Here is a 55,389-nt window from a genome sequence, read left to right on the forward strand (position 1 = left end):
GCTGACCGACGGGGCGCATCTGTGCGGCCACTCCTATGGCGCCTGGATCGCGCTGCACTACGCGCTGCACGCGCCACACCGGGTGGGCAGGCTGGCCCTGCTGGAGCCCACCGGGTGTTTCACGGGCCTGCGGCCCGGCTATCTGGCGCATGCGATACCCCTGCTGCTGGGGACCACACCGGAGCGGCTGCGCCGGTTCCGTCGCTGGGAGAGCGGCGGGGAGCCGGCCGAGGCCGTCTGGCGGGAGTTCCTGGACAGCACCGCCCATGCGCACCGCACCAAGGTCTTCCCTATGCGCCGCCCGCCGGCCGCCGGGCTGCGCGGCTGCGCGGTGCCCACCCTGGTGCTGGTGGCCGAGCGCAGCCGGGCCCATGACCCGGGGAAGGTGGCCGCGGGGGCCCGCCGGCTGCTGCCCCGGGTCACCGTGGACACCCTGCCCGGCGTCTCCCACCACTCGCTGCCCACCGAGCGACCCGACGAACTGTGCCGGCAATTGCTGGAGTTCCTGAAGTGACTGCTTGGCGTCACTGTTTATGTAGCTGGGGGAGGGACGCCATTCCGGCGGCGAACGCGGGGCGGACGGCCGAGGAGCACCGGGCGGACCTGGCCCTGGGACCGGCGGCACACGGCGGCTGACCAGCGCCTGCCGCGGCCGGGCCGGTCCTGGAGGCACCCTGGAGGCGCGAGGACCCGGCCGAGGAGCGGAGCGAGGAAGTCCCGATGCGCGTGATGAGCTGGAACCTCTGGTGGCGGTTCGGCCCCTGGGAGCACCGCCGCACCGCCATCCTGCGGGTGCTGCGCGAGCTGCGCCCGGACCTGGTGGGGCTGCAGGAGGTATGGGTGGACGGCGAGCACAACCTGGCCGGCTGGCTGGCCGCCGAGCTGGGCATGCACTGGGACTGGGCCCGCTACGACCGGCCCGGCCACTGGCACAAGCGGCTCGGCGACGACTCCTGCGAGGTGGGGGTCGCGGTACTCAGCCGCTGGCCGGTCACCGACCGTCGGGTGCTGCGGCTGCCGGCCGAGGGCGGCCGGGACGACGGACGCTGTTCGCTCCATGTACGGGCCGGCGCGGACCCGTACCCGGTGCCGTTCTTCACCACCCACCTCAACGCGGCGTCCCATGAGTCGGCGGTGCGCCGGGCCCAGGTCACGGCGCTGGCCCGGTTTGTGGCCGGGCACCGGGACGGGACGCCGTTCCCGCCGGTGCTCACCGGGGACTACAACGCCCTGCCGGACTCCGACGAACTACGGCTGCTCGGCGGCCACCGCACCGCACCCGCCGTACCGGGCCAAGTCCTGGTGGACGCCTGGGAGTACGCCGAACCGACGGCGCCCGGCGCGACCTGGGACCCCGCCAACCCGTATGTGGCCGATACCTTCGCGCCGCCCGGGCGGATCGACTACATCCATGTGGGGCCGCCCGGGGAGGGCGGCCTGGGCCATGTGCGGTCGGTACGGCGGGCGGGCGACGGGCCGGTGGACGGGGTCTGGCCCTCCGACCACGCGGCGGTGCTCGCAGAGCTGGCTGACGAGGCGCGCCCCTGACGGGGCGCGGGGCAGCCACGTCATGCGGCTCCGCCGCGTGGGCGCGACCAGCCACGGACGACCCGCACCCGCAAGGCAGCCCAAGGCGTGGGGCCCCTCAGCCCCGCCCCAAATACCGCAGATACTCCGCCCGGTTGAGCGGATTGCCATCCGTCCGCGCCCGGGTAGGCGGCATGCCGGCGCACGGCCGGTCCGTGGTGGGGGCCGACCACCACAGGGCCTCGCCCCGGGTCAGGCCGGGCAGCCGCCGCTCCAGCGCCGGGACCTGGCGGGCCGGCACCACCCCGCGCACGGTCCAGGTGTCCCGCCCGGGTTCACTGTCCCGTACCTGCGCGCCGGATGCGGCCAGCACGCCGGTCACGGTGCCCAACGCCCAGCCGGGCAGCTCCAGTTCGAAGCCGTGGTACGGCTCGTACACCCGGGTGCCGGCCCGGGCCAGGGCCGCCATCAGCACCAGCGGGGTCAGCCGGCGGAAGTCGGCGGCGGTGGTGACCGGACCGCAGAAGCCGGAGCGGGTGAGGGTGACCACGCAGTCGGTCACCGGCCAGCCATGGAGCCCCTGGCCCAGGGTGCGGCGGACGGTGTCCTCGATGGCGCGGTCGAAGGCGTGCGGCAGCGCGCCCAGTTCGGTGTCCCGGCGGAAGGCGATGCCCGAGCCGTCCTCGCCGGGTGCCACCCGCAGGCCGACGGTGGCCCAGAACACATGGCTGTCATGGCGGTAGTCGATCTCCTCATGGGCCTCACCGGTACCGGTGGGCCGCTCCCGGTGCAGGATGCTGCTGGCCTCGAAGGTGGCCTGGAGGCCGAACTCCTCGGCCAGGGTGGTGGCGATGATCTCCTTCTGCACCTCGCCGTAGAGCAGCAGGGCGGTGCCGCCGCCGTCCGGCAGGGCCCGGGTGCCGATCAGCGGGTCCTGGTCAGCGAGCGCGGTCAGCGCGCCATGCAGCCGGGCGGCGTCGCCGGGACGCACCGGGCGCACCACCGTCTCCAGACCGGGCGGGGCGAAGTGCGGCTCGCCGTCGGGGCCGGCGGGGCCCAGCCGGTCGCCCACCCGGACCCCGGGCAGGCCGCGCAGCCGGGCGATGCCGCCGGCGGTGAGCCGCTGGGGGCCGTCCGCCGGGGCGCCGGCCACGGTCAGCCCGGTGATCCGGGCGGAGTGTTCGGTGCGGGTGCCGTCGTCCTCCCTGCGGTGCAGAGTGATGCGTTCCCGGGGGTTCAACTCGCCCTCGAACAGGCGCAGTAGGGCGGTCTTCTCGCCGCCGGCGGAGCGTTCCACGGCGAACACGGTGCCCCGGGCGGCGGCCCGGCCGGCGGTGGGCCGGTGTGCGGGGAGCCACTGCCGGATGCCGTCCAGCAGGCCGGGCACGCCCTGGCCGGAGAGTGCCGAGCCCAGGTAGAGCGGGTGCGTCAGGCCCTGGGCGGTGGTCCGGGCCAGCAGGCGGCGCAGCCGGCCGGGGTCCGGGGTGCGGTCCGCCACCAGGTCGGCGAGCAGGGCCTCGTCGTGTTCGGCCAGCGTCTCGGCCAGCCGCTCCCGGAATCCGGGGTCCTCGAAGCCGGCCGGGCGGGTGCGGGCCTCGCGGGTGCCGATGGCGTCCACGGTGGCCATGGGGACGATATGCGGGGTGAGCCGGGCGCGGATGGCGGCCAGGGTGTCGGTCTCGTTGGCCCCGGCCCGGTCGGTCTTGTTGACGAACAGCAGGGTGGGCAGCCGCAGCCGGCGCAGGGTCTTCATCAGCACCCGGGTCTGTGCCTGGACGCCCTCGACCGCGGAGAGCACCAGCACGGCGCCGTCCAGCACGCCCAGGGCGCGCTCCACCTCGGCGATGAAGTCGCTGTGGCCGGGGGTGTCGATCAGATTGACCCGCAGGCCGTCCAGGGTGAAGGGGGCGACGGCGGTGCGGATGGTGATGCCGCGGCGGCGTTCCAGCTCGCCGGAGTCGGTGCGGGTGGTGCCCGCGTCGACGCTGCCAAGGCGGTCGGTGGTGCCGGTGTCGAAGAGCAGTCGCTCGGTGAGGCTGGTCTTACCGGCGTCGACGTGCGCCAGGATGCCGAGGTTCAGGGTGGGTACGGTGAACATATGAAGTGAGGTCCTCGAAAACGGTGGTCCGGCTGGGGTGCTGGGTGTTTTCGAAGGCCTGGCGCATGTTCGGAAGGACTCCCCGGGAGACGGCTGACGGACGGGGCCATCCTGCCAGCGACGCGTGCCGGATTCGAGTCGTTTTCCGAGCGCGCTTCGGTAACCTTCCGCCAGCACGGGACGTCACCGGGTGACGCTCGCTGGTCAACCCCCGCCACGGCAGGGGCACTTCGACAGGCCGGGGGTTTGTGAATTGCTTCACACCGGACCCTTGGCCGCGCCCGGGTCTTCGTGTTGAGATGCGAGCAGGCTTCCAGCTCGACGGCGCGCTTGGGGAGGGCACAGTGGCGGACACCGCCATGCGGAATTCGGGGTTGCCGGAGCCACCAGGACCACAGGATCCCCAGTTGCGGGACGATCCGCTGGAGCGCGCCGTATGGCGGCTGCGCTCGCGGGCCTGCTGGGAGGACGCGGCCGCGCTGCTGGCCCCGCACGCGGCGGCCGATCCAGGGGCGGCCCGCCGGCGGACGGCGGTGCTGATCGAGCGGTGCATGTTCACCGGCCAGGGCTGGGCGGCCGCGGAGGACGCGCTGCGCTCGGCCGAGGCACTGGCGGCCGGTGACGAGGACCGTGGGGCGGCTGCCTGTGAGCGCGGGCACCTCGCCTATGCGGCCACGGTGCTGGGCGTGCACGACCGGGCCGACGAGGCGCGTTCCGCGCTGGGCCGGGCGGCGGCGCTGCTGGCGCCCTCCTCGCCCACCCGTCCGCTGCTGGACTTCCGGCGCGGGCTGATCGCCCAGCACCTTTCGGACAACCCCTCGGATGCCACGGCGGCCTTCCAGCGGGCGCACTCCGGGGCCGGCACCCATGGGAACCGGCTGCTGCTCTCGTTCACCTGGCGGCATCTGGCGGCCCTGGCCGAGCACGACGGCCGGCTGGCCGAGGCCCGCCATGGCTACACCCAGTCGTTGGGCATCCGTGAGGAGCTGGGCTATCTGGTGGGCATTGCCCCGGCGCTGGTCTCGCTGGCCTCGGTGCTGGCCGAGCCCGCCGAGGCGGACCGGCTGCGCCGGGAGGCACGGCGGCTGATCCGGCTGCTGGGCGGGGTGCCGTCCTGGCTGGAGGAGCGCCTCGCCCCGGCGGAGCGGGCGCCGGTCACCGGGACCCGGTGAGGTGCCCGGTCACCAGGTTCTCCACGGCACTCAGATCGCGGGCGGCCAGCGCGTCCAGCAGCGCCAGATGCTCGGCGGCGTCGGCGACCAGGTCGGCGGTGTGTGAGGAGAGCGGGCCACTGACCGTGGGCCACTGGGCGCGGCGGTGCAACTCCTCGGAGATCTGGACCAGTTGCCGGTTCCCGCCCAGTTGCAGCAGGGCCCGGTGGAAGGCCCGGTCGGCCTCGGCGTAGCCGGCCCGGTCGCCGCGCTCGGCCACCTCGGCGGCCGCGTCGGCCAGCGGCCGCAGCTCGGCCCAGCACGGTGCGGGCACGGCGCGGGCCAGCCGCAGCATGGCGGGCACCTCCAGCAGGGCCCGCACCTCGGCCAGTTCGGCGAGGTCGCGGGCGGTGCGGCCGGTGACCCGGAAGCCGCGGTTGGGCACCGCCTCCACGGCGCCCTCCGCCGCCAGCTGTTGCATGGCCTCGCGCACCGGGGTGGCGGAGACCCCGAAGCGCTCGCCCAGGGCGGGGCCCGAGTAGACCTCGCCCGGTATCAGCTCCCCGCTGACCAGGGCCTTGCGCAGGGCATCCAGTATCTGGCCGCGTACCGAGTACCGCTGGGGCCGGCGGCGGGCGGTGTGGGTGCAGGCCGGGGCGTAGCCGTGTTCGTCCGGGGTGCGGGGGTACTGCCGCCCGGCGGGGGGTCTGCCCTGCTCCATGGGGTCCTCCTGGTTGTCCACCGGAACGATAGGCGTCGGCCCGGCCGACGCAAAGCCTGATATGAGCATGTAAGGAAAGGCTTGCCTATTATCAATGGGGTTGTGCACCTAGGTACGGTGGCGCTCGCCGCCCGCCCCGCGCCGCCCCGGCGGGGCCCCTCACCGCCGGTGACCCCGGACGCGCGACAGGCACACCGAAGCCGCCGCAGGTCCGTCGGACTTGGCGGCACATTACCCCCAACTCGCCCTGGATTGCGTCCAGTTGGTGGCAGCGGGAACTGTTCCGCACCCACCATGCGGCATATCCGCCCGACCCGGCGTCCGACCGACAGGCCGGGCCTCGCCGACATCTGCAAGCGGTTTCCCGTCAATCCACTCGATCGTGTGGAGTGAATAGAACCCAATTCCCTTGCCGCTGGGGGCTGTTCGAAATGACGCGCACCTATCCGTATGTCGTTGGCGTCCATTGGCGGCGAGTTGCCCCGAAACCCCGTGACGCCCGGGCCGATTCCGTCAGGATGGCGCGCGATAGTCCGTACCGCGATACGAGGGGCGCAAGATGAGAGTGACCGACATACCACTGAATTGGGTATTCCCCTGTGCCGTTGCCCTCATCGGGGCCGTGGTGGCCGTGACCGTGTACACCCGCGGCCGGCACGGCGGCGGGGAAGGGGCGGACGGCGCGGATTCCTGGGAACGCAACGAGGAACGCAGGCGCCGCAAGGAAGCCGTCTACGGCAGCGCCTCCTATGTCCTGCTGTTCTGCTGTGCGGCGGTCGCCGCCGCCCTCTCCTTCCACGGCCTGGTCGGCTTCGGCCGGCAGAACCTGGGCCTGGACGACGGCTGGGAATACCTGGTGCCCTTCGGCCTGGACGGGGCGGCCATGTTCTGCTCCGTACTGGCCGTGCGCGAGGCCAGCCACGGTGACGCGGCGCTGGGCTCCCGGATGCTGGTGTGGACCTTCGCCGGGGCCGCCGCCTGGTTCAACTGGGTGCACGCACCACGGGGCATGGCCCATGCGGGAGCTCCGCAGTTCTTCGCCGGCATGTCGCTGTCGGCCGCGGTGCTCTTCGACCGGGCGCTCAAACAGACCCGCCGGGCGGCACTGCGCGAACAGGGGCTGGTCCCCCGCCCCTTGCCGCAGATCCGTATGGTCCGCTGGCTGCGGGCGCCACGGGAAACCTTCGGCGCCTGGTCACTGATGCTGTTGGAGGGTGTACGAACGCTGGACGAGGCAGTCGACGAGGTGCGCGAGGACAAGCGTCAGCGGCAGCACAACCGGCTGCGCCGGCGAGAGGCGGGCAAGCTGGAGCGGGCCCGGCTGAAGGCATACAACCGGCAGAACCGGTTCCTGTGGGGACGCGCCCGCGGCGGCCGTCAGATGGAGGTGTCGGCGACGGCCGTTCCGGCGTCCCCGCAGCCGCCCCAGATCGGCGCCCAGCCCACGGCGGCAGAGCCTTCCATAGCCGAGCCGGAACCACGGGCGCTGCGCACCCGTTCCCTCCAGGCGATAGGGCGGGGCGACACCATCGACCTCACCGCGGAGGACGACACCCAGCCCATTCGCCGGCTGGACTCACTGGAGGAGAAACTCGCCCGTATCGAGCGGCAGTTCGGCTGATCCCATCGCCCTGAGTCGTCTCATCCGCGGCTCAGGGCGCACCCGCGCCGGGCGGCGTACCCGCGTCACGGCCCGGCGGCGTCCAGCTCGAACCAGACGGCCTTGCCCACGGCATGGGACCGCACTCCCCAGCCGTCCGCGAGCGAGTGGACCAGCAGCAGCCCGCGCCCGGAGGTCGCGGTCCGCTCCCCCGCCGGCACCCTCAGCACCGGATGCCGGTCGGCGAAGTCCCGTACCTCCACCCGCAGCCGGCCCTTGACCGGCGCTCCCGGACCGCCCGGCAGCCGGACGGAGACCAGCGCCCCGCCATCGGTGTGCACCAGGGCATTGGTGACCAGCTCACTCGTCAGCAGTTCGGCGGTGGCGGCCCGGCCCGGCCCGCCCCAGCCGGCCAGCAACCGCCGCAGCGCGGCGCGCACTTCGGCCACGGCGGTCAAGTCGCCGGACCGTAACGGTCTTTCCCAGCACGGTTCGGATTCCCCCTCGTTCATGCCTTCCCGAACGGTGCCCTCGTCCGCGGCTCCTCCTCGGCTCTGTGTGCCCGGCCAGTGTGCAGCCCGCCGTTTCATTTCCGTCCGCACCGCCCCCCTCACGCGCGCCCGTCTCGAACACGCTCACGGCAATGCATGCCCCGCCCGTAGCCGGACGACTCCTGTTGTCGCGTCAACGCGCCAACATGACCGGATTCCGGGTACGCCCGGGGCCGTTAGCCGAATAGCGGCCGGCCCGGGAAATGCGCACCGCGGTCAATGCCGCGGAGTACGGGCCATGTCTTCCGGAGCTACGCCTCCCAGATGGCACAGGCCGTACGGTCGTCGGCGTAGCCCTTGACCCGGGTCTGGGCGTCCAGAAGGAATTCGGCCAGCCCGGGCGGCTGGTGCCGGGTGCCCCACCGGTGGGCGAGCAGTTCGCCCAACCGCGGTTCCCCGCGCAGCGGATCGGCCAGCCCGGCGCTGCACAGCAGCAGGGCATCGCCGGGGCGGGCGACCGAGGCGCGGAAACGGAACGGCTCGCGCGGCACTTCGACCGGGTCGACCACCGGGGTGGTGCCAGGGGTGGGGATGCCCAGGTCCACCGTGATCCGGTCGTCGGCCACCGGCGGGCCGGCCTCGGCCGCCGCACCGGGCGCCGGCGGGCGCGACCTGGGCTCCAGGTCCTGCCAGGCGCCCTCGCGCAGCCGGAACAGCCCGCCGCCGCCCACCCCGAAGAACACCCGGGTGCGGCACAACGGGTCGGCGGGCAGCAGCAGACAGCGCAGTGCGGCGGTGTACTCGGCCGGGCCCAGGCCCAGTTCGGCGGCGCGGGCACGCAGCCGGCCGTAGGAGCGGTCGGCCAGCCGGTGCAGCCCGGTGCGCAGTTCGCCCCGGCGGCCGGCCCGGATGTCCTCGGCCAGCCGGGTGTGGCTGCGCCCCACGGCGGCGCCCATCCAGGCACAGATGTCCCGTGCGGCCCGGTGTGCCCCTTCCGCCGCTCGTGCCCCGCTGGCCACCGCGATCAGCAGCAGGGCACCCTCCCCGGCGCCGAACCGGGCGGTCAGCAGGGCGTCCCGCCGGGGCTCGCCCCGGTAGCGGGCCGAGTCCCCGCGCAGGGACAGCGCGCGCAGGGTCATCGCCCCGTACCGGGCACCGTCCAGCACCGTGTCCGGTACCAGGTCGGCCAGTTCGCCGGGCTGGGCGGCGGGCCAGGCGGTGGGCTCGGCCTCATAGGTGGGCGGCCCCTGGCCGACATAGCCGGGGGTACGGGAGGGTTCGCCGTCCGGGACGGCCACCGAGCGGCGGGGGGACGGCAGTTCGACCGGCTCCACCGGGCCGGTGAACTCCGGTTCGCCGCCGGACTCCGGGCCGGCGGTCTCCAGCGGCGCGGGGCCCGTGGGTGCGGGGATGAAGGGGCGGGCCGTCACCGGGGGCGGTGGCGGAGCCGGTGACGGCAGCGGCCGTTCCGCCGGGGGCACCGGCGGTTCGCCCAGCTCCCAGGGCTGGTCCACGGGGACATTGCCGGCCAGCGGACCCGCCAGGTCGGGCAGCGGGGGGAACCGGCCGGGATCCGGCAGACCGGTGGTGATGCGCGGGATGTCCCAGCCCAGGGGTTTGCCGCGCACCGGGCGCGGCGGGGCGGGCGGCCCGGCCGCGCCGGGCAGTGGCGGCTCGATGGCGACCACCGAGGCGGCGGAGGCGAACCTGTCGTCGAGAGTGTCGTCTTGGGTCACGGCGCCCAGGTCGGATGCGCTCCAGCCGTACAACTCGGCCCACCAGGCGTCCTCTTGTCCCTGATCCCCCAGCTGACTCATGCCCTTATTGTCCACACTGTGGGGCATACGGGAAGAGTGCACGGCGGGCGTCGCCCGGGGATGATGACCCGAAGCGCAGCACGGTTGTGGGGAGTGGTTTCAGTGCCCGGTGCCATAGGTCCGGTCATCCTCGGGGAGTCGGTGCAGGCAGGACCGGGGCCGGGGGGTGAACCAACGGCGGACGACGGGGCTCCGGTCGAGCTGCTGACCGATGCCGAAGCCGTCATCCGGAGGTTGACCGGGCTACGGCGGTCAGCCACTCACGAGGTATGCACGCTGTTGACGAACGGCCCCTGGACGGCGGTGCTCGGCGTGGACGGCGCGGCTCCGCACCGAATCGTCCTGGAGCGGGCGGGGGTTGACGGCGCGCTCGGCGAACTGGCCGGCTGCCGGGCCCGAATCGTGGACCGGGTGCCCACCGGGCTGCTGGTGGCCGACCGCCGGGTGGCCCTGCTGGCCCTGGACCCGGCCCCGCACCGGCCGGCCGCGCTGGTGGTGCGGGCCGGGGCCCTGCTGGAGCTGCTGCTGGAACTGTTCGAGCAGGTCTGGCGGGCCGGGCGGCCGCTGCGTCCGGCGGTGGCGAGCGGGCACGCCGGGCCGGGGGCCGGGCCGGACGCACTGGACCTTCAGGTGCTGTCGCTGCTGCTGGCCGGGTTCACCGATGCCAGCGTGGCCAAACAGCTGGGGCTGGGCCTGCGCACGGTGCAGCGGCGGGTGAAGGGGCTGATGGAGCTGGCCGGGGTGACCACCCGGCTGCAGCTGGGCTGGACCGCGGCCGAGCGCGGCTGGGCGCTGCCCGGCCGGACAGCGCCCGGTCAGGCGCCGGACTCCAGTGCCAGCAGAAACCGTTTGCGCTCCAGCCCGCCCGCATAGCCGGTGAGCGAGCCATCCGCGCCGATCACCCGGTGGCAGGGGCGCACCACCAGCAGCGGGTTGGCGCCGATGGCACCGCCGACGGCGCGTACCGCGGCCCGGGAGACGCCCAGGCGGCGGGCGAGTTCGCCATAACTGGTGGTGGCCCCGTAGGGGACGGTGTCCAGGGCGTCCCACACCCGGCGGCGGAACTCGGTGCCCTGGACCGCGAGTTCCAGGGTGAACTCCTTGGACTCGCCGGCGAAGTAGGCCGCCAGCTGCCGGGCGGCCTCGGTGAAGGCGGCGGGCTCCTGGCGCCAGCCGGGCTGGACGGTCACCGCGGTCCGCTGCCCGGGCATGGACAGCGAGGCCAGCGCGGTGCCGCCGGGCGCGGTGGCCGAGGGCGTGCCGGTGAGCAGCAGCCGGCCCAGCGGGCTGTCGAGTTCGGTGTAGAGCATGGGGAGCATCGGGGTTTCCTCAGGGGGTGGGGTTCCACAGGTGGTGCAGGGCATAGGAGCGCCAGGGGCGCCAGGCCGCGGCGGCGTCCGGGCCGATGCCCAGGGCGGCCAGGCCGTGCCGTACCCCGGCGTCGCCCGGCAGGAAGACATCCGGGTCGCCGAGCGCCCGCATCCGGATGTAGCCGGCGGTCCATGGGCCGATGCCGGGCAGGGCGAGCAGGGCCCGTTCGGCCTCGTCCCGGTCCGCCCCGGCGTCCAGCCGGACGGCGCCGTCGGCCAGGGCGGTGGCCAGGGTGCGCAGGGTGCGGCGGCGGGTGGCGGGCATGCCCAGTTCGTCCAGTGGGGCCTCGGCCAGGGTGGCGGCCTCGGGGAAGAGGTGGGTGAGGGTGCCATCGGGGGCGGGCAGCGGCTTGCCGTAGGCGGCCACCAGGGTGCCGGCCAGGCGGGCGGCGGCGGCCACCGTGATCTGCTGGCCGAGCACCGCCCGGACGGCCAGTTCCTCGCCGTCCGCCGCGCCGGGCGAGCGGATGCCGGGCCGGGCGGCGGCCAGCGGGCCCAGGCGGGGGTCGGCGCCCAGGCGTTCGGCGATGGCGTGCGGGTCGGCGTCCAGGTCGAACAGCCGTCGCAGGCGCTGCACCGCGGTGGACAGATCGCGCAGGTCGGTCAGGTGCAGCCGGCTCTCCAGCCAGGCACCCTGGCCACGGGCCGCCGGGCGCGGTTCGCGGATCTCGGCCACGCCGGTGCCATGGGGCAGGCGCAGGGTGCGGCGGTAGCGGCGGCCGCCGGGCGGGCCGGTGACCTCCTCGATGCCGGGGATGGCCCGGCGCTGGAGGAAGTCGAAGACCTGGCCGGCCGCGTAGGGCGCCCGGTGGGCCAGCCGCAGCGGGATGCCGGCGGCCTGGCCGCCGGCGCCGCGCGGGCGGCCGCGCAAGGCGCTGGGGGTGCAGGCGTAGACCTCGCGGATGGTCTCGTTGAACCGCCGTACGCTGGCGAAGCCCGCCGCGAAGGCGGTCTCGGTGACCGGCAGATCGGTGGTCTGGAGCAGGATGCGGGCGGTGTGCGCGCGCTGGGCGCGGGCCAGTGCCACGGGCCCGGCGCCCAGTTCCCCGGTGAGCTGCCGCTGCACCTGCCGGGCGCTGTAGCCCAGGCGGGCGGCCAGCCCGGTGACGCCCTCGCGGTCCACCACCCCGTCCCCGATCAGCCGCATGGCGCGGCCGACCAGGTCGGCGCGGACGTTCCAGTCGGCGGAGCCGGGCACCGCGTCCGGCCGGCAGCGCCGGCAGGCCCGGTACCCGGCGCCCTGGGCGGCCGCCGCGGAGGGGTAGAAGCGGACGTTGGCCCGCTTGGGTGTGACGGCCGGGCAGCTGGGCCGGCAGTAGATGCCGGTGCTGGAGACGGCGAAGAAGAACTCGCCGTCGAAGCGGGCGTCCCGGCTGCGGACCGCCTGGTAGCGGCGGTCGTCCAGGGGGGCTGGGTGGTGGGTCACGCGTTCCAGTCTGCGGTAGCCTCCGGCGGTTTACTGGCGGAAATCGGACGTGGCCGTTCCCTTGCGGGTGCTGCCTGATGCGGCTCCGCCACGTTTGTCTGCGGGCGCGTCGTGGCTGGTCGCGCAGTTCCCCGCGCCCCTGACGGGCGCCCCGTCAGGGGCGCGGGGCAGTTGCCTCATGCGGCTTCGCCGCGTGGGCGCGACCAGCCCAGGACGGCCCGCACCTGAAACGCCCGGTTAAACCCCCCGCTTGCGCCGGGCGCCCTCCTCGCCCCGCGCCTGCCGCCGTTTCCACTCGCGCCGCTGCTCCGCTCGCAGCCGGGCGTCGGTGCGGGCGGCCAGCCGCCGGTTCTCCCGCAGCAGCTTGCGGTAGCTGTCCAGGCGGCGCTCGGTCAGGGCGCCGCCGTCCACGGCCGTGCGCACGGCGCAGCCCGGTTCGCCGTCGTGGGCGCAGTCGTGGAAGCGGCAGCCGGCGGCGAGTTCCTCGATGTCGGCGAAGGTGCGGGTGAGGCCGGTGTGGGCGTCCCACAGGCCCACGCCGCGCAGGCCCGGGGTGTCGATGAGCACTCCGCCACCGGGCATCAGCAACAGGTTGCGGGTGGTGGTGGTGTGCCGGCCCTTGCCGTCCCGGTCCCGGATCGCCTGCACCTGCTGGATCTCGGCTCCCGCCAGGGCGTTGGCCAGGGTGGACTTGCCGGCGCCGGAGACGCCCAGCAGGGCGCAGGTGCCGCCGGCGAGCACGGCGGCCAGGGCGTCCAGGCCGGTGCCGGTCTCGGCGCTGACCGCCAGGACCCGGGCGCCGGGCGCCACCGCCCGGGTGTCGGCCAGCAGATGGCCCAGCACCTCGGGACCGACCAGGTCGGCCTTGGTGAGGACGATGGCCGGCTCGGCGCCGGACTCCCAGGCCAGGGTGAGGAAGCGTTCGACGCGGCCGGGGTCCGGGTCGGCGCTGAGCGGTACGGCGATCAGCGCCCGGTCCACATTGGCGGCCAGCACCTGGCCGTCGGAGCGCTTGGAGGAGGTGGAGCGGACGAAGGCGGTCCGCCGGGGCAACAGCGCCCGGACCTGGCGCTCGGCCGGGTCGATGGCCGCCCAGTCGCCGGTGCACATGATGTTCAGCGGGTCGCCGGTGGTGACATGGGCGGTGCCGGCCTGGAGGGTGCGGGAGTACGGGCCGTCGGCGACGACCACATCGCAGCGGCCGCGGTCCACCCGGACGATACGGCCGGGGACGAGGGACTGAGCGGCGTACGGGGTGAAGCGGTCAGCGAAGTACGCGTCCCAGCCGTAGGGGGTGAGCGGGTGTGGCTCGGTGATCACGGTGATCCTTCAGGAGGGAGGGTGAGAGTTGCTGTTCGCGAGTGCGGGCGGTGCCCGTCGTGGCGGCAGTCATCCCGTTCTCACCTCCTGGAGCCGGTCGCGGTCGGTTGTGCGAGCGCGACTCTAGACGCGGGCGGCGGGGCCCCGCGACCGGTTTTCCCGGCCGGGGGCCCCGCCGCCCGGTGTGCTCACTGCTTGCGGTGTTTGGCTCGTTTCGGCGGCTGTTGCGGCCGCTCCGGCTGGAAGCGGCGGCGCACATCCTCCGGTGGCAGGAACTGGGCCCAGCGCTCGGGGAACTCCGAGGGCGGCTCCCGGTCGGCGGGGTCGTCCTCCAGCTCGTGCACCAGGGCCAGCGCGGCCCGTTCGGCGGCGGCCTGGGCGGCGACCGCCTCCTTGCGCCGGTCCACCTCGGCGCGCGCGGCGGCGGTGGCCACCGAGGGCCACACCCGGTCGACGGCGGCGTTGACCGCCGCCCCGACCAACACCGCGAAGGCGGACACCCCGATCCACAGCAGCACCGCGATGGGCGCGGCCAGCGAGCCGTAGATGGTGGGGCCCTCGATGGTGTGGGTGAGGTAGACGCGCAGCAGGAAGGAGCCCAGCACCCACATCCCCAGTGCCACCCAGGCGCCGGGGATGTCCTCCCTCCAGGGCGACCGGACCGGCACCGAGACGTGGTAGAGGGTGGTCAGGAAGGCGATGGACAGCCCGATGACCACCGGCCAGTAGAGCACCCACGCCACATTGGCACTCCAGGGCAGCACGCTCACCGCTGTCTCCGGTCCGGCCACCAGCAGCGGCAGTACCAGGGAGCCGAGGAGCAGGGCCACCAGATAGAGGAGGAAGGCCAGCAGCCGGGTCTTGACGATGCCGCGCTTGCCCTCCAGCCCGTACATGATGGTGATGGTCTCCACAAAGACATTGACCGCCCGGGATCCGGACCACAGGGCGATCACAAAGCCGAGGGAGACGATGTCCAGTCGCCGGCTGCCCTTCTCCACATCATGGAGCAGCGGCTCGGTGATCTCGGTGACGCCCTTCTGGGAGAGCACCGCCGTGGACGCCTTGACGATGTTCTGCTGAAGGCTCTTGATGGTCTCCAGGGCGAACCAGTCGTCGAGGTAGCCGAGCAGGCCGATCAGCGCCAGCAGCAGTGGCGGCAGCGACAGCAGGGTGAAGAAGGCGGCCTCGGCGGCGAGCCCGGTGACCCGGTACTCCATGCATGAGTTGACCGTGTCCTTGAGCAGAAGCCATGCCAGCTGACGTTTGGAGACATTTCGGTACAGGGCCCGCGCCCTGTGGAGCCTGCCGGTGCGTTGACCGGGTGGTTCGTTTGCTGCCTGCACGGCCTAACCGTATCCGCCGCCAAGGGGTCGGTTCATCCGGCGGCGGCGGGTGAGATCCCTGGCCAGAGCCGGTGGGGAGGCACCGGGAAGCCCCGGCAATCCCCGTGATTGGGTGTGGATCATGAGTAACAGGACCATTCCCGTGACCACATGGTCGTTGCAGATGACCTCTCCCGAGGACTTCGCCCCGGCCGACGCGGCCAACGCCCCGTCCGATGTCGTCATCACCCGGGCCGAGGTGCCGTCGCCGGAGTTCAGCCGGTTCCTCTATACGGCGGTCGGCGGTGACCTGCACTGGACCGACCGGCTGTCCTGGCCGTACGCACGCTGGCGGGAGTTCCTGGACCGGCCCGGGGCGGAGACCTGGGTGGCCTGGGAACGCGGCACCCCGGCCGGCTATATCGAGCTGGACCCGCAGCCCGAAGGGACGGTGGAAATCAGCTACTTCGGGCTGCTGCCGGACTTCCGGGGCCGCCGCATCGGCGCGCATCTGCTGTCCTACGGAGTGGCCCGGGCCTGGGATCTGGCCGAGCGCTGGCCGCAGTTGACGCCCACCCGCCGGGTGTGGCTGCACACCTGCAGCAAGGACGGCCCGCACGCCATGGCCAACTATGAGCGGCGCGGCTTCAAGGTCTTCGCCACCAAGACCGAGGACGAGCCCCAGGTGCCCACCCCCGGCCCCTGGCCGGGCGCCTTCCAGGACCCGGCCGCGTAGCACACCCTCTTGGAGCCGTCCCGCATTGCGGGACGGCTTTGTTCATATGACGGACAATGGTGGACTGGCCGAAGCAGGCCATGCCACGCTTCCGTCATGTCCCGAGCTGGAGTTGCCTTGGTGAGTCGACGTCACGTCGATCTCGTCCGCGTGTCCAGCGCCATCTGTCCGGCGGGCTGACAGTCTCAGCAGCACCGTCCCCGCTCGCCGTCCCCACCGCCGTGGACCGGCGGCCCCTTCCCGCGCCTTCCCTTGCCCCGGCCTTCCGCGCCCGGCAGCACATTTGGCGTACCCGCAGGTCATCCAGGGTGTGACCGCGCCGCCGCACGCTGCCCCGGGCTCCCCGGCCGGCCCCTGACGACCCCCCGACGGCCTCCCGGCTGTCTCCGGCCGTCTCCCACAGTCCCCGACAGTCCCCGAGAAGGACAGATCGCCATGACTGCCACCGCCGATTCCGCCACCGCCCGGCCCGGGCGTAAAACCGGCCGCCACCGCGGCGAAGGCCAGTGGGCCGTCGGGCACTTCACCCCGCTGAACGCCAATGAGCAGGCCAAGAAGGACGATGACGGTCTCAATGTGCGGACACGCATTGAGACGATCTATGCCAAGGGGGGCTTCCACTCCATCGACCCCAGCGATCTGCGCGGGCGGATGCGCTGGTGGGGGCTGTACACCCAGCGCCGTCAGGGCATCGACGGCGGCAAGACCGCGGTGCTGGCTCCCGAGGAGCTGGACGACGAGTTCTTTATGCTCCGGGTGCGCATCGACGGCGGCCGGCTGACCACGGCACAACTGCGGGTGATCGGCGAGGTCTCCCAGGAGTTCGCCCGGGGCACGGCGGACATCACCGACCGGCAGAACATCCAGTACCACTGGATCCGGATCGAGGATGTGCCGGAGATCTGGCGCCGGCTGGAGGCGGTGGGCCTGTCCACCACCGAGGCCTGTGGTGACACCCCCCGGGTGATCCTGGGCTCCCCGGTGGCCGGGATCGCCGAGGACGAGATCATCGACGGCACCTGGGCCATCGAGGAGATCCACCGCCGCTTTATCGGCAACCCCGAATTCTCCAATCTGCCACGGAAGTTCAAGAGCGCCGTCTCCGGTTCACCACTGCTGGATGTGGCGCACGAGATCAACGATGTGGCGTTTGTCGGCGTCCGCCACCCCGAACACGGGCCCGGCTTCGACCTGTGGGTGGGCGGCGGGCTGTCCACCAACCCCAGGCTCGGGGTACGGCTGGGCGCCTGGGTGCCGCTCGCCGAGGTGCCCGAGGTCTTCGGCGCCGTCATCGGCGTCTTCCGCGACTACGGCTACCGGCGGCTGCGCAACCGCGCCCGGCTGAAGTTCCTGGTCGCCGACTGGGGCACGGAGCGCTTCCGCCGGGTGCTGGAGGAGGAGTACCTGGGACGCGCCCTGCTGGACGGGCCGGCCCCCGAACAGCCGGCGGAGCGCTGGCGGGACCATGTGGGCGTGCACCGCCAGCGCGACGGCCGTTACTACATCGGCTTCGCGCCCCGGGTCGGCCGGGTGGACGGCGCCACCCTGACGAAGATCGCCGAACTGGCGGAACAGCATGGCTCCGGCCGGCTGCGCACCACCGCCGAGCAGAAGATGATCGCGCTCGATGTGCCCCCGGAACAGGTGGACTCCCTGGTGGCCGGCCTGGAGGCGCTGGACCTGCGGGTCACCCCCTCCCCCTTCCGGCGCGGCACCATGGCCTGCACCGGCATCGAGTTCTGCAAGCTGGCCATCGTCGGGACCAAGGCGCGCGGCGCCTCGCTGATCGACGAACTGGAGCGCCGGCTGCCGGACTTCGACGAGCCGCTCACCATCAACATCAACGGCTGCCCCAATGCCTGTGCCCGAATCCAGGTGGCGGACATCGGTCTCAAGGGTCAGCTGGTGCTGGACGAGCGGGGCGAACAGGTGGAGGGCTTCCAGGTGCACCTGGGCGGGGCGCTGGGCCTTGAGGCCGGGTTCGGCCGCAAGGTCCGTGGCCTGAAGGTGACTTCGGCGGAGCTGCCGGACTATGTGGAGCGGCTGCTGCGACGTTTCACCGAACAGCGCCGGGACGGCGAACGCTTCGCCGTCTGGGCGGCCAGGGCCGACGAGGGAGACCTCAAGTGAGCGAACGTGCGGCTCCGTTCTACTGCCCGTACTGCGGGGACGAGGACCTGCGCCCCGGCGAGCAGGGCCCTGGCGCCTGGCAGTGCGCCGCCTGCAACCGGGCGTTCAAGCTCTCCTTCCTCGGCCTGCTGGCTCGCAAAGCACCCCAGGGAGCCCCGCGATGAACGGACTTGAACAGCTGGCCATCCGGGCCGGACAGGAGCTGGAGGACTCCCCGGCGCCGGAGATCCTGCGCTGGGCCGCCGACACCTTCGGCAGCCGGTTCTGTGTCACCTCCTCCATGGCGGACGCGGTGGTCGCCCACCTCGCCTCCCGTGCCCTGCCCGGGGTGGACGTGGTCTTCCTGGACACCGGCTACCACTTCCCGGAGACCATCGGCACCCGGGACGCGGTGGCGGCCGTCATGGACGTACGGGTGATCACCCTCACCCCGCGCCAGAGCGTCGCCGAGCAAGACGCCGCGTACGGAAGTCAGTTGCACGACCGCGACCCCGACCTGTGCTGTGCCCTGCGCAAGGTCCGGCCGCTGGAGGAGGGCCTGGCCCGGTATGACGCCTGGGCCACCGGGCTGCGCCGGGACGAGTCCCCGACCCGGGCGCACACCCCCGTGGTCGGCTGGGACGCCCGGCGCGGCAAGGTCAAGATCGCGCCGATCGCCCGCTGGACCCAGCAGGACGTGGACGCCTATGTCACCGAGCACGGTGTGCTCGTCAACCCGCTGCTGATGGACGGCTATGCGTCCATCGGCTGCGCCCCCTGCACCCGCAGAACCACGGCCGGCGAGGACGCCCGGGCCGGCCGCTGGGCGGGCCGGGGCAAGACCGAATGCGGACTGCACGGATGACCGACCCGAACCCTGGGAGAAGCCCGATGACTGGTGCCACGGTGTGGCTCACCGGCCTGCCGAGCGCGGGCAAGACAACGATCGCCCGCACCCTGGCCGGCCAACTGCGCGACGGCGGCCACCCGGTGGAGGTACTGGACGGCGACGAGATCCGCGAGTTCCTCTCCGCCGGACTCGGCTTCACCCGCGCCGACCGCGACACCAACGTCCGGCGCATCGGCTTTGTCGCCCGGCTGCTGGCCGCACACGGGGTGACGGTCCTGGTGCCGGTGATCGCCCCCTACACGGACTCCCGCGAGGCGGTCCGCGCCCACCACCAGCGGCATGGCACCGGATATCTGGAGATCCATGTGGCCACCCCGGTCGAGGTCTGCGCGACCCGCGACGTCAAGGGCCTGTACGCCCGGCAGGCCGCGGGCGAGATATCCGGGCTGACCGGAGTGGACGACCCCTATGAGGAACCGGCCGCGCCCGACCTCCGGATCGCCGCCCACCGGCAGTCCGTCACCGAGTCCGCCGACGCCGTCCGCCAACTGCTCGCGGACCGGGGGGTGCTGGCCCGGTGAAGGAACTCAGGAAGGAGCCCACGGACACCGCTTACACCCTGTCGCATCTGGACGCCCTGGAGTCCGAGGCGGTGCACATCTTCCGCGAGGTGGCCGGCGAACTGGAGCGCCCGGTGCTGCTGTTCTCCGGCGGCAAGGACTCCATTGTGATGCTGCACCTGGCGCGCAAGGCCTTCGCCCCGGCCGCGCCGCCCTTCCCGCTGCTGCATGTGGACACCGGGCACAACTTCCCCGAGGTGCTCGGCTACCGGGACCGCACCGTGCTGGAGTACGGGCTGCGCCTGCATATCGCCTCCGTCCAGGAGTTCATCGACGACGGGCGGCTGCGCGAACGGCCCGACGGCACCCGCAACCCGCTGCAGACCCTCCCGCTGCTGGACGCCATCGAACGCCACCGCTTTGACGCGGTCTTCGGCGGCGGCCGCCGGGACGAGGAGAAGGCCCGGGCCAAGGAACGGGTGTTCTCGCTGCGCGACGAGTTCGGTGCCTGGGATCCCCGGCGCCAGCGGCCCGAGTTGTGGCAGCTGTACAACGGCCGGCACTCCCCCGGCGAGCATGTCCGCGTCTTCCCGCTGTCCAACTGGACGGAACTCGACGTCTGGCAGTACATCGCCCGGGAGAAGATCGAGCTGCCCGCCATCTACTTCGCCCACCGGCGCGAGGTGTTCGCCCGCGACGGCATGTGGCTGGCCCCCGGCGCCTGGGGCGGCCCGCGCACCGGAGAGCGGGTGGAACGGCGCCTGGTGCGCTACCGCACCGTCGGCGACATGTCCTGCACCGGCGCGGTGGAATCCGAGGCGGCCACCGTGGAGCAGGTGATCGCCGAGATCGCCGCCTCCCGGCTCACCGAACGGGGCGCGACCAGGGCCGACGACAAGCTGTCGGAGGCCGCCATGGAGGACCGCAAACGCGAGGGGTACTTCTGACCGTGAGCACCGCAACCACCACTTCGCTGCTGCGCTTCGCCACCGCCGGATCGGTGGACGACGGCAAGTCCACCCTGGTCGGCCGGCTGCTGCATGACTCCAAGTCGGTGCTGGCCGACCAGCTGGAGGCCGTCGAGCACGCCTCCCGCCACCGCGGCCAGGACGCGCCCGACCTGGCCCTGCTCACCGATGGGCTGCGCGCCGAACGCGAGCAGGGCATCACCATCGACGTCGCCTACCGCTACTTCGCCACCGGGCGCCGGCGGTTCATCCTGGCCGACACCCCCGGGCATGTGCAGTACACCCGCAATATGGTCACCGGCGCCTCCACCGCCGAACTGGCCGTGGTGCTCCTCGACGCCCGCAACGGCGTGGTGGAGCAGACCCGCCGGCATGCCGCGGTGGCCGCCCTGCTGCGCGTCCCGCACCTGGTGCTGGCCGTCAACAAGATGGACCTGGCCGGCTACGCGGAAGAGGTGTTCGCCCCGCTCGCCGAGGAGTTCACCCGCTATGCCACCTCGCTGGGCATCCCCGAGGTGACCGCCATCCCGGTCTCCGCGCTCGCCGGGGACAATGTGGTCACCCCCTCCGCGCATATGGACTGGTACGGCGGCCCCACGGTGCTGGAGCATCTGGAGTCCGTCCCGGTGGCCGTGGACCCCTCCGGCGACCCGGCCCGCTTCCCCGTCCAGTACGTCATCCGGCCGCGCACCGCCGACCACCCCGACTACCGCGGCTACGCGGGCCAGATCGCCTCCGGAGTGCTGCGCACCGGCGACCGGGTCACCGTGCTGCCCTCCGGCCGCACCAGCACCATCGCCGGCATCGACGCCCTGGGCGAACCGGTCCAGGCCGCCTGGGCGCCGCAGTCGGTCACCCTCCGGCTCGCCGATGAACTGGACATCTCCCGGGGCGACTTGATCGCCCCCGCCATGGACGCCCCCGGCACCACCCAGGACATCGAGGCGACCGTCTGCCACCTGGCCGACCGGCCGCTGCGCATCGGTGACCGGGTGCTGCTCAAGCACACCACCCGTACCGTGAAGGCCATCGTCAAGGCCCTGCCGTCCCGCCTCAGCCTGGCCGACCTCTCCCAGCTCCCGGCCCCCGACGGGCTGCTGCCCAATGACATCGGGCAGGTGGTGCTGCGCACCGCCGAGCCGCTGGCGCTGGACCCCTACGCCCGCTCCCGGCGCACCGGCTCCTTCCTGCTGATCGACCCCGCCGACGGCACCACCCTCACCGCGGGCATGACGGGCGGCGCCTTCGGCTCCGGCTCCACCGGACCCGACCGGAGTGGGGACTTCTGAGATGACCCGCACCCCCCTGCGCACCGCCGCCGCCCTCGCCACCCTGCTGCTGACCGCCCTGGCCGGCTGCGGCTACGGCTCCCAGAAGGAGACCGGCCGGGCCGCCACCGTGACGGGCGGCAAAAAGCTCTCCGCCGCCACCGTCCGCATCGGCTACTTCCCCAACATCACCCACGCCACCCCCCTGGTCGGCGAGCAACAGGGCATCCTGCAAAAGGAACTGGGCGGCACGGCGCTGAAGTCCACCACCTTCAACGCCGGCCCGTCCGAGATCGAGGCGCTCAACGCGGGTTCCATCGACATCGGCTGGATCGGCCCCTCCCCCGCCATCAACGGCTACACCAAGTCCAGGGGCAAGAGCCTGCGGATCATCGCCGGCTCGGCCTCCGGCGGCGTCAGGCTGGTGGTCGACCCCAAGAAGATCCACTCCCTGGACGAGGTGAAGGGCAAGCGGATCGCCACCCCGCAGAAGGGCAACACTCAGGATGTGGCGTTCCTCAACTGGATCGCCCAGCGGGGCTGGCGGACCGACCCCCAGTCCGGCAAGGGCGAGGTCTCGGTGCTGCGCATCGACAACAAGGTCACCCCGGATGCCTTCAAGTCCGGTTCGGTGGACGGCGCCTGGGCGCCCGAGCCCACCGCGTCCAAGCTGGTCGCCGAGGGCGGCAAGGTCCTGCTGGACGAGTCCGCGCTCTGGCCGGACGGCAAGTTCGTGATCACCAATGTGGTGGTGTCCCAGAAGTTCCTGGCCGCCCACCCCGATGTGGTCGAGGCCGTACTGCGCGGCTCGGTGCGGACCAACGCCTGGATCTCCGCCCACCCCGCGCAGGCCCGGAACGCCGCCAACGCCGCCCTCCAGCGGCTCACCGGCAAGCCTTTGTCGTCAGAAATCCTGGCCTCCGCCTGGCAAAGCATCCGGGTAACCGACGACCCACTGGCCGCCACCCTGAACACCGAGGCGGCACACGCCGTCTCCGCCGGCCTGCTCGACAAGCCCGACCTCTCCGACATCTATGACCTCACCTTGCTCAACAAGGTGCTCAAGGCCGAGGGCAGGCCGCCGGTCTCCGCGGCGAAGCTCGGCAGGCAGTGATGCCACTCCCCCTCCAGGAGGTTCGGATGTCCCCGACAACGACCACCGCCGACCAGCCCGAACCGGCCGCCCCCGCCCGTGACCTGCCCGCCGACGCCCCGGCCGCCGTCCGCATTCACCACGTCCACAAGAGCTTCGGGCAAACCCGCCCGGTACTGGAGGACATCACCCTGGACATCCGCCCCGGGGAGTTCGTCTGCCTGCTCGGCGCCTCCGGCTGCGGCAAGTCCACCCTGCTCAGCCTGGTGGCCGGCCTGGACCGGCCGACCAGCGGCCATATCGAACTCGGCGGCGGCCGCCCGGCGCTGATGTTCCAGGAACACGCCCTGTTCCCCTGGCTGACCGCCGGCAAGAACATCGAACTCGCCCTGCGCCTGCGCGGCGTCCCCAAGGCCGGACGGCGGGCGGAGGCCGAGCGGCTGCTGGAACTGGTGCGGCTGGGCGGGGCGTACCGCAAGCGCGTCCATGAACTCTCCGGCGGCATGCGCCAGCGGGTGGCCCTGGCCCGCGCCCTGGCCCAGGACAGCCAACTGCTGCTGATGGACGAGCCCTTCGCCGCGCTGGACGCCATCACCCGCGACGTCCTGCACGAGGAACTCACCCGGATCTGGTCCCGGACCTCCCTCTCCGTCCTCTTTGTCACCCACAACGTGCGCGAGGCGGTACGGCTGGGCCAGCGGGTGGTGCTGCTCTCCTCCCGCCCCGGCCGGGTGGCCCGGCAGTGGACGGTCGGCCTGCCCCAGCCGCGCCGTATCGAGGACCCGGCGGTCGCCGACCTGTCCGTGGAGATCACCGAGGAACTGCGGAGGGAGATCCGCCGCCATGGCAAGCACTGAGGCCACCGAGCCGGATGCTCCGGATACCGGGATCGCCGGCCTGGAGGCCGGACTGGACGCCCTGGACAGCGTCCCCGCCCGGCGCACCCCTGTCCGCCAGATCCTGCTGCACAAGGTGCTGCCACCCATCAGCGCCGTGGTCCTCGTCCTAGCCGGCTGGAAGCTCCTGGTCCTCGCCCGGGTCACCGACGACTACAAGCTCCCGGACCCCTCCGCCGTCTGGCACAGCCTGCGCCAACTCTGGCTGAACGGCACCCTGTTCGACATCATCTGGACCAGTGTCTCCCGTGGCCTGCTGGGCTTCCTGGCCGCCCTGGCCATCGGCACCCCGCTCGGCCTGCTGGTGGCCCGCGTCCCCTATATCCGCGCCGCGCTCGGCCCCCTCCTCTCCGGCCTGCAGTCCCTGCCTTCCGTCGCCTGGGTCCCGGCCGCCGTGATCTGGCTGGGCATCACCGACTCCGCCATGTACGCGGTGATCCTGCTCGGTGCCGTCCCCTCCATCGCCAACGGCCTGGTCTCCGGCATCGATCAGGTACCCCCGCTCTATCTGCGCGCCGGCCGCACCCTGGGCGCCACCGGCCTGCGCGGCACCCGCCATATCCTGCTGCCCGCCGCCCTGCCCGGCTACCTCGCCGGCCTCAAACAGGGCTGGGCCTTCTCCTGGCGCTCCCTGATGGCCGCCGAACTCATCGCTTCTTCCCCCGACTTGGGCCTGGGCCTGGGCCAGTACCTGGAGAACGCCCGCACCGACTCCGACATGCCCGGCGTCCTGCTCGGCATCCTGCTGATCCTCCTGGTCGGTATCGCCATCGACCTGCTGGTCTTCACTCCCCTCGAACGCCGCGTTCTGCGCACCCGGGGCCTGGCCCGATGACCCTGCTCCTGATCGCCCACGGCAGCCGCGACCCGCGCCACGCGGCCACCGTCACCGCCCTGCGGACGGCGGTCGCGGCCCGCCGCCCGGGCACCCAAGTCGACCTGGCCTTCCTGGACTTCAACGCGCCCCGCGTCCCCCGCGCCCTGGAACGCCTGGCCGCCTCCGGCGTCCGCGAGGTGGTCGCCCTCCCCCTGCTCCTCACCCATGCCTTCCACGCCAAGGCGGACCTGCCCTCCGTCCTGCACAGGGCCACCGCCCGCCTGCCCGGCCTGACCGTCCGCCAGGCCCCGGTCCTGGGCCCATCCCCCCTCCTGACCGCTGCCCTCGAACGGCGGCTGGCCGAAGCCGGGTTGCACCCCGGCGACCGCCCCCGGACCGGCGTGGTGCTGGCCTCGGCGGGCTCCTCCGACCCGGAGGCGATCGCGGTGATCGCAGCAATCGCGCGGGAGTGGCGGCACACCGGCTGGTGCGCCGTGCGGCCCGCGTTCGCCTCCGCCGTCCCGCGTACCGAGGACGCGGTACGCGTCCTGCGCGCCCGGGGCATACGGCATATCGCCGTCGCCCCCTATGTCCTGGCCCCCGGCCGCCTGCCGGACCGCATCGTCCAGGGCGCCCGGGCCGCCGGGGTGGATGTCCTGGCGGACGTGCTGGGTCCGGCGCCGGAGGTGGTCTCCCTGGTCTGGCGGCGCTATGACGCGGCCGTCCGGCAGGGGGAGTTGGCGCCGGCGGTGGCGCGTTAGCGCCGCATCACCGCCAAGGGCGTTCGCGAACCCTCAGTCGAGACAGAACTCATTGCCCTCGACGTCCTGCATCGCGATGCAGGACTCGTTGAAGCCATCGGCACGCAGCAGTTGCACACGCACCGCGCCGAGCGCGATCAGTCGTGCGCACTCGGCCTCGAGTGCGGCGAGGCGCTCTTCACCCACAAGTCCGGTGCCGGCCCGCACATCAAGGTGAACCCGATTCTTGACGACCTTGCCCTCGGGAACGCGCTGGAAGAACAGTCGCGGGCCGACACCTGAGGGATCGATGCAGGCGAACGCCGAACCCTGACGCTCAGGCGGCAGCGAGCGATCGAAGTCGCCCCAAGTGGCATACCCCTTCGGCGGCGGCGGTACGACGTACCCCAACACCTCGCACCAGAAACGAGCGACGCGCTCGGGGTCTGCGCAGTCGAAGGTGACTTGGAACTGCTTGATCGATGCCATCGGGCCACCATAGTGGCGCGTATGGTTCCGGCACGAGGCCGGGGAGTCGCCGGCCTTCTCACCGAGAAGCGACCGGGCACGCATAAGCGTCAGCCGAGCTGCCCGGTCGGCCGCATGGTGATGTGGTTGATGTCCACGCCCACGGGCTGGTTGACGACAAAGACGATCGTGTCGGCGATCTGCTCGGCGGTCATTGCCGGCGCCGCCTCGGGGGTGCCGCCGCGCTCGTCCCAGAACGGGGTGTCCACCACCCCGGGGGCGACGACGGTCACGCCGACTCCGTCCTTGCCGACCAGCAGCCGGGTGTTCTCGGCCAGCGCGTGCGCGGCCCACTTGGTGACCGAGTACAGGTTGCCAGGCGTATTGCGCACCCCGGCGACCGAACCGATGATCACGATCCGGCCCTTGGACTCCCTGAGATGCGGCAGGGTCTCCCGCACCAGCAGGGCCGGGCCCAGGACATTGGTGAGGACCATGGCGCGCATGTCCTCGGGGTCGTGGCTCTCCAGGTTGCCGGGCAGTGAGAAACCGGCATTGGCGATGACGTTGTCCAGTCCGCCCCACGCGTCCACCACGCGGCGCACGGCCGAGGCGACGTCGGGGGCGTGGCTGGTGTCGCTGGTGATCGTCAGCAGCCGCTCGCCCGCTCCGGCCGAAGCGGCGAAAGCGGCCAGCTTGTCCGCGTCACGTCCGGTGACGGCCACCCGGTGGCCCTGCTTGAGCAGGGCGCGGGCGGTGGCGGCGCCGATTCCGGTCGAGCCACCGGTGATCAGCGTGACGGGTTCCATGGGACGGCCTCCTCAGCGATGTGGTCATCGGGGGTCCGCCAGGGTCCCGGATGTCGATGGACGCGAGGTGGCGCATGAGATCGACCGACTCCGGGTCGCCGGTTCCCCGAAAGCCTGCACTATACCCAGCGATCTTCCCGCCGACCCGGTACGCCATCGCTGACCGGCCACGATGCCATACGAAGTGGCCGAACCCGCCCTGCTGCCCCCCATGTTGGGCCCTGCGCGGTGCACAGGTCCCGGCTCGCGCGAGTGGGCCTCCCGCAAGTGCCCTCCCATCCTCACCATGCGGTCGCTCACCGTACTCGCGTCGCCCCGCACTCCACCTTCTCCGGCCGCGTGGGCGCACCGATGCTGTACACATCGCCGACCCGCAGGTTCCCCGGTGTGACGTACTCCTCGTGGGCGCCGATGACGGTGACGGACGTCAGCGATTCGGGTTGCCAGAACGTGCGGTAGCACGGCGCCTGCACATGGGGCACCTCCACCAGCTCCGTTCCGCGCCGCTCCGACAGCCGCCGCAGCTTGGCGAATCGGAGCCGCCGGTCGAACCGCCCGTACCGGGAGCGGAGCAGTGCGCCGGGGACCGAGCTCGCGCCATGGGCCAGCCGGTGCACCTGCACGGTGAAGTGGTGGCCGGACCACGGTTGGCCGGCGGACTGGCGGTCCCAGAAGAACTCCACCAGGCCGTAGTCGCGCCACATGCTCTGGTCATCGAAGGAGTTCTCGGCGAAGTCCGTTCCCAGGAGTTCGGCGACCCGCTGCGGGGTGTCCGCCGGCCGTGCGCCGAGGACCGAGCCCGAGGTGACCACATGGAGGTAGAAGGCGAGGGAGTAGGGGGTCAACTGGCACTGCCGGAGGCGGACAGTGCCTGCTTGGGCTGCCCCGGTACAGGGAGGGTCCCCCTGGTGACGCTGCTCATGCTGATCGCCTCTCGCTCGGCCGGTGTTCGGCGGCGATGGTAGGCAGGCGGTTGAGGCCGCCGTCAACGAAGCTGTATCGAAATCGAGCGCTGGCTCTTCGGCGCCTGGCGCCGGCGCAGAAATTTTGACACCTGGTGACCCGGGCTATCCCGTTTCGTTCTCCTTTCGAACCTAGCCCTCTGCTGACAAAGGAGAACACTTATGCGTCTGCGCACCGTGGTCGCACCGCTGGCCGCCGCCCTGTCCATCGCCGCCGTCGCCCCCTGGGAGGCGGCGGCCAGTGCGCCCGCCGCGCGGCCGGTCGTGCCGGAGGCCCTGGACTTCTCGGCGCACACCGAGCTGCCCCGGACCGATCTGTTGCAGTCCCCGGAGGCGAAGGCCCCGGAAGCGAGGACTCGGGCGCAGGGGCCGGTGGCTCCGGCGCCGGCCCCTGCGGCGAAGGGTCAGGAGGCCAAGGGTCAGGAGGCCAGGGGCCAGGAAGCCAAGGCCCCGGAGGCCAAGGACCTGCCGCAGCCTTCGGATGATGACGAGGAGGGGGAGCCGCAGCAGCGGCATGGGGTGCTCACTCCGCTCACCAATGTGCTGGAGGGACTCCCGCTGGTGGGCGGGCTGTTCAGACAGCAGTAGCGGGACCGGCGTCCCGCAGGCAGTCGGCCTGGGCGCGGCCGACCGCCGAGGTGCGGGCGAGATAGTCGCCGATGACGGCCAGTTGCTCGTCCGTGTAGTTCGCCAGGACGTCCCGGAACGCCGAGCCCGGGGCGTCCCAGGCGGCGCCGACCCTGGCGACCGCCCCTTCGGTCAGGACGACCAGGGCGCGCCGGCGGTCTTCGGGGTCGGCGCGGCGCTCGGCGAAGCCTGCCTTTTCCAGGCGGTCCACCAGGCGGGTGGCGGAGCCGGGGGTGAGGCCGGTGAGGCGGGCGATCTCGCCGGTGCTCAGCGGGCCGTTCTCCATCTCCAGCAGGCTCAGGCACTGCAGATCGGTGGGATGCAGCCCCAGGTGGCAGGCCATGGCCTGGTTGAACAGGGTGTACACGGCGTAGTTCCGCCGGCTTTCCTCGCTGATCCGCTTCAGCAGTTCTGCCCGTTCCGGCACTGTTTGCCCTCCACACTCCGCGCGCCAGTCGCTTCAAATCGCTTGTGCGATGCGATCTTTGCGCGGCACAATCTTTTCGCGACGCACTATCCGCGTCACGTTAGGCATTTTACGGAAGGCAAGCACCGCACCATGACGACCCTGGTTACCGGAGCACGCGGACGCGTGGGCCGTACGCTGATCGATCTGCTGCATGAGCGGGGGCTGCCGGTACGGGCCGCCTCCAAGGCCCCCGAGGAGCTTCAACTCCCGGACGGCGTAGGGGCGGTGGCGTGCTCGCTGGGCGACCCGGGGACGTTCGCCGCCGCGCTGGAAGGGGTGCGGTCGGTGTTCCTCTACGCGGAGCCGGAGCATATCGACGCCTTTCTGGCGGCGGCCGGCGAGGCGGGGGTGGCCCATATCGTGCTGCTGTCCTCGTCCTCCGTGCTGATGCCCGGCGCCGCCACCCATCCGATCGCCGGGCCGCACTGGGCGGTGGAGCGGGCGCTGGCCGCCGCGCCGGTGACCGCCACCGTGCTGCGGCCGGGGCACTTCGCCACCAATGCGCTGGGCTGGGCGCATGCCCTGCGCACCAGCGGAGTGCTGCGCGTGCCCTACCCGGAGGCGCACACCGACCCCATTCATGAGCGGGACATCGCCGAGGCCGCACTGGCGGCGCTCATCGAGCCGGGCAAGGCGGGCGGGACGCACACCCTGACCGGGCCGGAGTCGCTGAGCTTCCGGGAGCAGGTCGAGCGGATCGGCCGGGCGGCCGGCCGGCCGCTCACGGTGCAGCGGATCTCCGAGGAGGAGTGGAAGCGGGAGACGGCCGCCTATATCCCCGGGCATCTGGCGGACGCGCTGCTGGGGGTGTGGGCGGACAGCGATGGGCGCGAGGCGGAAATCGCCGATGGGGTACGGGAGTTGACGGGTCGCCCGGCGCGGTCGTTCAGCCAGTGGGCGCAGGACCACGCGGCGGACTTCGCGGCCTGAGGGCGGCCGGCCACGACGGGGACGGCCGGTGACGACGGGGACGGCCGGCCGTCGCGTCCCGTGGGGGAAGGCCACGACGACCGGCCTGGCAGCTACTTGGTGGTGACCCTCAGCAGCTTGTTGGGCGTGCCCGGCCCCGGGTTGGAGATCTTGTCCGGGGTGGCGGCGGCGACCAGGGCCGACTCCACCTGGGCGGGGGTGGCGTCCTTGTGCTCGGCGAGGTACAGCGCGGCGGCGCCGGTCACATGCGGAGTGGCCATGGAGGTACCGGAGATGGTCTTGGTACCGGAGTCGCTGTCGTTCCAGTCGGAGGTGATGTCCGAGCCGGGGGCGTAAAGGTCGACCACACTGCCGTAGTTGGAGTACTCGGCCTGCTGGTCGTCCTTGGTGCTGGCGGCGACGGTGATCGCTTCCTTCACCCGGGCCGGGGAGCTCTGGCTCGCGTCGGTGGACTCATTGCCGGCCGCCACCGCGAAGGTGACGCCGGAGGCGATGGCCTTGCTGACCGCCGCGTCCAGGGCCTCATCGGTCCCGCCGCCGAGGCTCATATTGGCGACCGAGGGGCCCTTGTGGTTCTTGATGACCCAGTCGATGCCGGAGACCACCTGCTCGGTGGAGCCCTGGCCCTGGGCGTTGAGCACTCTGACGGCCACCACCTTGGCCTTCTTGGCAACCCCGTGCGCGGTTCCGGCTATGGTGCCCGCGACATGGGTGCCATGGCCATTGCCGTCGTCCGCGTTGTCGTTGTTGTCCACGGCGTTGAAGCCGTAGGAGGCGCGTCCGCCGAAGTCCTGGTGGCTGATGCGGATGCCGGTGTCGATGACATAGGCGGTCACGCCGTCGCCCGCGCCATCCGGGTAGGTGTACTTGCCGTCGCCCTTGGTCTCGGCCTGGTCGATGCGGTCAAGCCCCCAGGAGGGTGGGGCCTCCTGGGTGGCGCTGACGCTGAACCGGTGGTTCTGGACCACCTTGGCCACGGCCGGGTCGGCGGCGAGCCGCTTGGCGGCCGCCCGGTCCAGTCCGCTGGCGGAGAAGCCGTGGACGGCGGAGGTGTAGGTGCGGTTGAGCTTGCCGCCGTAGCGCTGGGCCAGGTTCTGGCTCTCGGCGGAGACGGAACGGGCGGCGACGCCGCTCTTGCCGTCCTTCAGCATCACTATGTAGCTGCCGTCGATGGCGCCCTTGGCATCGGCCCCGAAAACGGTGCCTTCCTTGGACGTTGAGGCGTCGGCGGGCAGGGCCAGCAGGGTGGCCCCAGCGGTGACGGCCGTGGCGGCGGATATCGCCACCATCAGCCGTCGGTGCTTGCCGGCGCGCTTGTGCGTTGCCATAACGAGGTTGCCTCCTCGTGCGGTTGTGTGGGGGGGCGTGCGCAGTGCGCACAACACCCGGCACAGCGGAAGATCCGCCTCCGGGTGGTTCAAAACCCTTTCAGGATTGACACGCCCACTTCAACTCCCATGAGCAGGTGTGACATACGCAACGCACTTGCGTATCTGCAAACACCTTGGAACCACGGCAAATTGGGCCCTTGCGGCGGGACTCCCTCACACGCCGTTGAAGGACGGCAATTCCGGCAGCGGCCAGTCGGTAGCCGGTTGCCAGTTCAACCAGCTTGTGGGGAAGGTCTCTTGACGTTCCGCCAGCAACTCCAGCGCGCGCTCACGGGCCAGTTCGACCTGGGCGTGCAGCGCGTCATCGATGATCCCCAGACGTCGCCCCTGGGCGTACTCGTCCTCGTCCTTCCAGGTGTGCGCGGACAAATCCGGTTCCACCAGCAGGTCCAGCAGCAGATCCCGGGTGTCGATACCGAGGGCGGTACGGCGGAAGGGCAGCTCGAAGTTGATGTACCAGTGCAGCGGGCGGTGCCCGGCACCGAAGAACAGGTGGACGCTGAAGTGCTCACCGGCCTGGAAGCGGCTGAGCACGGTGGTGTCCCGCCACCGCCAGCTGCCCAGCTCCCAGGCACCGGAGGCCAGGTCCGCGAAGCCCTGGTCCCGGGCTGCGTCCCGGGCCGCCGGGGAGTCCATGCCGAGGGAGTCGATATAGGTGGTCGGCGCCAGGCCCTCGACGCCGGGCCAGTGGGCCAGGGTCAGGGTGTCGCCCCGGTCCTCGATGACCCGGCGCGGGGCGGCCGTCCAGACCCGGTCCCCGAAGATGTCCCGGCGCACGACCGTTGCGCCCGGCTCGAAACGATGTGCGGAGTTGATTGTCATGGCGGACATTCTGTCCGCCGGCCGGGACGCGGCCGGACCGGCCAGGACCGGGCCGGCATGAGCCCCGGTGACGGAGACCGGCCGCCGGGAAGGGAGACTGGCGGGGATCGGCTCCTGGGAAGGCGGAGGGTACGGCGTGGCGGACACGGCATTCACGGAGGCGCGGGCGCGCGAGCTGCTGGCGGCGGCGGGTGTGACCGGGCCGACGGCGCAGCGGGCGGAACTGCTGGCCCTGGGGGAGAACGCGGTCTTCACCGCCGGCGGCCTGGTGGCCAAGGTGGGGCGGGATCCCTCACTGCTGGAGCGGGCCCGGCGGGAAGTGCGGATCTCCTCCTGGCTGGCGGAGAGCGGCGTCCCGGCGGTGCGGGCCGCGGATCATGAGGTGCTGGTCGCCGACGGGCATCCGGTCACCCTCTGGCACCGGCTGCCCGATCCGGTGCGCCCGGCCGAACCCGCCGACCTGGCCGGGCTGCTGCGGCAGGTGCACACGCTGGAGATGCCGGACTTCGCGCTGCCCGCCCGGGATCTGCTCGGCGGGGTGGAGCGCTGGCTGCGGCTGGCCGGGGACGCCATCGACCCGGCCGACGCGGAGTATCTGCGCGAGCGCCGGGACGGCTTCACGGCGGCCGCCGCCGAGCTGGTGCCCGTGCTGCCGCCGGGCCCGGTGCACGGGGACGCGCTGCCGCGCAATGTGCACATCACCCCGGACGGGCCGGTGCTGGTGGACCTGGAGACCTTCGCCCGCGACCTGCGGGAGCACGACCTGGTGGTGATGGCGCTCAGCCGGGACCGCTATGGGCTGGGCGAGGAGGCGTACCACTCCTTTACGCACACCTATGGGTGGGATGTCCGGGAGTGGGCGGGCTGTTCCGTGCTGCGCGGCGCCCGGGAGACGGCCAGTTGTGCCTGGGTGGCGCAGCACGCGCCGGGAAATCCGGCCGCGGCGGCGGAATTCCGGCGCCGGGTGGGGTCTTTGCGGGACGGGGATACGACGGTGCGCTGGTATCCGTTCTGATATCCGGATGCTCCCTTGACCCCATGGCTCCCCGGCAGTCACCCACCGACCGGGACCAGCGGCCAGGCCGAGGCGATTCGGGCGGTGGGGTCGGTGCGCCGCAGATAGCGCTGGAGCGACTCGGCCTGCTCGGCGGCCGCCCGTATCTGCAAGGTGTGCAGCTCGGCCGGGGTGGCCGCGCCCAGGGCCCGGTGGCGCTGGCCCAGCCGCCGGGCCGCCCGGGCCGCGGCCACCGCGTCGGCCGCGGCCTCATGCGCCTCCTCCAGCGGCACGCCGTAGTGCGCGCACAGCGCCTGCAGGGTGCGCCGGCCCTTGCGGTAGCGGTCCGCGTGCTTGTCCAGCACCAGCGGGTCGAGCACCGGCGCGGGCTCCGCGCCCAGCCGCTCGGAGAGCGGGGTGACGCCGTGCCGCCGGCACTCGCGGTCCAGCAGGGAGAGGTCATAGCGGGCGTTCATCACCACCAGCGGGACCCCGGCGGCCAGCGAGTCGGCCAGTGCCTGGGTGATCTCCGCTATGGCGGTGGCGGCCAAGGCCCCGTGCGCCCGCGCGTGTTCGGTGGAGATGCCGTGGATCCCGGTGGCCTCGGCGGGAATCGGCACCCCCGGATCGATCAGCCACACCCGCCGGAAGGCCGGCTCGCCGTCCGGCGCCAGCCCCACCAGGGCGGCGCTGACGATGCGGTCGGTCTCGATGTCGGTGCCGGTGGTCTCCAGGTCGAATCCGGTCAGCGGCTCGCCGTGCCAGGACATGGCGGGTTCCCCCTTCGTGGTGCTTCCCCCGTTGGTTCCCCAACCCTCGCACGCCCCACTGACAATGACCTCAGGAGACCGGTCGCGAATCCTCCCAAACCCCCTCGAACTCCTCGCGATAGGTATCAAACAGGCCGTGTTCCTGTTCAAAGCCCTCGCTCAGCAGTCCGCTGTGCCCGCGCAGCACCAGCACCGGTGACTCCATGCCGCGCGCCTTGCGCAGATAGGGCTGCACCACGGCCACCCCGTCCGCCCCGTCCCCGTTGACCAGGTAGGCGGTGAAGCGGGGGGTCTCGTCGAAGACCCGGATCTCAAAGGCGGCCGGATCCCGCAGCCGGTCCCGTACCCGCCGCAGATGGATGATGTTCATCTCCACCGCGCGGCTCATCTCGCCCTTCTTCAGGCCCAGTTCCCGCTCCCGGCGGCGCACCGCGCTGCTGGCCGGATTGAGGAACAGCAGCCGGGCCCGGCAGCCGGACTCGGCCAGCCGCACCAGCCGCCGCCCGGAGTAGTTCTGCACCAGCAGGTTGAGCCCGATGCCCACCGCGTCCAGCCGCCGGGCGCCGCCGAACAGGTCCTCCACCGGCAACTGCCGCTGCAACCGCACCCGGTCGGGGTGGACGCCCACCACATCGGCATAGCGGTCGCCGACCAGGTCCTCCACCGCGTCCACCGGCAGCCGCCCGCTCAGCTCCCCGCCTCCGCCCAGTATGCCCAGCAGCCGGGCCGCGGCCCGTTCGGCCTGGGCCAGCACGGTCTGGGACAGGGCCCGGTTGCGGGAGACCACATTGCGCGCCACCTCCAGCTCGTCCAGGACGAGTTCGAGTTCCCGGCGGTCGTCGAGGTAGGGCTCGAAGCAGGGCCAGTGCTGCACCAGCAGCTCCCGCAGCTGGGGGAGGGTGAGGAAGCTGAGCACATTGTCGTCGGCGGGGTCCAGCAGATACCCCTTGCGGCGGCTGACCTCATGCACCGCGACCGCCCGCTGCACCCACTCCTGCCCGGCCGGACCGGCCGCGGCGATCACCCACTCCTCGCCGTGCACCGGCTCATAGACCGGCCGCAGCACCGCGGACACCACCGCGCGCAGCCGCTGTTCGACCAGATTGAGCCAGATATAGGCGCGGCCGGCCCGCCGGGCCCGGGTGCGCACCTCGTTCCAGGCGGCGGCGCCCCAGTCCAGTTCGGCCCCGATCTCACCCGGGCGTGCCAGGGACACCGCGCCGGGGGTGGGCTCCACCGCGCACTCGCCCCCCGGCCCGCCCCCGCCGTCCGCAGGGGGCAGCTCCAGCCCGCCCGAGCTCACCAGCACACCGCCTTCCGCCCCCGTCCAATGATCAAGGCAGACTACTGTGCCCGCCGGAGCCGGCGCACATGGGCCCGGGAGGCGGCCGGGCGAACTCGTGCCCGTTGACGGCCGGTTGTGCCAGCGGCCCGGGGCGCGAGTGAGCTGAGTCATAGTGACCTGGGGCCGGGGCGGTGGGCGTCACCCGGGTGGGCGCGCGCGGAGCGGCGGTGGCCGGGCCTCTTTTGGGGAAGATCTGAACCCCGGCGGAACGGGAAGCGACACCCCGAGCGACTACCGAGCGACACCCGAGCACCCCCCGAGCGAAAGAGTCTCCCATGCAGGTCTGGCCCGGACAGGCGTATCCCCTCGGTGCCACTTACGACGGCGCCGGCACAAACTTCGCGGTGTTCTCCGAGGCCGCCGAGCGGGTGGAGCTGTGCCTGTTGCACGAGGACGGCTCGGAGACGGCGGTGGAGCTCAAGGAGAGCGACGCCTTTGTGCGGCACGCCTATCTGCCGGGGGTGATGCCCGGTCAGCGGTACGGCTTCCGGGCACATGGACCGTACGACCCACAGCGGGGGCATCGCTGCAACTCCGCCAAACTGCTGCTGGATCCCTACGCTCGCGCGGTGAGCGGGTCGATCGTCTGGGATGAGGCGGTCTACGGCTACCACTTCGGCCGGCCGGAGAAGCGCAATGACATGGACTCCGCCCCGCACATGATGACCTCGGTCGTGGTCAATCCGTACTTCGACTGGGGCGACGACCGTCCGCCGCGTACCGACTACCACCGCACGGTGATCTACGAGGCGCATGTCAAGGGCCTGACCATGCTGCATCCGGCACTGCCGGAGGAGGTGCGCGGCACCTACGCGGGGCTGAGCCACCCGGCGGTGCTGGAGCACCTCACCGAACTGGGCGTCACCGCGATTGAGTTGATGCCGGTGCACCAGTTCGTCCAGGACCACCGGCTGGTCGACTCCGGCCTGGCCAACTACTGGGGCTACAACACCATCGGCTTCTTCGCCCCGCACAACGCCTACGCCTCCTGGGGCGACCGCGGCCAGCAGGTGCTGGAGTTCAAGTCGGCGGTGCGGGCGCTGCACCAGGCGGGCATCGAGGTCATCCTGGATGTGGTCTACAACCACACCGCGGAGGGCAACCACCTGGGGCCCACCCTCTCCTTCCGGGGGCTGGACAACGCCTCGTACTACCGGCTGTCCGAGGACCCGCGCTATTACACGGACACCACCGGCACCGGCAACTCCCTGCTGATGCGCAGCCCGCATGTACTCCAGCTGATCATGGACTCACTGCGCTACTGGGTGACGGAGATGCGGGTGGACGGCTTCCGCTTCGATCTGGCGGCCACCCTGGCCCGGCAGTTCCACGAGGTGGACCGGCTGTCCTCGTTCTTCGACCTGGTGCAGCAGGACCCGGTGGTCAGCCAGGTGAAGCTGATCGCCGAGCCCTGGGATGTGGGCGAGGGCGGCTACCAGGTGGGCAACTTCCCCCCGCTGTGGACCGAGTGGAACGGAAAGTTCCGGGACACCGCCCGGGATCTGTGGCGCGGGGAGCCGGCCACCCTGGCCGAGTTCGCCTCCCGGCTGACCGGCTCCTCCGACCTCTACCAGGGCGACGGCAGGCGGCCGTTGGCCTCCATCAACTTTGTCACCTGTCATGACGGCTTCACCCTGCACGACCTGGTCTCCTACAACCACAAGCACAACGAGGCCAATGGCGAGCACAATCAGGACGGGGAGAGCCACAACCGGTCCTGGAACTGCGGTACCGAGGGCGAGACGGACGATCCCGGCATCCTCGCCCTGCGCGAGCGCCAGATGCGCAACTTCATCGCCACCCTGCTGCTCTCCCAGGGCGTGCCCATGCTCAGCCACGGCGATGAGTTCGCCCGCACCCAGCACGGCAACAACAACGCCTACTGCCAGGACAGCGAACTGTCCTGGGTGCACTGGCCGCACCCCTATGAGGAGGGCTCCGCCACGGCCCGGCGGCTGCTGGCCTTCACCCGCTCCCTGGTGTGGCTGCGCCGGGACCAGCCGGTGTTCCGGCGGCGCCGGTTCTTCCACGGCCGGCCGGTGCGGGGCACCCATGACGAACTCTCCGACATCGCCTGGTTCACCCATGAGGGAGAGGAGATGCGGGAGCACGACTGGCAGGCGGCGCACGCCAAGTCGCTCACCGTCTTCCTCAACGGCGGCGCCATCTCCGAGCCCGGCCCGCGCGGCGAGCCGGTGGTCGGCGACTCCTTCCTGCTGCTGTTCAACGCCCATGACCAGCCGCTGGAGTTCACCGTGCCGGTGGACCACGGCCGGCAGTGGCAGCTGGTGGTGGACACCGCGCGCGCCGAGGGCGTGACCGAGGACGGACCGAAGGTCGCGGCGGGCGACCGGCTCACGGTGACCGACCGCAGCCTGATGGTGCTCCAACGCCCCCTGTAACGCCCGTGAAGGGCCATCCGACCGGGTACGTATGTTCCCATGAAGCGCGACAGCCGCGACAAATCGGCCCCGCCGACCGCCACCTACCGCCTCCAACTCCAGCCCCGCTTCCCCTTCGCGGCGGCCGAACGGGAGGTGCCCCGCCTCGCCTCGCTGGGCATCTCGCACCTGCATCTGTCCCCCGTGCTGGAGGCCGTGCCCGGCTCCACCCATGGCTATGACGTCACCGACCACTCGGCGGTACGGGCCGAGCTGGGCGGCGAGGAGGGGCTGCGCGCGCTGGCCCGTGCCGCGCACACCCATGGCCTGGGCCTGATCGCGGACATCGTGCCCAACCACATGGCGGTCCCGGTGCCACAGCGGCTCAACGCCCCGCTGTGGCAGGTGCTGCGGGACGGCCCGGCCTCCCGCTACGCCCGCTGGTTCGACATCGACTGGGCCGAGCACGGCGGCAAGGTGCTGCTGCCCGTCCTGGCCGGGCGGCTGGGCGAGGAGCTGGCGCGCTTCACCGTGGACGGCGACGCACTGCGCTACCGCGACCATGTGCTGCCGCTGCGGCCCGGCACCGAACGGCTGCCGCTGCCCGAGCTGCTGGACGCCCAGTGGTACCGGCCCGCCTGGTGGCGGCTGGCCCGTACCGAACTCAACTACCGCCGGTTCTTCACCGTCCCCGAGCTGATCGCGCTGCGCGCCGAGGACCCCGAGGTGTTCGAGGCCACCCATGCCACGGTGCTGCGGCTGCTGGACGAGGGGGTGCTGGACGGGCTGCGGGTGGACCACCCGGACGGGCTGGCCGACCCGGCCGGCTATCTGTCCCGGCTGCACCGGGCCACCGGCGGGCGCTGGACGGTGGTGGAGAAGATCCTGGGCCCCGATGAGACGCTGCCCGACGACTGGCCGGTGGCCGGCACCACCGGCTATGACGCCCTGCGCCACCTGGACGGCCTGTTCACGGACGAACAGGGGGCGGCCGAACTCACCGCCGCCTACCGGGCGTTCACCGGCGCACCGGCCGACCGGGGCGGCGACTGGCCGGCCACCGTGCGGCGCGCCGCCTACCGGGTGATCACCCACGATCTGGCGGCGGAGACCGAACGGCTGGTGCGCGGCGCGCTCCGTCTCACCGAGACCGCGCACCGGCTGCGCGACCACGCCCCCTGGGCCCTGCGCACCGCGCTCTGCGAGATCCTGGTGCGGCTGCCGGTCTACCGGCCGTATATCCGGCCCGGGCAGGGCGTACGGCCGGTGGACAGCGCCATCCTGGACCAGGCGGCCCAGGGGGCCCGGGCCGCCTTCGCGGTGCCCGAGGAGGCGCATGCGGTGGAGCTGGTGCGGGACGCGGCACTGGGGCGGCTGGGGGACGGGCCGGAACACCGGGAGTTCTGCGCCCGGTTCGCCCAGACCGCGGCGGCGCTGCGGGCCAAGTCGGTGGAGGACACCGCCTTCTACCGCTATGTGCCCCTGCTGTCCGCCAACGAGGTGGGCGGCTGCCCCGACCGCCCCGCCGTGCCGGTGGCCGGGTTCCACGCCTTCTGCGCCCGGACCCAGCGCGACCGCCCGCTGACCGGGACGCTGCTGTCCACCCATGACACCAAGCGCAGCGCCGATGTGCGGGCCCGGATCGCCGTGCTGACCGAAGTGCCGGACCGCTGGGCCGCCTTGCTGGCCCACCTTGCCTCGTCGGTGCCCGCCCCCGACCCCCAGCTGGCCTGGCTGGCCTGGCAGAGCGCGTTCGGCCTGGGCCGACCTGACGCACTACGGCTGGTTCCGGCGATCACCAAAAGCGTCCGCGAGGCGGCGCTGCGCACCAGCTGGACGGAGCCGGACGCGGCCTATGAGCGGGCCGTGGAGTCCTTTGTGGTGGCCGGACCCTGCGGTCCTCCCTTTGCCGATCTGGCCGCTCTCGGTGAAGAGTTGGCGCCGTACATACGCGCCAATACGCTGGGCGCGGCGCTGCTGCACCTGACCATGCCGGGCGTGCCGGACCTCTATACGGGCACCGAGCGGGAGTACCGGGCGCTGGTGGATCCGGACAACCGGCGGCCGCCGGAGGAGCCGGACGGCCGGGAGGCGGGACTGTCCGCCGAGAAGCTCCATCTCACCCGTACCGCACTGCGGTTGCGGCGGGCGCACCCCGAGTGGTTCGGCGCCGGTGCTACGTACGGGCCGCTGACGGCGAACGGCCCGGCTGCCGGTCACGCGGTGGCCTTTCTGCGCTCCGGGCGGGTGGCGGCCGTGGCCACCCGGCTGTCCAAAAGCCTTGCCGACGGCGGCGGTTGGCGGGACACGGCGCTCCAGCTGCCCGGCGCCGGAACCTGGCGCGATCTGCTGACCGGCCGGTCCTGCCCGGAGAGGGTGCTGCTGGCCCGGCTGCTGCACCGATATCCGGTGGCGCTGCTGGTGCGGGAGTCCGGAGGATGAGGGGATGGATCCTGTTCTTACCGATACCTTTGTGACCCCTGTTGACCGAATCTTCTTCCGCAAACACCTCAATGTGCCGGAGATCGATGCCAGTAGCTGGACGCTCAGTGTGGAGGGCCTGGTGGACCGTCCGCTGCGGCTGAGCCTGTCCGATATCGAGGCCCTGCCCGCCCTGCGCCGCACGGTGGTCCATGAGTGCTTCGGCAACCCCTTCTCGCCCGAGGTGCCCACCCGGGCGGTGGCCAATCTGGAGTGGACGGGGATACCGCTGGCCGCCCTGCTGGACCGGGCGATGCCGCGGGACTCGGCGCGGCACATCTGGTTCGAGGGGGCGGACCGGGGGAGTTTCCTCGGCGAGGACGGGCTGACCTTTCTCAAGGACCTGCCTCTGGAAGCCGCCCGCGAGCATGTTCTGCTCGCCTACCGGCTGAACGGACAACCGCTGCCCACGCGCCATGGCTTTCCGCTGCGGGCCGTGGTGCCGGGGATGTTCGGCACCAACTCGGTGAAGTGGCTCAGCCGTATTGTGCTCGCCGACCACCGGCCGGAGCATATGTTCACCACCCGGCTCTACACCCGCGTGCCGCCCGGCGGCACAACTCCGGTGCCGGTGCGGGAGATCGATGTCAACAGCAAGCTGCTGTCCCCCCTCGACGGGGAGCACCTGACCACGTCCCGGGTGGAGATCAGCGGCCGGGCCTGGAGCGTGAGTGAGGTAACCGGGGTGGAGGTCTCGGTGGACTCCGGCCCCTGGGAGCCCGCCGCGCTGCGGCCGCGTGGTGACGATCTCGCCTGGCAGCCCTTCTCCCTCTCCCGGACGCTGGCCCCCGGTACGCACCGCATCCGCTGCCGGGCCACGGACCGGGACGGGCGGATCCAGCCGCCGCCCGGTGCGCGCAACTCGGTGCACGAGATCACCGTTGAGGTGCGGCCATCCGGTTCCGGGGCGGTGTGCTGACCCCGGCGAGCGGATCCCCCGAGTTCCCTTGGTACACCGGCTGAACAGCGGCAATGCGGCTCGCTGTGCACTTCGGCACCGGGTCTCCGCCGTCACTGTGCAGTACGGCACCGGTCGCGGTGAAGTGACGCGCTACGTTTTGCGAGGAGCCATAGAGCCTTCGGACGCGATCGCTGCATCAGATCCGCGCCGGCCCCCAAGCTTGATCGCCAAGCATCTCCTGCTTCAGGGTGTAAAGGAAGCCAAACCATGTCAATCAAGCGTGTACGAACCGCAGTTGTGACCGCGGCCGCCATAGCGGGACTGATCCTGGGCAGCGCCACCAGCGCATCCGCCGATGGCAGGGTCACCTGGCGCCACCGGCCGTCCGGCAATTGCCTCTACTTCAACGTCGATATCAAGGGAACGCCCAACGGCGTGGACGTCGACTCGTGCGAGGCAAGAAATGTCTGGAACGAGGAACACAACAGCGACGATGACACATGGCTGATGCATCCGGCGGATGGCTACTGCCTGGCGGCGTTCTCCAACCTGAGCGTGTACGTGGAGCCCTGCACCCCGAACAACGACTGGCAGCGCTGGTACGAGCGCTGGACCGGTTCCTCCTGGAAACTCCAGCACAAGCAGACCGGCCTCTACCTCGACAGCAACGGCGAGAAGGTCTACCTCGGCCCCGGCGGCTGGAACAACGACAACAAGTACCAGCTCTGGTACTGACGGACAACCTTCAGTAGTAGCCCTTTGTGCCGTCGAGAAGCTCTCGGACGATGTCCGCGTGCCCCGCGTGCCGCCCCGTCTCCTCAATGAGATGGATCAGCATCCAGCGCAGGTTGGCGCCGCCGGACCGGAAGTCGGGGTGGCGGCCGATGTCGTCCAGGGACGCCGCGGCGACGATCTCGTTGCCGCGGGCGCACTGGGCCTCGTACTCCGCGAGGAGCTCGGCGAGGGGGCGGCCGTCGGTGTGCCAGTCGGCGTCGTCGCTCGCCTCGTCGAACGCCGGGTTCTGCTTTTCGTCGCCGCCGAGGAACAGCACTTCCAGCCAGGTGTGCTCGGCCCAGCGCATATGGGCGATGAGGCCCGCCATCGTCATGGCCGGTGAGGTCGGGATGACCGCGCGGTGCGCGTCCTCGTCGTTCAGGCCCTCGCACTTCCAGCGCAGGATCTGCCGCTGCAGGTCCAACCAGCCGATGAGCGCGGTCCGTTCGTCCGCTTGCAGCGGGGGGCGTTCCAGTTCCGATGCCATGGCTGCGCAGGCTACCGGGGCGGTGGGGAGGGGGCACCTGGATTTTCGGGGGCGTTGCGGTGCGGGGGTGAGCGCGCTACTCGTTGCGGAGCTCCGCGATGAACGCCTGCCAGGCGGGGGGGGGGGCGGTGATGGCCCGGAGGGCCGGGTTCTTGGAGTCGCGTATGCCGACCTTTTCGGGCAGCGCCGCGATCTCCACGCATGCGTCCCCGTTCTCGCGGCTGTAAGAGGACTTGAACCAGAAGGTTGCGTTCATGACTCCGCCTGCTCTCTTGCCAGCTGTTCCAAAAACTTCGGCGTCTCGCCCGGCCCCAAGGCCCCCGCAGCCATGGCGTCAAACCTGCGGGTGTACGCCCAGACCTCGGTTTCCTTGTCCACCATGTTCACCGACTTGGTGTCGTCCGTCTCCACCGTCGTGAGAAGCGGAGGCTCGAACTCAACCAGCATGAAGTTCCTGCTGGCACGGTATGTGGGAGTGGCCCAAGGCACAACCTGCACGGTTACATTGTCGAGCTTCGCCAGCTCGGCAATCAGTGCGTACTGCTCACGCATGACGTCCGGGCCTCCGAAGACCTGCCGCAGTGCGGCCTCACCCAGGATGACCCACAACTCCAAAGGCTTCTCAGACCTGGTGATGACCTCTTTTCGCTCCATGCGGAGCTGGATATTGCGCTCCACAAACTCAGTCGTGGTTTCTTCAACCGGTTTGGCGGTTTCGAACATCGCTCGTGCGTACCGCTCCGACTGCAACAGCCCGTAGACCACGCCTGGCTCCCAGGCCCGGATCCGACGCGCGTCCCGCTCCAAACCGACGAACGTGGCCATCCCGGAGGGCATGACAGTCCGATACGGGGTCCACCAGTCCCTGCTCAGCGAATCCCGCTGGATCTGCACCAGAAACTCGATGTCCTCCTCAACCTCCAACCCGTACCGCTCGCACAGATTGCGAAGGTCCTGGACCTTGTCCAGGCTCGTCAGCCCCCGCTCCACCCGCCACAGCTTCGTCTCGCTGAAGCCCAGCCCCTCGACCGCCTGGGCGGGCGTCATACCGGCCCGGTCCCGGAGCCTGCGCAGCTCCTTACCGAGCTGCACCCTCCGAAGTGTTGGCCCTGTCTTCACTGCCATCCGTGAACCCTTCCGCGCCGGGCTCGGCAGCGCTCGCGCCCTGCCCGGAGGCGTGAGTACCCAGCTCGCACGTACCCGTGCCTGCTGGCCGATACCCCATGCCCACCGTGCAAAAACCCGTGCCCTGCACGTCGAATATGCCACTTTCGGCGATAGTGTCGCCGTGGCTTGCAGGCCAACTTTCCCACGCGCCAAGCTGGTTGAACGGCCGAACCCAATACGTTCGGTAGTGAGCCCAAACCCCGCGCAACCCGAAAGGCGCCCCCATGCCCTCACCCCGCATCCGTGCGCTGGCCCTCATCTTCAACGGCGACGGCAAGGTGCTGCTCGTATCGCCGCACAGCAAGGGCGCCCCGGACGCCGGCCGGAACTTCCAACTGCCCGGCGGCACCGCGTGGGAGGACGAACCGGCGTGGCAGACCATGGTTCGCGAGGGCAAGCGGACAACGGGCCTGGCGCTGACGCCCGTCCGGCTCGTACTCACCGATTTCACGCCGCGCGACCCCCGCACCTACGCACCGCCGACGATCGATTTCGTCTACCAGACGCTGACCGTCCCGGACGACACCGCCGTCCGCCTCCCCGACGCCCCCGAACTGGCCGCGTACAAGTGGCTCACGCAGCATGAGTTGCACACCCACTGCACCACGTACCAGGCCCACCGCATCACCGCGGCCCTCTACGCCTCCCGCATCGGCACCTGCGCCGAACTGCACGGCGGGCGCCCCGCCTACGCCGCCGCCGTGTAGACATCCCCGCACATACGCACGAACTCCCCCGCAACTCCCATGAGTTCAATGCGCGAGAACGCCGTCTGTTCACGCCGCCACGCCGGGGAGACCCGCACCGCCACCGCTCCCCCGACCGTATCGGCGATCGGAAGCGGCGCGGCCACGATGCCGACGCCGGCCGCCGCCATACGCACGGCCGTGGAGGAGTGCTCGGTCTCCAGCGCGGTCAGAGGGCGGAAACCATGCTGTGCGCAGGCCCAGTCCAGCCACCGCTGCCCATGCACTCTCGGTTCGAGCTGACAGCGCACCCACGCACGGTCCGCCAGATCGGTCAGGCGGACCGGATCCGTCCGCCCGGCGAGGGGATCCCCGGCGGAGGTGACGATGACGATTTCTTCGTCGCCGAGCGACACCACCGGCCCGGGCCATGCCTCGGGCCGCGGGCCGACCCCGATGTCGGCGACGCCGCGTTCCATGCCGTCCCGCAACTCCTCAGTGGTGGTGTACTCATGGAGGTGCAGCAGGACGTCCGGGAACGTCATGCGCCACCGGGCGAGCACCGGCGGAAGCATGCCGACGGCCAGCGCGTGCAGCGTCGCGATATGCAGTTCCCCGCCCTCGGACCCGGCCGCCGCCCGGGCGGCCCGCCGCGCCTGGCCCGCGCTGCGCACCGCGAGTTCGGCGTGCGGCAGAAACGCACGCCCCATCGGCGTGAGCCCGACGCCCCGGGGCAACCGCTCCAACAACCGTCCGCCTACCTCCCGTTCCAGCGCCTTGATCTGGTGCGACAGCGCGGACTGGGTGACGTTGAGCGACTCGGCGGCGCGTGTGAAGGATCGCTCCTCCACAACAGCGACCAGGTATTCCATCTGCCGCAAGCTCATGAACATCCCTCATCGGCTTGATCGAGAAATTGCGTTGGACTCATCGTCCCTGGTGGGCGGAGGGTCGAGCCATGAAAGAGACAGATGTCATCGTCATCGGCGGCGGCACGGGCGGGTATGGCACCGCGCTGCGCGCGGCAGGGCTCGGGCTCGATGTCGTCCTCGCGGAACGCGACCTCGTGGGCGGCACATGCCTGCACCGGGGCTGCATCCCGAGCAAGGCGATGCTGCATGCGGCCGAGCTCGTGGACGGCATCACCGAGGCCCGCGAGCGGTGGGGGGTGCGGGCCACGCTCGACTCCGTGGACTGGTCCGCGCTGACGGCGACCCGTGACGACATCGTCTCCCGCAACCACCGTGGCGTTGAGGGCCACTTGACGCACGCGGGCGTACGCGTCGTGCGCGGCTCGGTCTCGCTCACCGGCCCCCGGACGGTCCGGGTGGACTCCGGCGATGAGGCCGGGGACGGCTGGCGGGCCCGGCGCGGGATCGTGCTCGCCACCGGTTCGCGCCCGCGCACCCTGCCGGGACTGGAGCCCGACGGGTCGACCGTCGTCACCAGTGACGACGCACTGTTCGCACCCGGTCTGCCGGGCTCGGTCCTGGTACTGGGCGGCGGCGCGATCGGCGTCGAATACGCCTCGCTGCACCGCTCAATGGGAGCCCGGGTGATTCTCGTGGAGGCGGCCGAGCGGCTGCTGCCGCTTGAGGACGACCACATCAGCCGCCTCCTGCGACGCGGGCTGACACAGCGGGGCATCGAGGTGCACACCGGCGCGCGGCTGGAGGACGCACGCCCGTACCACTACGGTGTACGGGCCACGGTCCGCACCGCGCGCGGCGAGACGCTCGAACTCGGCGTGGAGCGGCTGCTGGTGGCCGTGGGCCGGGTCCCCGTCACCGACGGTCTCGGCCTCGCGGCGGCCGGGCTCGCCACGGACGGGCGCGGCTTCGTCGCCCCGGCCGACTGGGCACGGCTGGAGACCTCCGTACCGGGCATCCATGTGGTGGGCGATCTGCTGCCTCTGCCGTCGCCGGGCCTGGCGCACGCCTCCTTCGCCGAGGGTCTGCTGGTCGCCGAGACCCTCGCGGGCCGTACACCGCGGCCCGTCGACTACGCGGCCGTACCGCGCGTCACCTATTCCAGCCCACAGACCGCATCGGTGGGTCTGACGGAGGCGGAGGCCCGGGCACGAGGCCATGAAGTGCTGTGCACCACCATGCCGTTGGCGGCGGTGGCCAAGGGCATGGTGCACGGGCAGACCGGCGGGGTGAAGGCCATCGCCGACCGGGACGGCCGCGTGCTGGGCGTCCATCTGGTGGGCCCGCATGTCTCGGAGATGATCGCGGAGAGCCAGCTGATCGTCGGCTGGGACGCCGAGGCCGTCGATGTGGCCCAGCACATCCACCCGCACCCGACGCTGTCCGAGGCGGTCGGCGAGGTCATGCTCTCGCTGGGCGACCGGGGACTGCACCAGCAGCGGTGAGGGAAGGCTCGCCTTGTGCTGTTCGATGTGTGGGCGCCGTATGCGTCACGGGTGACCTTGCAGGTGGAGGGCCGGGCGTACCCCTTGGAGCGCGATCCGGCCCGCGCCGGCTGGTGGTGCGGTGCCGCGCCCGCCGGCCGCTATGGGTTCGCCCTGGATGACGGCCCCGTGCTCCCCGACCCCCGGTCGCGGCGCCAGCCGGACGGGCCGGAGGGGCTGAGTGCGCCCTTCTCCCCCGACTTCGCCTGGCGGCACGCCTGGGCGGGCCGTCCCCTGCCGGGCGCGGTGCTCTACGAACTGCACATCGGCACGTTCACCCGCGAGGGAACCTTCGACGCCGCCGCCCAACGACTGGGACATCTGGCGGACTTGGGCATCACGCATGTGGAGCTGATGCCCGTCTGCCCGTTCCCCGGCCGGCACGGCTGGGGATACGACGGGGTGGCACCGTGGGCCGTCCACGAACCCTACGGCGGACCGGACGGCCTGCGCCGCTTCATTGACGCCGCCCACGGCCTCGGCCTGGGCGTCGTGCTCGATGTCGTCCACAACCACCTCGGCCCCTCCGGCAACCATCTGCCCCTCTTCGGCCCGTACTTCACCGACACCCACCACACCCCCTGGGGTGCCGCCGTCAACCTGGACGCCCCCGGCTCGGCGGAAGTGCGCGCCTATCTGATCGGCAGCGCGCTGGCCTGGCTGCGCGACTACCGGCTGGACGGGCTGCGGCTGGACGCGGTGCACGCCCTGGTGGACCATGGCCCCACCCATTTCCTCGCCGAACTCTCGGCCGCCGTGGACGACTTGGCGGCCCGGCTCGGCCGTCCCCTGTTCCTGATCGCCGAATCCGACCTCAACGATCCTTCGCTGATCACCCCGCGCGCCGAGGGCGGGCTCGGGCTGCACGCCCAGTGGAACGACGACTTCCATCACGCCCTGCACACGGCACTCACCGGTGAATCCCAGGGCTACTACGCCGACTTCGCGGCCGACCCGGCGTACGCCCTGGCCAAGACCCTGCGCGGCGGCTTCTTCCACGACGGCTCGTACTCCTCCTTCCGCCGCCGCCCGCACGGCCGCCCGCTGACCCCTTCGGCCGTCCCCGCCCACCGCCTGCTGGGCTACGCCCAGACCCACGACCAGATCGGCAACCGCGCCCTGGGCGACCGCCTCTCCGCCCATCTCTCCCCCGGCCTGCTGGCCTGCGCGGCCGCGCTCGTCCTCTGCGCGCCCTTCACCCCCATGCTCTTCATGGGCGAGGAATGGGGGGCGCGCACGCCCTGGCAGTACTTCACCGACCACCCGGATCCGGAGCTGGCCCGGGCCGTACGGGAAGGCCGCCGCCGGGAGTTTGCGGCCCACGGCTGGCCGGCGGAGCGGGTGCCGGATCCTCAGGACCCGGCGACATGGGAGCGGTCCTGCCTGGACTGGGACGAGCCGGGCCGTCCTCCGCATACCCAACTGCTTGCCTGGTACCGCGAATTGCTCGCCCTCCGGCGCACGGAGCGCTTCCTTGCATCCCCGGACTGGTCCGACATGTCCCCCACCACGGTCCCGGCCCACTGTCTGACCTTCCGCCGGGGACCACTCCTGATCTCGGCCAATCCGGGCCCCGGCCCGGCCGAGATCCCGGCACCGCCCGGTGCGCGGGTTCTGGCCGCGTGGCGCCCGGTCGAAGCGCCGGGCGCGGACGGGGTGCTACGTCTGCCCGGCGAGTGCGCGGCGGTGCTGCGTCAGGATTGACAGGCGATCACACGGCAAGAGCGGGGTGGCCTGGGTATCCAGGCCACCCCGCTCTTGACATAACGCCCCGTCAACAGGCCCGCAGTTGCGGCCCTCGGTTTGACTTAGCCCCAGGCGTAGTACTGCTTGGACATCCAGCCGGTGACGCCGCTGTCGAAGTCGTAGACCTTGATCCACGAGCCCGACTCGTCACGGGCCCCCAGCCGCTCACCGGGGTCGCACTGACCCAGGACCGCGCCATTCGTGCTCGGCTCGGAGCGCAGACGCACACCGCCGGTGGTGCAGTGGCCGTACACATCGTCGGCAGACGCCGGGGTGGCCAGCGTCGCACCGCCGGCTACCAGCGCCGCGACGAGACCCACCGTTGCAAGGACACGCTTGCCGCGTACAGCAGAACTCACAGATATCTCCCCGAATGAACTGAACCTGATCGCCGCCTTCTTCCCCTCCGGGTGGTTTGCACCAAAGGGCATGACGGGCCGTCAGGACGAGGGGGTCGCGCAGACCCCCGCTTTTCATGATCATCCTAGCGCGTCCGTGCGTGCGTGCTCTTCGCAGCTGACGGAACTCATGTTGTGCGGGTGAGCACTTGGGCCATCGGGTCGTGGCCCGTCAAGCACCCTGGACGAGTCTGCCCGGCGAGTGCGCGGTGGTGCCGCGCCAGGACTGAAGGGCGATGGTGCAGATCACCGCACTGCCATGCTTCGCCGCGGCGAGCGCGACCCAGGCGTCCATCGCGTCCGGCCTCCTCTTGGACGCCCGGCCTGTGCGAGCACCGGGCCCAGAACGAGGGCCCGGTGTGGCGCCGCCTTCAGCCCTTCGTGGAGGTGAACCGCCTTGGCCTTATGACGTGCCTCACATGAAAATGTCGCCGTTCGTTCCCAAAGGGGATGGCCGGCGGCGGAACCGGGTGCAACGAAACGGGTCAATCCTCCTGCTGGGTCCCAGATCTGATTCGTTGACAGTTCTACCAGGCCCTCAGATAGCGTCGGAACTGCTGATCCTGAGGGGGACAACGATGAGCAAATTAACGTGTGTTGCTGATGTGGCGAATGGGGCGGAGCCCTTCGAGTTGGCGCGGCTGCTCCACCCGGTCGACCCGGCGGCCTTCCGGCAGGAGTACTGGGAGCGGAAGCCGCTTCTGGTGCAGCGGGAGGACCCGGACTACTACGCCGAGCTCATGACCCTCGCCGAGTACGACCGGGTACTCAGCCTCGCAGGGGGAAACCTGGAGCATCTCCGGGTGGTGCAGGACGGCAAGGAGACACCGGTGTCGGAGCTGGGCTCCGGCAGCTCGGCAACCGCGCTGGAGTCCGTGTACGCCCGGTACCGCGATGGCGCCACCATCGTCATGAACTCCATTCAGGACCGGTTCGCGTCGATGAACCGTCTGATGCGCTCGCTCGGCTCCGAGATCGGCGCCCGGATCCAGGTGAACTCCTATCTGACGCCGGCCACTTCGCGTGGTTTCGCGCCGCACTACGACACCCACGACGTGTTCATCGTCCAGGTGTACGGAAGCAAGCGGTGGCAGCTCTTCGAGTCCCCGCTGGCGCTGCCATTGCGTTCCCAGCCCTTCGACCGATCCCAGCCCGAGCCGGCACTGGCCCAGGAGTTCGAACTGCGGGCCGGGGACGTGCTGTACCTGCCGCGCGGGACGGTGCACGCCGGTACCGCCAGTGACGAGGCCTCTCTGCACCTGACCATCGGAGTGCACCCGATCCTCTGGGCGAACGTGCTGGCCGAGGCCATGCAGCAGCTGGTCGAGACGGACGTCAAGTACCGGGCCGGCCTGCCGATGGGCTTCACCAACAGCGCGGAGATCCAGCGCCGGCTGCGTGAGACCGTGGCGGAGCTGGCCGCCGAGCTGCCGTCGAAGCTCGCACTGGACGATGCCGTGGCGAGGACCATCACCCGGGGGGTCGCGATCAACGCGCCGGTCCTGCAGGGGCATCTGCTGGACCTGGAGCGCGTGGACGAGGTGTCCCTGGAGACCAAGCTACGGCGCCGTCCGGACCTGCAGTGGCGCCTCACAGTGGACGAGGACACGGTTCATCTGTCCTTCCACGGCAAGACCGTGCGGCTGCCCGCCCATGTGGCCGACGAGGTCAGGTACGCCGCCCACGAGAGTGGCGCTCCGCTGACCGCTGCGGCCATTCCGGGCGAGCTGGACGAGCCCGGCCGCCTGGTGCTGGTCCGGAAGCTGCTCAGCGAGGGCTTCCTGACCTTCGCCTGACGAGCGGCGGGGCCGTCCGGCGGGCCGCGCCGGGCGGCGCCTTGCCGGCGCCGTCGCTGACATCTCCCGGCTGTCGCTGACACCCCCGGTCGTTGTAGTCATCCACGTCGTCGCCGTCGTCCACGGCCGTTGCTGCCTTCCCTGGCCGTTGTCGTCATCCACGGCCGTTGCCGTCATCCATGTGCAGGTCGTCACCGAGCGGGGAGGGAGGAGGAGAACCATGGCGGATCAGGCCCGGGCGGACAAGCCCGCCCCGGCGCCCGTGAGGCGGGTGCTCGCCCTGTTCCGGCCGCACATCGGCCGGGTGGCGGCCATGCTGACGCTGGTGCTGCTCTCCTCGGCCGTGGCCATGGCCTCGCCGTTCCTGCTGCGGCAGATCCTGGATGTGGCGCTGCCGGAGCGTCGGACCGGCCTGCTCAGCCTGCTGGCCGGGGCGATGATCGCGGTGACCGCGATCAGCGGAGCCCTCGGCGTCTTCCAGTCCTATCTGTCGACGGTGATCGGACAGCTGGTCATGTGCGACCTGCGGTCAGCCGTCTACACGCATCTGCAACGGCTGTCACTCTCCTTCTTCACCAGGACCCACACCGGCGAGGTGCAGTCCCGGATCGCCAATGACATCGGTGGCGCGGACACCGTGGTGACCAGCGTGCTCACCGGCCTGGTCGGCAACGCCGCCACCGTGGCCGCCAGCCTGACCGCGATGATGCTGCTCGACTGGCAGCTGTCGCTGGCCTCGTTGGCGCTTCTGCCGTTCGTCATCTGGGTCAACCGGCGGGTGGGCCAGGAGCGCCGGGCCCTGGCGACGGAGCGTCAGGAGCAGATGGCGGTGCTGTCCACCCTGGTGGAGGAGACACTGTCGATCTCCGGCTTTCTGCTCGGGCGGCTGATGGGCCGCGGTCGCCAGCTGACCGAGCGGTTCACGGCGGAGTCGAAGACGCTCGGCGAGATCGCCGTTCGCACCACCATGGCCGGGCGGTGGCGGCAGTCCGGCCTGCAGGTCGTGGTCGCCGCCATGCCGGTGCTGATCTACTGGGTCGCCGGTCTGGTCGGCGGTCACGGTTCCGCGGCGATCACGGTCGGCACCCTGGTGGCCTTCACCACGCTGCAGCAGTCCCTGCTCAACCCGGCGATGCAGCTCATCCAGCTCGGTACGGCGGTGCAGGTCTCGCTGTCGCTCTTCGGCCGGGTCTTCGAGTACCTCGATCTGCCGGTGGAGGTGCCCGAGCCCGGCGATCCGGTTCCGCTGCCGCGGGCGCGCGGCGACATCAGGTTCGAGAACGTCTCCTTCGGTTACGGCGAGAACCCGGTACTGCGCGACATCACGATCGACGTTCCGGCGGGGACCAGCCTGGCCGTGGTCGGGCCGACCGGCGCCGGCAAGTCCACCCTCGGCTACCTGGTGCTGCGGCTCTACGACGCCACCGCCGGCCGGGTGACGATCGATGGGGTCGATGTCCGGGACCTCGACTTCGCCACGATCTCGCGCACCGTCGGGATGGTGTCGCAGGACACCCACCTCTTCCACACGAGCGTCGCCGAGAATCTGCGGTTCGGCAAACCCGACGCCACCGAAGCGGAACTGGTCGCGGCGGCCGAACTGGCCCAGATCCACGAGCTGATCGCAGGGCTGCCGGACGGCTACGACACGGTCGTCGGCGAGCGCGGCCACCGCTTCTCGGGTGGGGAGAAGCAGCGGCTGGCGATCGCCCGGACGATGCTCCGGAACCCGCCCGTACTGCTCCTCGACGAGGCCACCAGCGCGCTGGACACCCGCACCGAGCGAGCGGTCCAGGAGGCCCTGGCCGAGCTGGCGAAGAACCGCACCACCATCACGATCGCCCATCGGCTCACCACGATCGAGAAAGCCGACCAGATCGTCGTCCTGGGCCGGGGACGGGTGCTGGAGCGGGGCACGCACCAGGAACTGGCCGCCCTCGGTGGCGAGTACAGCGCACTGCTGGCCGGGGCTTCCCGGGCGGCGACCGTGGCCGGCGGCTGAGGAGGGCGTCATGACACAGGCCTTCGCATGGGGGATCGCCGAGCACCGGCTCGACAACGGACTGCGGGTCACCGTCAGCCGGGACGCCCGGGGGCCGGTGGCCGCCGTCAACCTCTGGTACGACGTCGGATCGCGCGACGACCCGGCCGACGGGCACGGCTTCGCCCACCTCCTGGAGCACCTGATGTTCGAGGGGTCGGCACAGGTCGGCCGCGGTCAGCACAGCGCCATGCTCGCTGCCGTCGGCGGCACGGAGATCAACGCGACCACCAGCATGGACCGGACCAACTACTTCCAGACCGTGCCGGCGAGCGCGCTGGACCTCGCCCTCTGGCTGGAGGCGGACCGGATGGGCGGCCTGGCGCTCTCCCCGGAGGTGTTCGACAACCAGCGTGCCGTGGTCAGGAACGAGCGGGCGCAGCAGTACGAAAGCCAACCGTATGGGCTGTGGCTGGAGTTCGGGCTGCCCCTGGTGTTCCCGGGCGGCCACCCGTACCGGCGGCCGTCGATGGGTTCGCCGGACCAGCTGGACCGGGCCGGCCTGGCCGCGCTCGACGCCTTCCGGCGGACCCACTACTCGCCCGGCAACGCCGTGCTGACCGTGGTCGGCGATGTCGAGCCCGAGGCGGTGTTCGACGCGGCGGACAGGTACTTCGCCGGTATTCCGGGGGCCGAGCAAGAGGTCGGGCGGGATGCCGGGCGGGAACCGCCAGGGCGTGTTCCGGTCGAGAGCTGGGCGCTGCCGGGCCGGTCGGTGCGGACGGTGACCGACCGGAAGGCGTCGGCTGAGCGGGTCTTCGTCCTGCACCGGATCCCGCCGGCCCACACCGCCGACCATGACGCGCTGACCGTGCTGGCCGCGGTGCTCGGCCGCGGTCGCGGCTCCCGGTTCCACCGGGAACTGATGGCGAATCGGGAGCTCGCGCGCGCCGAGGAGAAGACCGCGTTCGCGTGGGAGCTGGCGCGCGGATCCTCCCTCTTCGCGATCGGGATGACGGTACGTCAGGGGGTGGCGGCCGCAGAGCTGTTGGCCGCTCAGGAGGCGCTGCTGGACGAACTGGCCGTCACCGAGGTGCGTGATGAGGAGCTCGGGCGGGCGAAGGCGATCCTGGCGGCCGGCTGGCTCCGGTCGCTCACCCCCTTCGGTGCCCGGGCCGACCTGCTGGCGCGGTATGCGGTCCAGCTCGGCGAGGCGGCGGCGATCCGGGAACGGCAGGCCCGGCTGGCCGCGGTCTCGGCGGCGGACCTGCGGCGCGTCGCCGGCCGGTATCTGCGGCCGGAGAACCGGGCTGTCCTGATCCTCCGTCCGGACCCAGGAGCGTGATCCCGTGCGTGTCGACCTGAAACCCGGGCCACCCGCGACCCGAGTCGCGCGGCCCTATGTCTTCCCCGAGGTGATCCGCCGCGGTCCGCTGATCGCGGCCGACCTGCCCGGGTGCCCCATCGGGTACGCCGCGCTGCTCTTCGACCACGGGGTGCTGCACGAGCCGGCCGGCAAGGAGGGCGTGCTCCAACTGCTCTTCGCGGCGGTGCGCGAGGGTGGGGAGCGGCTCGGGCGGGACGAGCTGGCCTTCGAGCTGGAGGGGATGGGGGCCACCTGGTCCACGACGGTGGGGGACGACTTCGTCCTGGTCGCCACCGTCGCGCCGACCGCCGCCCTGGTGCCGGCCGTGCGTGCCATCGCGGAGACCGTGCGCCGTCCCCGGCTCGCGGCGGATGCGGTCGACCGGATCCGGGACGGCCAGGTGTCCGCCCTCGCCGCGAACTGGTCGAACCCCGGCCGGCGCCAGGAGGCCGCGCTGGCCCGGGCGCTCTACCGCAGCGGACGGCAGGCCGTGCCGCTGCGCGGGACGGTGGCCTCGGTGGGCTCGATCTCGCCCGGCTTCCTGGGCGAGTACCACCGGCAGCACATCGCCGGAACGGGCCGACTGGTGCTGGCCGGTGACCTCGCGGGCATCGACCTCGACACGATCGCCGAGGCGGGTGCGGCATCCGGCGAGGCGGTGGCGGCCGGCGCCCCGCGGTCCGTCCCCCGGCCGGCCGTGGGCCGGGACCTGGTGGTCGTCGACCGGCCCGGTGCGGTGGGTGCGCGGATCGCGCTGGCCCACCATGTCCCGGTCGACGCCGGCTCCGTGCACGCTCCGCTGACGGTGGCCTGCCACGTCCTGGGCGGCACCACCCACTCCAGGCTGACCCGGGAGTTGCGCGACCGCCGGGGGCAGGTCTACGAGGTGTCCGCCGGACTGCAGCTGACCAGCCGGTCGGGCGTCTTCTCGGTGCGGACTCAGACCAGCGCCGGGGCCGCCGGTGAGGTTGTCGCGACCGTGCTCCAGGAGATCGAGGCCCTGCGCCGAGGCGGTGTCACGGCGGACGAGTTCGAAGCCGCTCGCGCCCTGCTGACCGGTCAGTTCCCGATCGCCTTCCTCACCCCGCAGGCGGTGGGCATCGCCCTCGCCGCCCTGGCGTCGCTTGGCGCCACCGACGACTTCCACTCCCGGAAGTACCGAGAACTGGCCTCACTCGACCGGACTTCGGTGAACGAGGCCGCAAAAAACCAGCTGAGCAGTTCGGACCTGACCGTGGTGGTGGAGGGAGAGGCCGGGCCACTGCTGGCGAGCCTGAACTCCGCCGGACTGGTTCCGGTCGGAACCGACGACGGAGGAAGGGCCTGACATGGCGAAATCGCTCAACCCAGAGGACATCACCGTGGTCCAGTCGGCCGGTGAGCCGGTCGCGTCCCACGACGTGAGCAACGGGAACCTCGACGACAACGACCACAACGACTCGGGTGGCAGCGACGCGATCGAGTGGATGCGCCGCCACCGGGTCCGCGGCGGCGACGACACGGACTGAGGCCGGAAGGGCCCGCCCCGGCGCGGCCGCGTTTTTCAAGCTTTCGCAGTGCGCGAGGGCCTGCCGCCGGCTGTCCGGCGGCGGGTGCGAGGTGACGGAGAGGAGGAAGAAGAGATGGCGAAATCACTGAACCCGGAGGACATCACGGTGGTCCAGGCGGCTGACGAGAGCGGGTCGGCCCACGACCACTCAGTGGGCAACCTGGACGACAACGATTCCCACGACGGCGGCGGCCACGACCGTTTGGCGTTCGCGGTGCACCAGTTCAACGGTGCGTTCGACGACACCGACTGAGTCGCCGGCCTAAGGAACCGGGCGTTCTCCCGGGCACCTGTGCCCGGGAGAACGCCCGGTTCCACCGCGGACCACCGGCCGCCGGCGGCCGGGGCGCTCACTCCCCGTCCGGCACCAGCCGCAGCGAGATCGAGTTGATGCAGTACCGCTGGTCCGTCGGCGTCGGATAGCCCTCGCCCTCGAAGACATGCCCCAGGTGGGAGCCGCAGCGGGCGCAGCGGACCTCGGTGCGGAGCATGCCATGGGAGCGGTCCTGGAGGAGTTCCACGGCGGCGGAGTCGGCGGGGTCGTAGAAGCTGGGCCAGCCGCAGTGGCTCTCGAACTTCTCGGTGGAGCGGAAGAGTTCGGCACCGCAGGCGCGGCAGGAGTAGACGCCCGCCGTCCTGGTGTCGGTGTACTCACCGCGGAAGGCGGGCTCGGTGCCGGCCTGGCGGAGCACCTGGTACTCCGCCGGGGTCAGCTCGGCGCGCCACTGCTCGTCCGTCTTCTCGACCTCGTACGCCATCGGGCCGGGTCCTCTCTCAGCTCTCCAGGCGGGCG

57 protein-coding genes (2 of these 57 cut by a window edge) are annotated in these 55,389 nt (G+C 71.7%); 33 read left to right on the top strand and 24 right to left on the bottom strand.

The genetic code is table 11. The features are described 5' to 3' along the window. Together ACIHFE_RS09665 and ACIHFE_RS09670 are read left to right on the top strand one after the other, a co-directional pair. On the top strand, positions 1-514 hold the 3' portion of the coding sequence (locus ACIHFE_RS09665; protein ID WP_400105283.1) for an alpha/beta fold hydrolase. 338 nt of this gene lie to the left of the window's left edge; only the last 514 of its 852 coding nucleotides appear in the window; its start codon lies off the left edge, out of view; its stop codon occupies positions 512-514. Between the two features lie 206 nt (positions 515-720). Next, positions 721-1,548 carry an endonuclease/exonuclease/phosphatase family protein gene (locus tag ACIHFE_RS09670; RefSeq protein WP_400105284.1) on the top strand — a complete coding sequence of 276 codons (828 nt, stop codon included), beginning with the start codon at positions 721-723 and terminating at the stop codon, positions 1,546-1,548. A 97-nt stretch (positions 1,549-1,645) separates the two neighbouring features. On the opposite strand, the gene ACIHFE_RS09675 is transcribed toward ACIHFE_RS09670, so the two are convergent. Then, positions 1,646-3,625, bottom strand: a complete 1,980-nt coding sequence (locus tag ACIHFE_RS09675; RefSeq protein ID WP_400105285.1) for a GTP-binding protein — start codon at positions 3,623-3,625, stop codon at positions 1,646-1,648. 359 nt (positions 3,626-3,984) lie between these two features. On the opposite strand from ACIHFE_RS09675, the gene ACIHFE_RS09680 reads away from it, so the two are divergent. After that, positions 3,985-4,797 (top strand): hypothetical protein, encoded by an 813-nt coding sequence (locus ACIHFE_RS09680; protein WP_400105584.1) that lies wholly within the window; start codon positions 3,985-3,987, stop codon positions 4,795-4,797. Here ACIHFE_RS09680 and ACIHFE_RS09685 read toward each other — a convergent pair. Then, positions 4,781-5,497 (bottom strand): GntR family transcriptional regulator, encoded by a 717-nt coding sequence (locus ACIHFE_RS09685; RefSeq protein ID WP_400105286.1) that lies wholly within the window; start codon positions 5,495-5,497, stop codon positions 4,781-4,783. The two genes, ACIHFE_RS09680 and ACIHFE_RS09685, sit on opposite strands and share 17 nt — an antisense overlap. Positions 5,498-6,056: 559 nt before the next feature. Here ACIHFE_RS09685 and ACIHFE_RS09690 point away from each other — a divergent pair. Further along, positions 6,057-7,118, top strand: a complete 1,062-nt coding sequence (locus ACIHFE_RS09690) for a DUF2637 domain-containing protein (protein WP_400105287.1) — start codon at positions 6,057-6,059, stop codon at positions 7,116-7,118. A 65-nt stretch (positions 7,119-7,183) separates the two neighbouring features. Here the strand turns inward: ACIHFE_RS09690 and ACIHFE_RS09695 are convergent, their stop codons facing one another. Continuing rightward, positions 7,184-7,546, bottom strand: coding sequence for an ATP-binding protein (locus ACIHFE_RS09695; RefSeq protein WP_400105585.1), 363 nt, complete (start codon positions 7,544-7,546; stop codon positions 7,184-7,186). A gap of 353 nt (positions 7,547-7,899) precedes the next feature. Further along, positions 7,900-9,405, bottom strand: coding sequence for a protein phosphatase 2C domain-containing protein (locus ACIHFE_RS09700; RefSeq protein ID WP_400105288.1), 1,506 nt, complete (start codon positions 9,403-9,405; stop codon positions 7,900-7,902). A gap of 279 nt (positions 9,406-9,684) precedes the next feature. On the opposite strand from ACIHFE_RS09700, the gene ACIHFE_RS09705 reads away from it, so the two are divergent. Continuing rightward, a complete protein-coding gene (locus tag ACIHFE_RS09705; protein ID WP_400105289.1) occupies positions 9,685-10,278 on the top strand; it encodes a hypothetical protein in 594 nt (197 codons plus the stop codon). Here the strand turns inward: ACIHFE_RS09705 and ACIHFE_RS09710 are convergent. The 4 genes from ACIHFE_RS09710 to ACIHFE_RS09725 all read right to left on the bottom strand — a co-directional run bounded on the left by ACIHFE_RS09710 (position 10,221) and on the right by ACIHFE_RS09725 (position 14,867). Beyond that, entirely contained in the window at positions 10,221-10,724 is a 504-nt protein-coding gene (locus ACIHFE_RS09710; RefSeq protein WP_400105290.1) for a methylated-DNA--[protein]-cysteine S-methyltransferase, read from the bottom strand. The two genes, ACIHFE_RS09705 and ACIHFE_RS09710, sit on opposite strands and share 58 nt — an antisense overlap. Positions 10,725-10,734: 10 nt before the next feature. After that, positions 10,735-12,201, bottom strand: coding sequence for an AlkA N-terminal domain-containing protein (locus ACIHFE_RS09715; protein WP_400105291.1), 1,467 nt, complete (start codon positions 12,199-12,201; stop codon positions 10,735-10,737). Between the two features lie 237 nt (positions 12,202-12,438). Beyond that, positions 12,439-13,521, bottom strand: a complete 1,083-nt coding sequence (gene rsgA / locus ACIHFE_RS09720) for a ribosome small subunit-dependent GTPase A (protein WP_400105292.1) — start codon at positions 13,519-13,521, stop codon at positions 12,439-12,441. A 188-nt stretch (positions 13,522-13,709) separates the two neighbouring features. After that, on the bottom strand, positions 13,710-14,867 hold the full coding sequence (locus ACIHFE_RS09725) for a YihY/virulence factor BrkB family protein (RefSeq protein WP_400105293.1): 1,158 nt from the start codon (positions 14,865-14,867) through the stop codon (positions 13,710-13,712). Between the two features lie 121 nt (positions 14,868-14,988). Here ACIHFE_RS09725 and ACIHFE_RS09730 point away from each other — a divergent pair, with 121 nt between their 5' ends. The 12 genes from ACIHFE_RS09730 to ACIHFE_RS09785 all read left to right on the top strand — a co-directional run bounded on the left by ACIHFE_RS09730 (position 14,989) and on the right by ACIHFE_RS09785 (position 24,904). Continuing rightward, on the top strand, positions 14,989-15,582 hold the full coding sequence (locus ACIHFE_RS09730; protein WP_400105294.1) for a GNAT family N-acetyltransferase: 594 nt from the start codon (positions 14,989-14,991) through the stop codon (positions 15,580-15,582). A gap of 96 nt (positions 15,583-15,678) precedes the next feature. Further along, a complete protein-coding gene (locus tag ACIHFE_RS09735) occupies positions 15,679-15,762 on the top strand; it encodes a putative leader peptide (protein WP_400105586.1) in 84 nt (27 codons plus the stop codon). A 255-nt stretch (positions 15,763-16,017) separates the two neighbouring features. Continuing rightward, complete coding sequence (locus ACIHFE_RS09740) at positions 16,018-17,712, top strand: nitrite/sulfite reductase (RefSeq protein WP_400105295.1); 1,695 nt, start codon at positions 16,018-16,020, stop codon at positions 17,710-17,712. Beyond that, positions 17,709-17,876 (top strand): hypothetical protein, encoded by a 168-nt coding sequence (locus ACIHFE_RS09745; protein WP_400105296.1) that lies wholly within the window; start codon positions 17,709-17,711, stop codon positions 17,874-17,876. Before ACIHFE_RS09740 ends, ACIHFE_RS09745 begins: the two co-directional genes overlap by 4 nt. Then, positions 17,873-18,556, top strand: a complete 684-nt coding sequence (locus ACIHFE_RS09750; RefSeq protein WP_400105297.1) for a phosphoadenylyl-sulfate reductase — start codon at positions 17,873-17,875, stop codon at positions 18,554-18,556. Before ACIHFE_RS09745 ends, ACIHFE_RS09750 begins: the two co-directional genes overlap by 4 nt. A gap of 26 nt (positions 18,557-18,582) precedes the next feature. Then, complete coding sequence (gene cysC, locus ACIHFE_RS09755; RefSeq protein ID WP_400105298.1) at positions 18,583-19,122, top strand: adenylyl-sulfate kinase; 540 nt, start codon at positions 18,583-18,585, stop codon at positions 19,120-19,122. Then, positions 19,119-20,048, top strand: coding sequence for a sulfate adenylyltransferase subunit CysD (gene cysD / locus ACIHFE_RS09760; protein WP_400105299.1), 930 nt, complete (start codon positions 19,119-19,121; stop codon positions 20,046-20,048). The genes cysC and cysD overlap by 4 nt, the downstream gene beginning before the upstream one ends. Continuing rightward, positions 20,045-21,358, top strand: coding sequence for a sulfate adenylyltransferase subunit 1 (locus ACIHFE_RS09765; RefSeq protein WP_400105587.1), 1,314 nt, complete (start codon positions 20,045-20,047; stop codon positions 21,356-21,358). The genes cysD and ACIHFE_RS09765 overlap by 4 nt, the downstream gene beginning before the upstream one ends. A 1-nt stretch (position 21,359) precedes the next feature. Next, positions 21,360-22,451 carry an aliphatic sulfonate ABC transporter substrate-binding protein gene (locus ACIHFE_RS09770; RefSeq protein WP_400105300.1) on the top strand — a complete coding sequence of 364 codons (1,092 nt, stop codon included), beginning with the start codon at positions 21,360-21,362 and terminating at the stop codon, positions 22,449-22,451. A 26-nt stretch (positions 22,452-22,477) separates the two neighbouring features. Continuing rightward, positions 22,478-23,287: an ABC transporter ATP-binding protein gene (locus ACIHFE_RS09775; protein ID WP_400105301.1), complete on the top strand. Its 810-nt coding sequence runs from the start codon at positions 22,478-22,480 to the stop codon at positions 23,285-23,287. After that, the gene (locus ACIHFE_RS09780) at positions 23,274-24,161 is read left to right on the top strand and encodes an ABC transporter permease (protein WP_400105302.1); all 888 of its coding nucleotides are present in this window, start codon (positions 23,274-23,276) and stop codon (positions 24,159-24,161) included. Before ACIHFE_RS09775 ends, ACIHFE_RS09780 begins: the two co-directional genes overlap by 14 nt. After that, the gene (locus tag ACIHFE_RS09785; protein WP_400105303.1) at positions 24,158-24,904 is read left to right on the top strand and encodes a sirohydrochlorin chelatase; all 747 of its coding nucleotides are present in this window, start codon (positions 24,158-24,160) and stop codon (positions 24,902-24,904) included. Before ACIHFE_RS09780 ends, ACIHFE_RS09785 begins: the two co-directional genes overlap by 4 nt. Positions 24,905-24,937: 33 nt before the next feature. Here ACIHFE_RS09785 and ACIHFE_RS09790 read toward each other — a convergent pair whose 3' ends face one another. The 3 genes from ACIHFE_RS09790 to ACIHFE_RS09800 all read right to left on the bottom strand — a co-directional run bounded on the left by ACIHFE_RS09790 (position 24,938) and on the right by ACIHFE_RS09800 (position 27,005). Then, the gene (locus ACIHFE_RS09790; protein WP_400105304.1) at positions 24,938-25,372 is read right to left on the bottom strand and encodes a VOC family protein; all 435 of its coding nucleotides are present in this window, start codon (positions 25,370-25,372) and stop codon (positions 24,938-24,940) included. Between the two features lie 89 nt (positions 25,373-25,461). Continuing rightward, entirely contained in the window at positions 25,462-26,160 is a 699-nt protein-coding gene (locus ACIHFE_RS09795) for an SDR family oxidoreductase (protein WP_400105305.1), read from the bottom strand. A gap of 296 nt (positions 26,161-26,456) precedes the next feature. Then, entirely contained in the window at positions 26,457-27,005 is a 549-nt protein-coding gene (locus tag ACIHFE_RS09800; RefSeq protein ID WP_400105306.1) for a hypothetical protein, read from the bottom strand. Between the two features lie 279 nt (positions 27,006-27,284). Between ACIHFE_RS09800 and ACIHFE_RS09805 the strand changes: the two genes are divergently transcribed. After that, positions 27,285-27,710 (top strand): hypothetical protein, encoded by a 426-nt coding sequence (locus tag ACIHFE_RS09805; RefSeq protein WP_400105307.1) that lies wholly within the window; start codon positions 27,285-27,287, stop codon positions 27,708-27,710. Here ACIHFE_RS09805 and ACIHFE_RS09810 read toward each other — a convergent pair. Then, complete coding sequence (locus tag ACIHFE_RS09810; protein ID WP_400105308.1) at positions 27,697-28,176, bottom strand: MarR family winged helix-turn-helix transcriptional regulator; 480 nt, start codon at positions 28,174-28,176, stop codon at positions 27,697-27,699. The genes ACIHFE_RS09805 and ACIHFE_RS09810 overlap by 14 nt on opposite strands. A gap of 132 nt (positions 28,177-28,308) precedes the next feature. On the opposite strand from ACIHFE_RS09810, the gene ACIHFE_RS09815 reads away from it, so the two are divergent. After that, positions 28,309-29,148: an NAD(P)H-binding protein gene (locus tag ACIHFE_RS09815; protein ID WP_400105309.1), complete on the top strand. Its 840-nt coding sequence runs from the start codon at positions 28,309-28,311 to the stop codon at positions 29,146-29,148. A 92-nt stretch (positions 29,149-29,240) separates the two neighbouring features. Here ACIHFE_RS09815 and ACIHFE_RS09820 read toward each other — a convergent pair whose 3' ends face one another. Both ACIHFE_RS09820 and ACIHFE_RS09825 read right to left on the bottom strand, forming a co-directional pair. After that, a complete protein-coding gene (locus ACIHFE_RS09820; protein WP_400105310.1) occupies positions 29,241-30,476 on the bottom strand; it encodes a S8 family serine peptidase in 1,236 nt (411 codons plus the stop codon). A gap of 216 nt (positions 30,477-30,692) precedes the next feature. After that, a complete protein-coding gene (locus ACIHFE_RS09825; protein WP_400105311.1) occupies positions 30,693-31,361 on the bottom strand; it encodes a DUF402 domain-containing protein in 669 nt (222 codons plus the stop codon). Between the two features lie 136 nt (positions 31,362-31,497). Here ACIHFE_RS09825 and ACIHFE_RS09830 point away from each other — a divergent pair, with 136 nt between their 5' ends. Next, positions 31,498-32,376 carry a phosphotransferase enzyme family protein gene (locus ACIHFE_RS09830; RefSeq protein ID WP_400105312.1) on the top strand — a complete coding sequence of 293 codons (879 nt, stop codon included), beginning with the start codon at positions 31,498-31,500 and terminating at the stop codon, positions 32,374-32,376. A 38-nt stretch (positions 32,377-32,414) separates the two neighbouring features. Here ACIHFE_RS09830 and ACIHFE_RS09835 read toward each other — a convergent pair whose 3' ends face one another. Both ACIHFE_RS09835 and ACIHFE_RS09840 read right to left on the bottom strand, forming a co-directional pair. Further along, positions 32,415-33,125, bottom strand: coding sequence for an exonuclease domain-containing protein (locus ACIHFE_RS09835; protein WP_400105313.1), 711 nt, complete (start codon positions 33,123-33,125; stop codon positions 32,415-32,417). Positions 33,126-33,195: 70 nt separating this feature from the next. Further along, entirely contained in the window at positions 33,196-34,428 is a 1,233-nt protein-coding gene (locus tag ACIHFE_RS09840) for an SAV2148 family HEPN domain-containing protein (protein WP_400105588.1), read from the bottom strand. 317 nt (positions 34,429-34,745) lie between these two features. Here ACIHFE_RS09840 and glgX point away from each other — a divergent pair, with 317 nt between their 5' ends. The 4 genes from glgX to ACIHFE_RS09860 all read left to right on the top strand — a co-directional run bounded on the left by glgX (position 34,746) and on the right by ACIHFE_RS09860 (position 40,968). Continuing rightward, complete coding sequence (glgX, locus tag ACIHFE_RS09845) at positions 34,746-36,872, top strand: glycogen debranching protein GlgX (protein ID WP_400105314.1); 2,127 nt, start codon at positions 34,746-34,748, stop codon at positions 36,870-36,872. 39 nt (positions 36,873-36,911) lie between these two features. After that, positions 36,912-39,293: a malto-oligosyltrehalose synthase gene (gene treY, locus ACIHFE_RS09850; protein ID WP_400105315.1), complete on the top strand. Its 2,382-nt coding sequence runs from the start codon at positions 36,912-36,914 to the stop codon at positions 39,291-39,293. A 4-nt stretch (positions 39,294-39,297) separates the two neighbouring features. After that, positions 39,298-40,251: a molybdopterin-dependent oxidoreductase gene (locus tag ACIHFE_RS09855; RefSeq protein ID WP_400105316.1), complete on the top strand. Its 954-nt coding sequence runs from the start codon at positions 39,298-39,300 to the stop codon at positions 40,249-40,251. A 249-nt stretch (positions 40,252-40,500) separates the two neighbouring features. Then, complete coding sequence (locus ACIHFE_RS09860) at positions 40,501-40,968, top strand: hypothetical protein (RefSeq protein WP_400105317.1); 468 nt, start codon at positions 40,501-40,503, stop codon at positions 40,966-40,968. A gap of 10 nt (positions 40,969-40,978) precedes the next feature. Here the strand turns inward: ACIHFE_RS09860 and ACIHFE_RS09865 are convergent, their stop codons facing one another. The 3 genes from ACIHFE_RS09865 to ACIHFE_RS09875 all read right to left on the bottom strand — a co-directional run bounded on the left by ACIHFE_RS09865 (position 40,979) and on the right by ACIHFE_RS09875 (position 42,619). Continuing rightward, positions 40,979-41,494 (bottom strand): DinB family protein, encoded by a 516-nt coding sequence (locus ACIHFE_RS09865; RefSeq protein WP_400105318.1) that lies wholly within the window; start codon positions 41,492-41,494, stop codon positions 40,979-40,981. Between the two features lie 76 nt (positions 41,495-41,570). Next, positions 41,571-41,750, bottom strand: a complete 180-nt coding sequence (locus ACIHFE_RS09870; RefSeq protein ID WP_400105319.1) for a DUF397 domain-containing protein — start codon at positions 41,748-41,750, stop codon at positions 41,571-41,573. Continuing rightward, the gene (locus tag ACIHFE_RS09875; protein ID WP_400105320.1) at positions 41,747-42,619 is read right to left on the bottom strand and encodes a helix-turn-helix domain-containing protein; all 873 of its coding nucleotides are present in this window, start codon (positions 42,617-42,619) and stop codon (positions 41,747-41,749) included. Before ACIHFE_RS09875 ends, ACIHFE_RS09870 begins: the two co-directional genes overlap by 4 nt. Positions 42,620-42,885: 266 nt before the next feature. Between ACIHFE_RS09875 and ACIHFE_RS09880 the strand changes: the two genes are divergently transcribed. Further along, entirely contained in the window at positions 42,886-43,368 is a 483-nt protein-coding gene (locus tag ACIHFE_RS09880; protein WP_400105321.1) for an NUDIX domain-containing protein, read from the top strand. Here ACIHFE_RS09880 and ACIHFE_RS09885 read toward each other — a convergent pair. Beyond that, positions 43,350-44,234, bottom strand: a complete 885-nt coding sequence (locus ACIHFE_RS09885) for a LysR family transcriptional regulator (protein ID WP_400105322.1) — start codon at positions 44,232-44,234, stop codon at positions 43,350-43,352. The two genes, ACIHFE_RS09880 and ACIHFE_RS09885, sit on opposite strands and share 19 nt — an antisense overlap. A 71-nt stretch (positions 44,235-44,305) precedes the next feature. Between ACIHFE_RS09885 and lpdA the strand changes: the two genes are divergently transcribed. After that, the gene (gene lpdA, locus ACIHFE_RS09890; protein ID WP_400105323.1) at positions 44,306-45,721 is read left to right on the top strand and encodes a dihydrolipoyl dehydrogenase; all 1,416 of its coding nucleotides are present in this window, start codon (positions 44,306-44,308) and stop codon (positions 45,719-45,721) included. 15 nt (positions 45,722-45,736) lie between these two features. Then, positions 45,737-47,464, top strand: coding sequence for a malto-oligosyltrehalose trehalohydrolase (treZ, locus tag ACIHFE_RS09895; protein ID WP_400105324.1), 1,728 nt, complete (start codon positions 45,737-45,739; stop codon positions 47,462-47,464). A gap of 104 nt (positions 47,465-47,568) precedes the next feature. Here treZ and ACIHFE_RS09900 read toward each other — a convergent pair whose 3' ends face one another. Continuing rightward, positions 47,569-47,826, bottom strand: a complete 258-nt coding sequence (locus tag ACIHFE_RS09900; protein WP_400105325.1) for an SH3 domain-containing protein — start codon at positions 47,824-47,826, stop codon at positions 47,569-47,571. 250 nt (positions 47,827-48,076) lie between these two features. Next, positions 48,077-48,199 carry a hypothetical protein gene (locus ACIHFE_RS09905; RefSeq protein ID WP_400105326.1) on the bottom strand — a complete coding sequence of 41 codons (123 nt, stop codon included), beginning with the start codon at positions 48,197-48,199 and terminating at the stop codon, positions 48,077-48,079. Between the two features lie 310 nt (positions 48,200-48,509). Between ACIHFE_RS09905 and ACIHFE_RS09910 the strand changes: the two genes are divergently transcribed. The 6 genes from ACIHFE_RS09910 (at position 48,510) to ACIHFE_RS09935 (ending at position 54,849) form a co-directional block, all read left to right on the top strand. Further along, complete coding sequence (locus tag ACIHFE_RS09910) at positions 48,510-49,700, top strand: cupin domain-containing protein (RefSeq protein WP_400105327.1); 1,191 nt, start codon at positions 48,510-48,512, stop codon at positions 49,698-49,700. A gap of 220 nt (positions 49,701-49,920) precedes the next feature. Beyond that, a complete protein-coding gene (locus tag ACIHFE_RS09915; protein WP_400105328.1) occupies positions 49,921-51,702 on the top strand; it encodes an ABC transporter ATP-binding protein in 1,782 nt (593 codons plus the stop codon). A gap of 10 nt (positions 51,703-51,712) precedes the next feature. Then, positions 51,713-53,026: a M16 family metallopeptidase gene (locus ACIHFE_RS09920; RefSeq protein WP_400105329.1), complete on the top strand. Its 1,314-nt coding sequence runs from the start codon at positions 51,713-51,715 to the stop codon at positions 53,024-53,026. Positions 53,027-53,030: 4 nt separating this feature from the next. Further along, positions 53,031-54,374 (top strand): M16 family metallopeptidase, encoded by a 1,344-nt coding sequence (locus ACIHFE_RS09925; protein ID WP_400105330.1) that lies wholly within the window; start codon positions 53,031-53,033, stop codon positions 54,372-54,374. Position 54,375: 1 nt separating this feature from the next. After that, positions 54,376-54,555, top strand: coding sequence for a hypothetical protein (locus ACIHFE_RS09930; RefSeq protein WP_400105331.1), 180 nt, complete (start codon positions 54,376-54,378; stop codon positions 54,553-54,555). Between the two features lie 48 nt (positions 54,556-54,603). Continuing rightward, the gene (locus ACIHFE_RS09935) at positions 54,604-54,849 is read left to right on the top strand and encodes a hypothetical protein (protein WP_400105332.1); all 246 of its coding nucleotides are present in this window, start codon (positions 54,604-54,606) and stop codon (positions 54,847-54,849) included. Between the two features lie 97 nt (positions 54,850-54,946). Here the strand turns inward: ACIHFE_RS09935 and msrB are convergent, their stop codons facing one another. Continuing rightward, entirely contained in the window at positions 54,947-55,354 is a 408-nt protein-coding gene (gene msrB / locus ACIHFE_RS09940) for a peptide-methionine (R)-S-oxide reductase MsrB (protein ID WP_400105333.1), read from the bottom strand. Positions 55,355-55,370: 16 nt separating this feature from the next. After that, positions 55,371-55,389: the 3' end of a UDP-N-acetylmuramate--L-alanine ligase gene (gene murC, locus ACIHFE_RS09945; RefSeq protein ID WP_400105334.1), read on the bottom strand. 1,379 nt of this gene lie beyond the right edge of the window; 19 of the gene's 1,398 nt are visible here — the last part of the coding sequence; the start codon falls outside the window, past its right edge; it ends in the stop codon at positions 55,371-55,373.

Source organism: Streptomyces sp. NPDC052396 (genome assembly GCF_044593195.1).
Taxonomy (GTDB): domain Bacteria; phylum Actinomycetota; class Actinomycetes; order Streptomycetales; family Streptomycetaceae; genus Streptomyces.

Bases quoted from the DNA above. Each gene is read 5' to 3' on its own strand.
- ACIHFE_RS09670 (WP_400105284.1), top strand. From the start codon at position 721: ATGCGCGTGATGAGCTGGAACCTCTGGTGGCGGTTCGGCCCCTGGGAG.
- ACIHFE_RS09675 (WP_400105285.1), bottom strand. From the start codon at position 3,625: ATGTTCACCGTACCCACCCTGAACCTCGGCATCCTGGCGCACGTCGAC.
- ACIHFE_RS09680 (WP_400105584.1), top strand. From the start codon at position 3,985: ATGCGGAATTCGGGGTTGCCGGAGCCACCAGGACCACAGGATCCCCAG.
- ACIHFE_RS09685 (WP_400105286.1), bottom strand. From the start codon at position 5,497: ATGGAGCAGGGCAGACCCCCCGCCGGGCGGCAGTACCCCCGCACCCCG.
- ACIHFE_RS09690 (WP_400105287.1), top strand. From the start codon at position 6,057: ATGAGAGTGACCGACATACCACTGAATTGGGTATTCCCCTGTGCCGTT.
- ACIHFE_RS09700 (WP_400105288.1), bottom strand. From the start codon at position 9,405: ATGAGTCAGCTGGGGGATCAGGGACAAGAGGACGCCTGGTGGGCCGAG.
- ACIHFE_RS09710 (WP_400105290.1), bottom strand. From the start codon at position 10,724: ATGCTCCCCATGCTCTACACCGAACTCGACAGCCCGCTGGGCCGGCTG.
- ACIHFE_RS09730 (WP_400105294.1), top strand. From the start codon at position 14,989: ATGAGTAACAGGACCATTCCCGTGACCACATGGTCGTTGCAGATGACC.
- ACIHFE_RS09735 (WP_400105586.1), top strand. From the start codon at position 15,679: ATGTCCCGAGCTGGAGTTGCCTTGGTGAGTCGACGTCACGTCGATCTC.
- ACIHFE_RS09740 (WP_400105295.1), top strand. From the start codon at position 16,018: ATGACTGCCACCGCCGATTCCGCCACCGCCCGGCCCGGGCGTAAAACC.
- ACIHFE_RS09750 (WP_400105297.1), top strand. From the start codon at position 17,873: ATGAACGGACTTGAACAGCTGGCCATCCGGGCCGGACAGGAGCTGGAG.
- cysC (WP_400105298.1), top strand. From the start codon at position 18,583: ATGACTGGTGCCACGGTGTGGCTCACCGGCCTGCCGAGCGCGGGCAAG.
- ACIHFE_RS09770 (WP_400105300.1), top strand. From the start codon at position 21,360: ATGACCCGCACCCCCCTGCGCACCGCCGCCGCCCTCGCCACCCTGCTG.
- ACIHFE_RS09775 (WP_400105301.1), top strand. From the start codon at position 22,478: ATGTCCCCGACAACGACCACCGCCGACCAGCCCGAACCGGCCGCCCCC.
- ACIHFE_RS09780 (WP_400105302.1), top strand. From the start codon at position 23,274: ATGGCAAGCACTGAGGCCACCGAGCCGGATGCTCCGGATACCGGGATC.
- ACIHFE_RS09785 (WP_400105303.1), top strand. From the start codon at position 24,158: ATGACCCTGCTCCTGATCGCCCACGGCAGCCGCGACCCGCGCCACGCG.
- ACIHFE_RS09790 (WP_400105304.1), bottom strand. From the start codon at position 25,372: ATGGCATCGATCAAGCAGTTCCAAGTCACCTTCGACTGCGCAGACCCC.
- ACIHFE_RS09795 (WP_400105305.1), bottom strand. From the start codon at position 26,160: ATGGAACCCGTCACGCTGATCACCGGTGGCTCGACCGGAATCGGCGCC.
- ACIHFE_RS09805 (WP_400105307.1), top strand. From the start codon at position 27,285: ATGCGTCTGCGCACCGTGGTCGCACCGCTGGCCGCCGCCCTGTCCATC.
- ACIHFE_RS09815 (WP_400105309.1), top strand. From the start codon at position 28,309: ATGACGACCCTGGTTACCGGAGCACGCGGACGCGTGGGCCGTACGCTG.
- ACIHFE_RS09820 (WP_400105310.1), bottom strand. From the start codon at position 30,476: ATGGCAACGCACAAGCGCGCCGGCAAGCACCGACGGCTGATGGTGGCG.
- ACIHFE_RS09825 (WP_400105311.1), bottom strand. From the start codon at position 31,361: ATGACAATCAACTCCGCACATCGTTTCGAGCCGGGCGCAACGGTCGTG.
- ACIHFE_RS09835 (WP_400105313.1), bottom strand. From the start codon at position 33,125: ATGTCCTGGCACGGCGAGCCGCTGACCGGATTCGACCTGGAGACCACC.
- glgX (WP_400105314.1), top strand. From the start codon at position 34,746: ATGCAGGTCTGGCCCGGACAGGCGTATCCCCTCGGTGCCACTTACGAC.
- treY (WP_400105315.1), top strand. From the start codon at position 36,912: ATGAAGCGCGACAGCCGCGACAAATCGGCCCCGCCGACCGCCACCTAC.
- ACIHFE_RS09855 (WP_400105316.1), top strand. From the start codon at position 39,298: ATGGATCCTGTTCTTACCGATACCTTTGTGACCCCTGTTGACCGAATC.
- ACIHFE_RS09860 (WP_400105317.1), top strand. From the start codon at position 40,501: ATGTCAATCAAGCGTGTACGAACCGCAGTTGTGACCGCGGCCGCCATA.
- ACIHFE_RS09865 (WP_400105318.1), bottom strand. From the start codon at position 41,494: ATGGCATCGGAACTGGAACGCCCCCCGCTGCAAGCGGACGAACGGACC.
- ACIHFE_RS09870 (WP_400105319.1), bottom strand. From the start codon at position 41,750: ATGAACGCAACCTTCTGGTTCAAGTCCTCTTACAGCCGCGAGAACGGG.
- ACIHFE_RS09875 (WP_400105320.1), bottom strand. From the start codon at position 42,619: ATGGCAGTGAAGACAGGGCCAACACTTCGGAGGGTGCAGCTCGGTAAG.
- ACIHFE_RS09880 (WP_400105321.1), top strand. From the start codon at position 42,886: ATGCCCTCACCCCGCATCCGTGCGCTGGCCCTCATCTTCAACGGCGAC.
- ACIHFE_RS09885 (WP_400105322.1), bottom strand. From the start codon at position 44,234: ATGAGCTTGCGGCAGATGGAATACCTGGTCGCTGTTGTGGAGGAGCGA.
- lpdA (WP_400105323.1), top strand. From the start codon at position 44,306: ATGAAAGAGACAGATGTCATCGTCATCGGCGGCGGCACGGGCGGGTAT.
- ACIHFE_RS09905 (WP_400105326.1), bottom strand. From the start codon at position 48,199: ATGGACGCCTGGGTCGCGCTCGCCGCGGCGAAGCATGGCAGTGCGGTG.
- ACIHFE_RS09915 (WP_400105328.1), top strand. From the start codon at position 49,921: ATGGCGGATCAGGCCCGGGCGGACAAGCCCGCCCCGGCGCCCGTGAGG.
- ACIHFE_RS09920 (WP_400105329.1), top strand. From the start codon at position 51,713: ATGACACAGGCCTTCGCATGGGGGATCGCCGAGCACCGGCTCGACAAC.
- ACIHFE_RS09930 (WP_400105331.1), top strand. From the start codon at position 54,376: ATGGCGAAATCGCTCAACCCAGAGGACATCACCGTGGTCCAGTCGGCC.
- msrB (WP_400105333.1), bottom strand. From the start codon at position 55,354: ATGGCGTACGAGGTCGAGAAGACGGACGAGCAGTGGCGCGCCGAGCTG.